At 73.2% G+C, this 55,326-nt stretch carries 52 protein-coding genes and 1 tRNA gene (2 of these 53 running past the window's edge); 19 read left to right on the top strand and 34 right to left on the bottom strand.

What is annotated here, in order from left to right; translation table 11 throughout:
• Positions 1-509, top strand: the 3' end of a protein-coding gene (locus ACIG0D_RS29795) for a PH domain-containing protein (protein ID WP_399807154.1). Its footprint begins 787 nt before the window's first position; only the last 509 of its 1,296 coding nucleotides appear in the window; its start codon lies off the left edge, out of view; its stop codon occupies positions 507-509.
• A gap of 117 nt (positions 510-626) precedes the next feature.
• Here the strand turns inward: ACIG0D_RS29795 and ACIG0D_RS29800 are convergent, their stop codons facing one another.
• Positions 627-2,033, bottom strand: a complete 1,407-nt coding sequence (locus ACIG0D_RS29800; RefSeq protein WP_399806914.1) for a hypothetical protein — start codon at positions 2,031-2,033, stop codon at positions 627-629.
• Positions 2,034-2,216: 183 nt separating this feature from the next.
• On the bottom strand, positions 2,217-3,332 hold the full coding sequence (locus tag ACIG0D_RS29805; RefSeq protein ID WP_399806916.1) for an alpha/beta hydrolase: 1,116 nt from the start codon (positions 3,330-3,332) through the stop codon (positions 2,217-2,219).
• A gap of 379 nt (positions 3,333-3,711) precedes the next feature.
• On the opposite strand from ACIG0D_RS29805, the gene ACIG0D_RS29810 reads away from it, so the two are divergent.
• From ACIG0D_RS29810 to ACIG0D_RS29835, 6 genes are all read left to right on the top strand, one after another.
• On the top strand, positions 3,712-5,505 hold the full coding sequence (locus tag ACIG0D_RS29810; RefSeq protein ID WP_399807157.1) for a phosphatidylglycerol lysyltransferase domain-containing protein: 1,794 nt from the start codon (positions 3,712-3,714) through the stop codon (positions 5,503-5,505).
• A gap of 58 nt (positions 5,506-5,563) precedes the next feature.
• The gene (gene folP, locus ACIG0D_RS29815; RefSeq protein WP_399806919.1) at positions 5,564-6,580 is read left to right on the top strand and encodes a dihydropteroate synthase; all 1,017 of its coding nucleotides are present in this window, start codon (positions 5,564-5,566) and stop codon (positions 6,578-6,580) included.
• Positions 6,577-7,080, top strand: a complete 504-nt coding sequence (locus ACIG0D_RS29820; protein ID WP_399806921.1) for a nuclear transport factor 2 family protein — start codon at positions 6,577-6,579, stop codon at positions 7,078-7,080. The genes folP and ACIG0D_RS29820 overlap by 4 nt, the downstream gene beginning before the upstream one ends.
• Before the next feature lie 280 nt (positions 7,081-7,360).
• On the top strand, positions 7,361-7,720 hold the full coding sequence (gene folB, locus ACIG0D_RS29825; protein ID WP_399806924.1) for a dihydroneopterin aldolase: 360 nt from the start codon (positions 7,361-7,363) through the stop codon (positions 7,718-7,720).
• Positions 7,717-8,328, top strand: a complete 612-nt coding sequence (gene folK / locus ACIG0D_RS29830) for a 2-amino-4-hydroxy-6-hydroxymethyldihydropteridine diphosphokinase (protein WP_399806926.1) — start codon at positions 7,717-7,719, stop codon at positions 8,326-8,328. The genes folB and folK overlap by 4 nt, the downstream gene beginning before the upstream one ends.
• A 70-nt stretch (positions 8,329-8,398) precedes the next feature.
• Positions 8,399-8,887: a DUF3180 domain-containing protein gene (locus ACIG0D_RS29835; protein WP_399806929.1), complete on the top strand. Its 489-nt coding sequence runs from the start codon at positions 8,399-8,401 to the stop codon at positions 8,885-8,887.
• 56 nt (positions 8,888-8,943) lie between these two features.
• Here ACIG0D_RS29835 and folE read toward each other — a convergent pair whose 3' ends face one another.
• From folE to dacB, 6 genes are all read right to left on the bottom strand, one after another.
• A complete protein-coding gene (gene folE, locus ACIG0D_RS29840; RefSeq protein WP_399806931.1) occupies positions 8,944-9,549 on the bottom strand; it encodes a GTP cyclohydrolase I FolE in 606 nt (201 codons plus the stop codon).
• A gap of 140 nt (positions 9,550-9,689) precedes the next feature.
• The gene (gene ftsH / locus ACIG0D_RS29845; protein ID WP_399806934.1) at positions 9,690-11,738 is read right to left on the bottom strand and encodes an ATP-dependent zinc metalloprotease FtsH; all 2,049 of its coding nucleotides are present in this window, start codon (positions 11,736-11,738) and stop codon (positions 9,690-9,692) included.
• Between the two features lie 182 nt (positions 11,739-11,920).
• Positions 11,921-12,481, bottom strand: a complete 561-nt coding sequence (gene hpt, locus ACIG0D_RS29850) for a hypoxanthine phosphoribosyltransferase (RefSeq protein WP_031165039.1) — start codon at positions 12,479-12,481, stop codon at positions 11,921-11,923.
• Positions 12,482-12,530: 49 nt separating this feature from the next.
• On the bottom strand, positions 12,531-13,592 hold the full coding sequence (tilS, locus tag ACIG0D_RS29855) for a tRNA lysidine(34) synthetase TilS (protein ID WP_399806937.1): 1,062 nt from the start codon (positions 13,590-13,592) through the stop codon (positions 12,531-12,533).
• Between the two features lie 192 nt (positions 13,593-13,784).
• A complete protein-coding gene (locus tag ACIG0D_RS29860; RefSeq protein ID WP_399806939.1) occupies positions 13,785-14,915 on the bottom strand; it encodes a zinc-dependent metalloprotease in 1,131 nt (376 codons plus the stop codon).
• Between the two features lie 159 nt (positions 14,916-15,074).
• The gene (gene dacB, locus ACIG0D_RS29865) at positions 15,075-16,691 is read right to left on the bottom strand and encodes a D-alanyl-D-alanine carboxypeptidase/D-alanyl-D-alanine-endopeptidase (protein ID WP_399806942.1); all 1,617 of its coding nucleotides are present in this window, start codon (positions 16,689-16,691) and stop codon (positions 15,075-15,077) included.
• Positions 16,692-16,770: 79 nt separating this feature from the next.
• Between dacB and ACIG0D_RS29870 the strand changes: the two genes are divergently transcribed.
• Positions 16,771-17,262, top strand: a complete 492-nt coding sequence (locus ACIG0D_RS29870; RefSeq protein ID WP_014674108.1) for an inorganic diphosphatase — start codon at positions 16,771-16,773, stop codon at positions 17,260-17,262.
• Between the two features lie 127 nt (positions 17,263-17,389).
• Complete coding sequence (locus tag ACIG0D_RS29875; protein WP_399806945.1) at positions 17,390-19,015, top strand: threonine/serine exporter ThrE family protein; 1,626 nt, start codon at positions 17,390-17,392, stop codon at positions 19,013-19,015.
• 24 nt (positions 19,016-19,039) lie between these two features.
• Here the strand turns inward: ACIG0D_RS29875 and ACIG0D_RS29880 are convergent, their stop codons facing one another.
• On the bottom strand, positions 19,040-20,002 hold the full coding sequence (locus tag ACIG0D_RS29880) for a VTT domain-containing protein (protein WP_399806947.1): 963 nt from the start codon (positions 20,000-20,002) through the stop codon (positions 19,040-19,042).
• Between the two features lie 147 nt (positions 20,003-20,149).
• On the opposite strand from ACIG0D_RS29880, the gene ACIG0D_RS29885 reads away from it, so the two are divergent.
• Positions 20,150-20,515: a YbjQ family protein gene (locus ACIG0D_RS29885; RefSeq protein ID WP_365761323.1), complete on the top strand. Its 366-nt coding sequence runs from the start codon at positions 20,150-20,152 to the stop codon at positions 20,513-20,515.
• Positions 20,516-20,556: 41 nt separating this feature from the next.
• Here the strand turns inward: ACIG0D_RS29885 and ACIG0D_RS29890 are convergent, their stop codons facing one another.
• From ACIG0D_RS29890 to ACIG0D_RS29905, 4 genes are all read right to left on the bottom strand, one after another.
• Positions 20,557-21,318 carry a MerR family transcriptional regulator gene (locus ACIG0D_RS29890; RefSeq protein ID WP_399806949.1) on the bottom strand — a complete coding sequence of 254 codons (762 nt, stop codon included), beginning with the start codon at positions 21,316-21,318 and terminating at the stop codon, positions 20,557-20,559.
• Between the two features lie 85 nt (positions 21,319-21,403).
• Entirely contained in the window at positions 21,404-21,991 is a 588-nt protein-coding gene (locus ACIG0D_RS29895; RefSeq protein ID WP_399806951.1) for a PadR family transcriptional regulator, read from the bottom strand.
• 21 nt (positions 21,992-22,012) lie between these two features.
• Positions 22,013-23,473, bottom strand: a complete 1,461-nt coding sequence (locus ACIG0D_RS29900; RefSeq protein ID WP_399806953.1) for an aldehyde dehydrogenase family protein — start codon at positions 23,471-23,473, stop codon at positions 22,013-22,015.
• A 92-nt stretch (positions 23,474-23,565) separates the two neighbouring features.
• The gene (locus ACIG0D_RS29905) at positions 23,566-24,390 is read right to left on the bottom strand and encodes a helix-turn-helix transcriptional regulator (protein ID WP_365761321.1); all 825 of its coding nucleotides are present in this window, start codon (positions 24,388-24,390) and stop codon (positions 23,566-23,568) included.
• Between the two features lie 365 nt (positions 24,391-24,755).
• Between ACIG0D_RS29905 and ACIG0D_RS29910 the strand changes: the two genes are divergently transcribed.
• Entirely contained in the window at positions 24,756-25,229 is a 474-nt protein-coding gene (locus ACIG0D_RS29910) for an ATP-binding protein (protein WP_399806956.1), read from the top strand.
• A gap of 81 nt (positions 25,230-25,310) precedes the next feature.
• On the opposite strand, the gene ACIG0D_RS29915 is transcribed toward ACIG0D_RS29910, so the two are convergent.
• The 5 genes from ACIG0D_RS29915 to rpmG form a co-directional block, all read right to left on the bottom strand.
• Positions 25,311-25,529, bottom strand: coding sequence for a DUF397 domain-containing protein (locus tag ACIG0D_RS29915; RefSeq protein ID WP_073943372.1), 219 nt, complete (start codon positions 25,527-25,529; stop codon positions 25,311-25,313).
• Positions 25,530-25,840: 311 nt separating this feature from the next.
• Positions 25,841-26,074 carry a 30S ribosomal protein S18 gene (gene rpsR, locus ACIG0D_RS29920; RefSeq protein ID WP_365761307.1) on the bottom strand — a complete coding sequence of 78 codons (234 nt, stop codon included), beginning with the start codon at positions 26,072-26,074 and terminating at the stop codon, positions 25,841-25,843.
• 6 nt (positions 26,075-26,080) lie between these two features.
• Positions 26,081-27,211, bottom strand: a complete 1,131-nt coding sequence (locus ACIG0D_RS29925; RefSeq protein WP_399806959.1) for a CobW family GTP-binding protein — start codon at positions 27,209-27,211, stop codon at positions 26,081-26,083.
• A 5-nt stretch (positions 27,212-27,216) separates the two neighbouring features.
• The gene (locus ACIG0D_RS29930; RefSeq protein ID WP_399806963.1) at positions 27,217-27,465 is read right to left on the bottom strand and encodes a type B 50S ribosomal protein L31; all 249 of its coding nucleotides are present in this window, start codon (positions 27,463-27,465) and stop codon (positions 27,217-27,219) included.
• A gap of 5 nt (positions 27,466-27,470) precedes the next feature.
• On the bottom strand, positions 27,471-27,635 hold the full coding sequence (rpmG, locus tag ACIG0D_RS29935) for a 50S ribosomal protein L33 (RefSeq protein WP_009192555.1): 165 nt from the start codon (positions 27,633-27,635) through the stop codon (positions 27,471-27,473).
• 62 nt (positions 27,636-27,697) lie between these two features.
• On the opposite strand from rpmG, the gene rpmB reads away from it, so the two are divergent.
• The 3 genes from rpmB to ACIG0D_RS29950 all read left to right on the top strand — a co-directional run bounded on the left by rpmB (position 27,698) and on the right by ACIG0D_RS29950 (position 28,900).
• The gene (rpmB, locus tag ACIG0D_RS29940) at positions 27,698-27,934 is read left to right on the top strand and encodes a 50S ribosomal protein L28 (RefSeq protein ID WP_399806965.1); all 237 of its coding nucleotides are present in this window, start codon (positions 27,698-27,700) and stop codon (positions 27,932-27,934) included.
• Positions 27,934-28,239, top strand: coding sequence for a 30S ribosomal protein S14 (gene rpsN / locus ACIG0D_RS29945; protein WP_365919267.1), 306 nt, complete (start codon positions 27,934-27,936; stop codon positions 28,237-28,239). Before rpmB ends, rpsN begins: the two co-directional genes overlap by 1 nt.
• A 100-nt stretch (positions 28,240-28,339) precedes the next feature.
• A complete protein-coding gene (locus ACIG0D_RS29950) occupies positions 28,340-28,900 on the top strand; it encodes a hypothetical protein (protein ID WP_399806969.1) in 561 nt (186 codons plus the stop codon).
• A gap of 42 nt (positions 28,901-28,942) precedes the next feature.
• Here the strand turns inward: ACIG0D_RS29950 and ACIG0D_RS29955 are convergent, their stop codons facing one another.
• A complete protein-coding gene (locus ACIG0D_RS29955; protein ID WP_399806971.1) occupies positions 28,943-29,221 on the bottom strand; it encodes a hypothetical protein in 279 nt (92 codons plus the stop codon).
• 272 nt (positions 29,222-29,493) lie between these two features.
• On the bottom strand, positions 29,494-30,618 hold the full coding sequence (locus ACIG0D_RS29960; RefSeq protein ID WP_399806973.1) for a DUF2786 domain-containing protein: 1,125 nt from the start codon (positions 30,616-30,618) through the stop codon (positions 29,494-29,496).
• Positions 30,619-30,728: 110 nt separating this feature from the next.
• Here ACIG0D_RS29960 and ACIG0D_RS29965 point away from each other — a divergent pair, with 110 nt between their 5' ends.
• From ACIG0D_RS29965 to ACIG0D_RS29975, 3 genes are read left to right on the top strand one after another with little or no spacing between them, the layout of a single operon-like run.
• Entirely contained in the window at positions 30,729-31,358 is a 630-nt protein-coding gene (locus tag ACIG0D_RS29965; RefSeq protein ID WP_399806976.1) for a LysE family translocator, read from the top strand.
• A gap of 31 nt (positions 31,359-31,389) precedes the next feature.
• Positions 31,390-32,142, top strand: a complete 753-nt coding sequence (locus ACIG0D_RS29970; protein ID WP_399806978.1) for a Clp protease N-terminal domain-containing protein — start codon at positions 31,390-31,392, stop codon at positions 32,140-32,142.
• A 40-nt stretch (positions 32,143-32,182) separates the two neighbouring features.
• Positions 32,183-33,871: a bifunctional 3'-5' exonuclease/DNA polymerase gene (locus tag ACIG0D_RS29975; protein WP_399806980.1), complete on the top strand. Its 1,689-nt coding sequence runs from the start codon at positions 32,183-32,185 to the stop codon at positions 33,869-33,871.
• A gap of 21 nt (positions 33,872-33,892) precedes the next feature.
• On the opposite strand, the gene ACIG0D_RS29980 is transcribed toward ACIG0D_RS29975, so the two are convergent.
• Entirely contained in the window at positions 33,893-37,534 is a 3,642-nt protein-coding gene (locus ACIG0D_RS29980; RefSeq protein WP_399806983.1) for a BTAD domain-containing putative transcriptional regulator, read from the bottom strand.
• A gap of 375 nt (positions 37,535-37,909) precedes the next feature.
• Between ACIG0D_RS29980 and ACIG0D_RS29985 the strand changes: the two genes are divergently transcribed.
• Together ACIG0D_RS29985 and ACIG0D_RS29990 are read left to right on the top strand one after the other, a co-directional pair.
• Positions 37,910-38,482, top strand: a complete 573-nt coding sequence (locus ACIG0D_RS29985; RefSeq protein ID WP_399806986.1) for a GNAT family N-acetyltransferase — start codon at positions 37,910-37,912, stop codon at positions 38,480-38,482.
• Between the two features lie 111 nt (positions 38,483-38,593).
• Positions 38,594-39,745, top strand: a complete 1,152-nt coding sequence (locus ACIG0D_RS29990) for a LuxR family transcriptional regulator (RefSeq protein WP_399806989.1) — start codon at positions 38,594-38,596, stop codon at positions 39,743-39,745.
• Here ACIG0D_RS29990 and ACIG0D_RS29995 read toward each other — a convergent pair.
• The 13 genes from ACIG0D_RS29995 to tmk all read right to left on the bottom strand — a co-directional run.
• Positions 39,697-41,070 (bottom strand): MFS transporter, encoded by a 1,374-nt coding sequence (locus ACIG0D_RS29995; RefSeq protein WP_399806991.1) that lies wholly within the window; start codon positions 41,068-41,070, stop codon positions 39,697-39,699. The genes ACIG0D_RS29990 and ACIG0D_RS29995 overlap by 49 nt on opposite strands.
• Positions 41,067-41,945: an isocitrate lyase/phosphoenolpyruvate mutase family protein gene (locus ACIG0D_RS30000; protein ID WP_399806994.1), complete on the bottom strand. Its 879-nt coding sequence runs from the start codon at positions 41,943-41,945 to the stop codon at positions 41,067-41,069. Before ACIG0D_RS30000 ends, ACIG0D_RS29995 begins: the two co-directional genes overlap by 4 nt.
• A 69-nt stretch (positions 41,946-42,014) precedes the next feature.
• Positions 42,015-43,259 carry an ATP-grasp domain-containing protein gene (locus ACIG0D_RS30005; RefSeq protein WP_399806997.1) on the bottom strand — a complete coding sequence of 415 codons (1,245 nt, stop codon included), beginning with the start codon at positions 43,257-43,259 and terminating at the stop codon, positions 42,015-42,017.
• The gene (locus tag ACIG0D_RS30010) at positions 43,256-44,548 is read right to left on the bottom strand and encodes an ATP-grasp domain-containing protein (RefSeq protein ID WP_399807000.1); all 1,293 of its coding nucleotides are present in this window, start codon (positions 44,546-44,548) and stop codon (positions 43,256-43,258) included. Before ACIG0D_RS30010 ends, ACIG0D_RS30005 begins: the two co-directional genes overlap by 4 nt.
• On the bottom strand, positions 44,538-45,734 hold the full coding sequence (locus ACIG0D_RS30015) for an aminotransferase class I/II-fold pyridoxal phosphate-dependent enzyme (RefSeq protein WP_365761271.1): 1,197 nt from the start codon (positions 45,732-45,734) through the stop codon (positions 44,538-44,540). The genes ACIG0D_RS30010 and ACIG0D_RS30015 overlap by 11 nt, the downstream gene beginning before the upstream one ends.
• A 262-nt stretch (positions 45,735-45,996) precedes the next feature.
• Positions 45,997-46,719: a sulfite exporter TauE/SafE family protein gene (locus ACIG0D_RS30020; protein WP_365761269.1), complete on the bottom strand. Its 723-nt coding sequence runs from the start codon at positions 46,717-46,719 to the stop codon at positions 45,997-45,999.
• A complete protein-coding gene (locus ACIG0D_RS30025) occupies positions 46,716-47,495 on the bottom strand; it encodes a fumarylacetoacetate hydrolase family protein (RefSeq protein ID WP_399807003.1) in 780 nt (259 codons plus the stop codon). The genes ACIG0D_RS30020 and ACIG0D_RS30025 overlap by 4 nt, the downstream gene beginning before the upstream one ends.
• 3 nt (positions 47,496-47,498) lie before the next feature.
• A complete protein-coding gene (locus tag ACIG0D_RS30030) occupies positions 47,499-50,510 on the bottom strand; it encodes an FAD-binding and (Fe-S)-binding domain-containing protein (protein ID WP_399807007.1) in 3,012 nt (1,003 codons plus the stop codon).
• Entirely contained in the window at positions 50,500-51,186 is a 687-nt protein-coding gene (locus ACIG0D_RS30035; protein WP_399807009.1) for a 2OG-Fe dioxygenase family protein, read from the bottom strand. Before ACIG0D_RS30035 ends, ACIG0D_RS30030 begins: the two co-directional genes overlap by 11 nt.
• Before the next feature lie 581 nt (positions 51,187-51,767).
• A tRNA-Thr gene (locus ACIG0D_RS30040) sits at positions 51,768-51,841 on the bottom strand.
• Positions 51,842-51,948: 107 nt separating this feature from the next.
• Positions 51,949-53,550 carry an alpha/beta hydrolase gene (locus ACIG0D_RS30045; protein ID WP_399807012.1) on the bottom strand — a complete coding sequence of 534 codons (1,602 nt, stop codon included), beginning with the start codon at positions 53,548-53,550 and terminating at the stop codon, positions 51,949-51,951.
• A 263-nt stretch (positions 53,551-53,813) separates the two neighbouring features.
• Positions 53,814-55,019 carry a DNA polymerase III subunit delta' gene (locus tag ACIG0D_RS30050; protein WP_399807015.1) on the bottom strand — a complete coding sequence of 402 codons (1,206 nt, stop codon included), beginning with the start codon at positions 55,017-55,019 and terminating at the stop codon, positions 53,814-53,816.
• Between the two features lie 178 nt (positions 55,020-55,197).
• Positions 55,198-55,326: the 3' end of a dTMP kinase gene (gene tmk / locus ACIG0D_RS30055; protein WP_399807018.1), read on the bottom strand. 3,210 nt of this gene lie beyond the right edge of the window; only the last 129 of its 3,339 coding nucleotides appear in the window; its start codon lies off the right edge, out of view; it ends in the stop codon at positions 55,198-55,200.

The following is a 55,326-nucleotide window of genomic DNA, read 5'->3' on the forward strand; positions in this document are numbered from 1 at the left end:
TACGGATCGTGGAGCCGCTGCTGTGGCGCAGGCGCGGCTGGGTGCGGGTGGAACTGGACGTGGCCGGGTCGTCCAACTCCGTGCTGCTGCCGGTCGCCCCGCGCGAGGTCGCCGAGTCCGTCATCGGCCGCGTGCTGCCCGGGGTGACCGTGCCCGCGGGTCCGGAGCTGTCCCGGCCACCGCGCCGTGCGGGCCGGTGCGTACCGCTGTGGTGGCGGGGCTACGGCTTCACCGCCACCGACGCCGTCTTCGCCGCCCGGCACGGCCTGCTGCGCCGCAGCCTCGCCCTGGTCCCCCACGCCAAGGTCCAGAGCGTCCGGCTCACCCAGGGCCCCTGGAAACGCCGCTGCGGCCTCGCCGACGTCCACGTCGACACGGGCGCTGACAAGACCGTCACAGCCCGCCTGAGGCCCGCCCGGGAGGCCGCCTCCCTCCTCCGGACCCAGGCGGAACGCTCCCGCACGAGCCGGAGGGACGCCCGGCCGGACCGGTGGATGGCGCGGGGCTGAGCGGCGTCGGCCGGGGAGCCACGCGGCGCTCGGCCCCTGAACAGAACACCGCGCGGCCGGACCCGTGGTCGGTCCAACAGCCGCGCGGTGGTGGATCAGGAGGGGCCCCGGTGGGGGTCAGGAAGCCGCGGTGCGCAGCCCCTGTACGTCGATGCGTTCGGTCTCGTCGTGGGCCGTGAGGTCGATGACCTGGCCGGCCGCCTGCTCCGCGGCGGCCGGGGTCGCGGGCCGGAAGCCGCCCTCGGTCTCGGCCTTGTGCAGATCCAGCGCCTCCTGGCCGACGACATCGGCGAGGTCCTCGTTCTGCACCGCCTCCAGCGCGGCGGCGTTGCCCTTCGACTTCGTACCGAAGAAGTCGAATCCGCCCTCGGTGGCGGGGCGCCGCGCGGGGGTGGGCGGTACGACGGCCACCGCGGTCGGCACGGTGAAGTGTCCCGCGGGCTGCTGCGGGGCGGGCTGTCCGTCCGGAGAGGCGGCGGCCGAGTGCTCCTGCCCGGCGACCGCCTCGGGCTTCCCCTGCGCCTCGTCCTCCCGCGCGGCCTCCGCGTCGGCGGCTGCGCGCCCGGCACCGGCGCGCTCGGCACCAGCAGGCTCGGCACCAGCAGGCTCGGCACTGGACCCCTCTGCGCCGGCCCGCTCGGCACCGGACCGCTCGGCACCGGACCGCTCGGCACCGCCCTTGGCGGCCTGCCGCGGCACCGACGCCGTACCGGACGGGGCGGACTTCGCGTCGGCCCGGACGGAGTCCCCGGGCTCGCCGTCGGTCTCGGAAGTCCCGCCGGACTCCGCGCGCGCCGCGGGCACCGCACCGGCCCCGGCGGCAGCCGGGGCCACCTCCGGCGCACCCGCGCCGGACGCGTCCGAGCCACCGTCAGGCGCCGAAGCCTTCGTCTTCGTGTCCGCGTCGAGCCGGGCCAGTGCCGCCCCGGCACGCTGGAACAGCCGGGCGCCCTCCGGGGAGGAGAGCGCGGGCAGACCCGGCTTCTCCTCGGCGGCGGACTCGGCCTCGTCCCGCACCGGCCGGCTCTGCTCCGGCTCCGCCGCCGCCGGCAGCGCACGCGCGGGTGTGGCGGCCTCCAGCTCCAGCAGGCGGCGCCCCTCCAGCGCGCTCGCGCGTTCCGTCTCGGCGGTGGCGTAGCGGCGCAGCAGGGCCGCGTGTTCGTTGCGCAGCCCCGCCAGTTCGGCGCGCTTGGCGCGCAACCGCTGCTCCAGCTTCTGGCGCAGCTCACGGGATTCGTCGAGGTCGGCCTCCAGTTCGGCGACCCGCTCCTCGAAGCGCCACTCGTCGCTCGCCCGCGCGCGCGTGAGGTCGGCGACGCGCTTGCCCGCCTGGGTGTCCCAGCGCCGCATGACGACCGCGCCGACCACCGCCGTCACCGCGGCGGCGGCTGCCAGCCCGCGCAGCACCATCGGTTCCTCGAACACCCAGGGGCCGAGGGCGCAGACGAGGGAGACGCCTGCGATCGCCGACGGCGGAAGCAGCCTGTGCAGGGGAGGGGAATGGCGGTGACGTCCACGTGGCATGGCCAGAAACTTACCGCGCGTAGGGGAATCGTGGTGCCCCCGGGCCGTAAAAAGAAAGCCACCGTGAAGGGTTCACGCCGTATCGGGAACGGATAGCGGAAGGAAAGACTCCGTCACCGAATTCCCCGCACCGCCGGAACCCGGCCGGAAGGCCGTCCGGCCCCCGCCCAAAGCAAGATCATTTCAGGCTTCGGCCAGCCGTCCGCTCATCCACTCCAGCGCCGCCGGGATCTCCCGCCGCCAGGTGTTGAAGTTGTGCCCGCCGCTTTCCAGGATGATCGACGAGATCCGCGTGGGGGGCGCCGCTTTCACCCGCTCGATGAACTTCAGGGTGTCCTTGTAGTTCGACTCCCCGGACTTGCTGCTGGTGACCAGCAACGAGGTGTCCGGCGCGGGCAGATGCTCCAGGCACCACCACAGGTCCGCGCGGTTCCGCACCGCCTCGTCCCCCTGGTAGAGATCGCCCGTGGTGGCGTCGACCGGCGCCTTGTAGTACGCGGACAGGCCTACGCCCGCCCCGAACACCCTGGGGTGGTGCATCGCGAGTTTCAGCGCGCAGTAACCGCCCGTCGAGTCCCCGACGACACCCCAGCGGCCGGGTTTCGCGTCCACCCGGTAGTGGGCCGCGACCACCTCCGGCAGGTCCTTCGCGAAGAACGACTCCGCCTGCGGGCCGCCGGGAACGTCCACGCACTCGGTGTCCCGCGGTGGCGCCACGGTCGGCCGGAGCATCACCAGGATCATCGGCTCCATCCGCCCCGCCGCGGCCAGTTCCCGTGCGGTACGCGGGAAATGGAGCTTGTCCACCAGCGCCTTGGCCGTGCCCGGATAACCGGTGAGGACGACGGCCGCGGGGAAGTCGCGTTCGCGATGGCGCGGCTGGAAGTACTCCGGCGGCAGATACACGTACGCGTGCGTCGCGATATCGGTCGTACGCCCCACGACGGCCACCTTCTGCACCCGGCCGCCGCTCTCCGGCCGAACCCCGGGCGCCCCGGCCACCCGCGCGCTCTCCAGCACCTCCAGGCCGCCGCCCGCCGCGTGGTCGACGACCACCCCGAGGTCGTCCTCCCGCCCGAACAGGTCGGCCCAGCTGGCGTAGAACCCGAACGCCTGGTTGGCGGCGAGCCCCACCGACGCGAACAGCGCCACCTGGGTGGCCAGCAGCAGCCCGATCCGTCCGGCGACCGCCCGCAGGCCGCGCCGGGCCAGCCGCGGCCACAGCCACACCGTCGCCGCGAACAGCGCGACGGCCGAGCCGACCGCCACCGCGAGCACCACGTCGCTCGTGAGTCCCATGGGGTGTTACCCGTCCCCGTCCCCCAGGGGTGTCCCCTGGTGCTTTCCCTGTCTTTCCCCGGCCTTTGACCCCGCTTGGGAGAGGGGAGTGAACCTCCCTCCCCGACTCGCCGTCCTAGAGGGCGCAATGTCGCCGGATGCCCGATCGGCACCGGATTCAAGCTCTCTCGCTGAACCACGGGATGCGATGTCTGTCAGGGAAGATGGGGAAGTGTCGGGCGGGGTTCCGGTCCAGGTCCTGGGCCGGCAGCCGGACAACGCCACGGACCGGCCGCACGGGTCGAACGGGCCGCACGGGTCGATCGGGCCGCACCGGCAGGACCGGACGAACCGACAGGACCAGCAGGCCCGGACGACCCGGCCGGGCCGCGCCCGCCGGCTGCCGCGCGGCCCGCGGCCGGAGGCCGTACCCGTCCTCGTCGCCAGGGCCTGCGCCCTCGTCGGCCTCCTGGACATCGCCGCGGGCGTGTTCCCGCGCTTCCGCCACAGCAGGATGCACGCCCTCGCCGAGGTGCTGCCCGGCGCGCTGGGCCCGTTCGCGGCGGCGCTCTCGCTCAGCGCCGGCGTGCTGTTGCTGCTGCTCGCGCACGGTCTGAAGCGCCGTAAGCGCCGCGCCTGGCGGGCCGCCGTAGCCCTGCTGCCGGCCGGCGCGGTCGCCCAGTTCACCTACCGGCACTCCCTGCTGGGCGTGGTGATCTCGGTCGTCCTGCTCGCCGTGCTGCTGCGCCACCGCGACCAGTTCGCCGCCCTGCCCGACCCGCGCTCGAGGTGGCGCGCCCTGGCCAACTTCGTCCTCATGGGCGCCGGTTCGCTCGCCCTCGGGCTGGTCGTCGTCAGCGCCCACCCCGGTCGCATGGTCGGCGACCCGAGCCTGGCGGACCGTATCAGCCACGTCCTGTACGGCCTGTTCGGCTTCGAGGGGCCCGTCGACTACCGCGGCAACACCTCATGGACGGTGGCCTTCTCCCTCGGCGCCCTGGGCCTGCTCACCGCCGTCACCACGATCTACCTCGCCCTGCGCCCCGAACACCCCGCCGCGCGGCTGACCGAGGAGGACGAGGCGCGGCTGCGGGCCCTGCTGGCCAAGCACGGCGGGCGCGACTCCCTCGGCCACTTCGCGCTGCGCCGCGACAAGGCCGTGGTCTTCTCCCCCAGCGGCAAGGCGGCGGTCACCTACCGCGTGGTGTCCGGCGTGATGCTGGCCAGCGGCGACCCGATCGGCGACGTCGAGGCCTGGCCCGGCGCCATCGAGCGCTTCATGGACGAGGCCCGGGCCCACTCCTGGACCCCCGCCGTGATGGGCTGCTCCGAGACCGGCGGCGAGGTGTGGACCCGTGAGACCGGCCTGGACGCCCTCGAACTGGGTGACGAGGCGGTGGTGGACGTCGCGGATTTCTCCCTCGCCGGCCGCGCGATGCGCAACGTGCGGCAGATGGTCAAGCGCATCGAGCGCGCCGGTTACGAGACCCGGGTACGACGCGTGCGTGACCTCGGCGAGGCCGAGCTGGAACGGGTCCGCCGGGCCGCCGAGGACTGGCGCGGCACCGACACCGAGCGCGGCTTCTCCATGGCGCTGGGCCGCATCGGCGACCCGGCCGACGGCGACTGTCTGATAGCCACCGCCCACAAGTCGGAAGCCGAGCCGGGGCCGTACGGCGACCTGAAGGCGATCCTGCACTTCGTGCCCTGGGGCCGCGACGGCGTCTCCCTGGACCTGATGCGCCGTGACCGCTCCGCCGACCCCGGCATGAACGAACTGCTGATCGTGGCCGCGCTCCAGGCCGCGCCGAGACTCGGCATCGCGCGCGTGTCGCTCAACTTCGCCATGTTCCGCTCCGCCCTCGCGCGCGGCGAGAAGATCGGCGCCGGGCCGGTGCTGCGCGCCTGGCGCGGGCTGCTGGTGTTCCTCTCCCGCTGGTTCCAGATCGAGTCGCTGTACAAGTTCAACGCCAAGTTCCAGCCGCGCTGGGAGCCGCGGTTCGTGGTCTACCGAGCCTCCGCCGACCTGCCCCGGATCGGCTTCGCGGCGATGCAGGCGGAGGGCTTCCTGGACCCGGGCGGGCTGCTGCCCCGCCCGCTGCGCCGCCGCCGGCCCGCGCCCCGTCCGTGCGCCCACGCCGTACGGGACCACGAGGCCCACGCGCTGCCGGACCGGGAGGTCCGCGCGGCCTGACGCCCGGGCCGGACGGCGTCTGGAGAGCCGGGAGTCCCCGGGGGCCTACGCTGAACGTATGAGCAACCAGAGCGGACGCGGACACATCGCGGGCCTTCCGGAATGGGACCGCTGCGCGGTCATGGGTGTCGTGAACGTGACGCCCGATTCCTTCTCCGACGGCGGCCGCTGGTTCGACACGACCGCCGCGGTCAAGCACGGCCTGGAGATGGTCGACCAGGGCGCCGACCTCGTCGACGTCGGCGGCGAGTCCACCCGCCCCGGCGCCACCCGCGTGGACGAGGCCGAGGAGCTGCGGCGTGTCATCCCCGTCGTCCGCGGGCTCGCCTCCGAGGGCGTCGTCGTCTCCGTCGACACGATGCGCGCCTCCGTGGCCGAACAGGCCCTCGCGGCCGGCGCCGCCCTCGTCAACGACGTCAGCGGCGGCCTCGCCGACCCGGCGATGATCCCGGTCGTGGCGGACGCCGGCGCCCCCTTCGTCGTCATGCACTGGCGCGGCTTCCTGGAGGGCGGCAACGTCCGGGGCGTCTACGACGACGTCGTCACCGAGGTCGTCGACGAGCTGCACGCGCGCGTGGAGGCCGTCCTGGCGGGCGGCATCGCCCCCGACCGGATCGTCGTCGACCCCGGCCTCGGCTTCTCCAAGGACGCCGAGCACGACCTGGCCCTGCTCGCGCACCTCGACCGGCTCCGCGCCCTCGGCCACCCGCTGCTCGTCGCGGCCTCCCGCAAGCGGTTCCTCGGCCGCGTGCTCGCCGGACCGGAGGGCGCCCCGCCGCCCGCGCGGGAGCGCGACGCGGCGACGGCCGCCGTCTCGGCGCTCGCCGCACACGCCGGCGCGTGGGCGGTGCGCGTGCACGAGGTACGCGCGACGGCGGACGCCGTACGGGTCGCGCGCGCCGTGGAAGGGGCGCGTACGGTGTCCGGCGCGCCCGGCGCGGACCGCGCACACCAGACGCTCGGCACCCCGCACACCCCCGGCGCATGCGCCCCCGACGCCCGCCCCGTCGACACCACCGGACCCACCGGACCCACCGGAACCGCCGGCGCCCCCACCTCTGAAGGAGCCCGGTGAGCGCCCCCCACACCGACGTCGAGCAGGTCGAGCTGGCCAACACCGCCTTCTACGAAGCCCTGGAGCGCGGCGACTTCGAGACAGTCTCCCGGCTCTGGCTCACCCCGTCCGACCTGGGCGTCGACGAGACGTACCACGACCCGGCGGACACCGGCGTGATCTCCTGCGTGCACCCCGGCTGGCCCGTGCTGACCGGCCGCGGCGAGGTGCTGCGCTCGTACGCGCTGATCATGGCCAACACCGATTACATCCAGTTCTTCCTCACCGACGTGCATGTCTCCGTCACCGGCGACACCGCCCTGGTGACCTGCACCGAGAACATCCTCAGCGGCGGCCCCGCCCCCGCCGAGGGCGGCGAGCTGGGCCCGCTCGTGGGCCAGCTCGTGGTCGCCACCAACGTGTTCCGGCGCACACCCGACGGCTGGAAGCTCTGGTCGCACCACGCTTCACCCGTACTGACCGAAACCGACGAGGACGAGGGCGACGACACCCCCGCCTGAGTGGGTAGGCGATCTCCTGAAGGCCCGCAACGACACGAAGAGGGCCCGAAGGGACCAAGGAGTGGTTGGAATCACGGACCTCCGGGTAGGGGCGGCTACCGGCCCGTGAGCCACCGGGTTCCCCAGGGGAAACACCCGGTGAACCCTCCGGCCGCCGGCCCGGACCCACGCCCCCGTGGCCCGGCTCTGTCAGTGCCCGCAGGTAGATTCGTCCGAGGCCGGTGTGCCGTCCGCACGCGGCACGGGCCGGTCGCAACCGACGATTGCAGGAGTGATTCGCGTGGATCGTGTCGCGCTGCGCGGCCTGAAGGCCCGCGGGCACCACGGAGTGTTCCCCAAGGAGCGCGAGGAGGGCCAGACCTTCATCGTGGACCTCGTCCTGGGCCTGGACACCCGCCCGGCCGCCGCCGACGACGACCTGTCGAAGACCGTGCACTACGGCATCGTGGCGGAGGAGGTCGTGGCCGTCGTCGAGGGTGAGCCGGTGAACCTCATCGAGACCCTTGCCGAGCGCATCGCCCAGGCGTGTCTGAAGCACGAGGGGGTCCAGGAGGTCGAGGTCCGCGTCCACAAACCGGACGCGCCGATCACGGTCCCCTTCGACGACGTGACCGTCACCATCACCCGGAGCCGAGTATGACCGCATCCTTCACGCAGGGTCCCACCGACCCGACCGTACAGCCGGTGCCCGCCTCCGTCGTCGAGAAGGTCGACGCCGCCGACACCACCCTGCACAACCCGCAGCGCGCCGTGCTCTCCCTCGGCTCCAACCTCGGCAACCGCCTGGAGACCCTCCAGGGCGCCATCGACGCCCTGGAGGACACCCCGGGCGTGCGGATCAAGGCGGTCTCGCCGGTGTACGAGACGGAGCCGTGGGGCGTCGAGCCCGGCAGCCAGCCGTCGTACTTCAACGCGGTCGTCGTGCTGAAGACGACCCTGCCGCCGTCCTCCCTGCTGGAGCGGGCGCACGCGATCGAGGAGGCCTTCCACCGGGTCCGCGACGAGCGCTGGGGCGCGCGCACCCTGGACGTGGACATCGTCTCGTACGACGGTGTCGTCTCCGACGATCCTCACCTCACCCTCCCCCACCCGCGCGCCCACGAACGCGCCTTCGTCCTCGCCCCCTGGCACGACGTGGACCCCGACGCCCAGCTGCCCGGCCGCGGCTCCGTCGCCGATCTGCTCGGCGCCGTCACCCGGGAAGGGGTCGCGCCCCGCGCCGACCTGGAACTCCGGCTGCCCGAGTAGTCGTTAAGGTCAAGACGACCACCGTCGGGGAGATCCCCCGGCCGAAGACCGGGGAAGCCGAAGGGACACCGTGAGAGAGCTGCGCATCAGGGTGCTGGCCGGCGTGTTCGTCGTCGCCGGAGTGCTGTCCTGGGCGGGCGCCCGCCTGTGGACCTCGCTGGGCACCCTGCCGAGCGTCCCGCTGGCCGCCCCCATCGTCCTGGCACTGATCGCCGTGGTGCTGCTGGCCACGGCGCTCTCCCTGCGCTCCCGGCTCAAGGCCCAGCGCGAGCGCCGCCCCGAAGCCAAGGGCGTCGACCCGCTGATGGCGGCCCGCGCGGTGGTCTTCGGCCAGGCCAGCGCCCTGGTCGCCGCCCTGGTCTCCGGGATGTACGGCGGTACGGGCGTCGTCCTCCTGGAGTCCCTGGACATCCCGGCCCGCCGCGACCAGGCCGTCTACGCCGGCTTCTCGGTACTGGCCGGCATCGCCGTCGTAGCGGCGGCGCTGTTCCTGGAGCGCGTCTGCAGGCTCCCGGAGGACGACGAACCGGGCGGCCCGGGCACGGCCCCGGCGGCCTGACCCGGGCCCCCACCGCCCCGGCCCTTCCCCATCCCCCGTCGGGTCCGGTACGGCGCTCAGTGCGCCATGATCAGGCTCATCGCCTCGTTCCGCGTCGCCGCGTCCCGCAGCTGGCCGCGCACGGCCGAGGTGATGGTCTTCGCGCCCGGCTTGCGGATACCGCGCATCGACATGCACATGTGCTCGCACTCGATGACGACGATCACCCCGCGCGGCTCCAGGATCTCCATCAGGGAGTCCGCGATCTGCGTGGTGAGTCGTTCCTGCACCTGCGGGCGGCGGGCGTAGACGTCCACCAGCCGGGCCAGCTTCGACAGCCCGGTGATCTTGCCGCTGGTGGACGGGATGTAGCCGACGTGCGCGACACCCCGGAACGGCACCAGATGGTGCTCACAGGTCGAGTACACCTCGATGTCCTTCACCAGCACCATCTCGTCGTGCCCGAGATCGAAGGTGGTCGTCAGGACGTCCTCGGGCTTCTGCCACAGCCCGGCGAATATCTCCTTGTACGCCCGCGCCACCCGCGTCGGCGTCTCCCTCAGACCCTCGCGGTCCGGGTCCTCGCCGACCGCGATCAGGAGTTCGCGTACGGCGTTCTCGGCGCGCTTCTCGTCGAACTCGCCGATCATGCCCTCGCCGTCCAGCGTCACGGGGTCGGTCATCTGGTGCCTCGTTCCTGTGTGTCGTGCATTCCCGGCGGCCGGGCAGCAACCGGGAAATGGCGAAATGCCGCGCCCCCCAGGCTAGAACCAGGGGGGCGCGGCATCCATTCCGGGCCTGCCGGGGCCGCCGGGGCGGCGGGTCAGCTGTCGGAGCGGTCCTCCTGGACCGGTTCCGCGGCGGGCTCCGCAGTCGTCGGCTTGGCCGTGGTCGACTTCGCCGTGCCGAGCGACGCCGTGGCGCCGTTGGCGCCGTTGGTCAGCGCCAGCTCCTTCGGGGAGAGCACCGGCGGGCGGGTCGACGGCGTACGCCGCGAGGAGCCGGTCCACGCGGGCCGCGGCGGGCGCTTGACGATCGGGGCGAAGATCTCGGCGATCTCCTCCTTGCCCAGGGTCTCCTTCTCCAGGAGCGCCAGGACCAGGTTGTCCAGCACGTCGCGGTTCTCGACCAGGATCTCCCAGGCCTCGTTGTGCGCGGTCTCGATGAGCTTCTTGACCTCTTCGTCGACCAGCGCCGCGACCTCTTCGGAGTAGTCGCGCTGGTGCGCCATCTCACGGCCGAGGAACGGCTCGGTGTTGTCGCCGCCGAACTTGATCGCGCCCAGGCGCTCCGTCATGCCGTACTGCGTGACCATCGCGCGGGCCAGGTTGGTGGCCTTCTCGATGTCGTTGGCGGCACCGGTGGTCGGGTCGTGGAAGACCAGTTCCTCGGCCGCGCGGCCGCCCAGCATGTAGGCCAGCTGGTCCAGCATCTCGTTGCGCGTGGTCGAGTACTTGTCCTCGTCCGGGAGCACCATCGTGTAACCGAGGGCGCGGCCGCGGGACAGGATCGTGATCTTGTGGACCGGGTCGGAGTTCGGCGAGGCCGCCGCGACCAGGGCGTGACCGCCCTCGTGGTACGCGGTGATCTTCTTCTCCTTGTCCGACATGATCCGGGTCCGCTTCTGCGGGCCCGCCACGACGCGGTCGATGGCCTCGTCGAGCATCTTGTTGTCGATCAGCTTCTGGTCGCTGCGGGCCGTCAGCAGGGCGGCCTCGTTCAGCACGTTCGCCAGGTCGGCACCGGTCATGCCGGGCGTGCGCCGGGCGACGGCCGCGAGGTCGACGTCCGGGGCGACCGGCTTGCCCTTCTGGTGGACCTTGAGGATCTCCAGACGGCCCTGCATGTCCGGGCGGTCGACGGCGATCTGCCGGTCGAAGCGGCCGGGGCGCAGAAGCGCCGGGTCGAGGATGTCCGGGCGGTTCGTCGCGGCGATGAGGATCACGCCGCCCTTGACGTCGAAGCCGTCCATCTCGACGAGCAGCTGGTTCAGGGTCTGCTCACGCTCGTCGTGACCGCCGCCGAGGCCGGCGCCGCGGTGGCGGCCGACCGCGTCGATCTCGTCGACGAAGACGATCGCCGGGGCGTTCGCCTTGGCCTGCTCGAACAGGTCACGGACACGGGAGGCACCGACACCGACGAACATCTCGACGAAGTCGGAACCGGAGATCGAGTAGAACGGCACGCCGGCCTCGCCCGCGACGGCGCGCGCGAGCAGGGTCTTGCCGGTGCCGGGCGGGCCGTAGAGCAGGACGCCCTTGGGGATCTTCGCCCCGACGGCCTGGAACTTCGCCGGCTCCTGCAGGAACTCCTTGATCTCGTGCAGTTCCTCGACGGCCTCGTCGGAGCCCGCGACGTCCGCGAAGGTCGTCTTGGGGGTGTCCTTGGTGATGAGCTTGGCCTTCGACTTCCCGAAGTTCATCACCCGGGAGCCGCCGCCCTGCATCTGGTTCATCAGGAACAGGAAGACGACCACGATGAGGACGAAGGGCAGCAGGGAGAGCAGGATCCCGACGATCGGGTTCTGCTTGGACGGCGAGACGGTGTAGCCGTCCGGGATCTGCTTTTCCTGGTACTTGTTCTGCAGCGTGTTGGCGATGTCCACGCCCTGGTCGCCGATGTAGCTCGCCTGGATCTTCGAGCTGTCCTCGACCTCTACGCCGTCCTTGAGCTGGACCTTGATGATCTGCTCGTCACCGGTGGTCAGCTTGGCCGACTCGACCTTGTTCTCATTGATCGCCTGGACGACCTGGCCCGTGTCCACCGTCTTGTAGCCGCCGGACGAGCCGACGACCTGCATCAACACGACCACGGCAAGGACGGCCAGCACGATCCACATGACCGGCCCACGGAAGTATCGCTTCACGTCCATCCATACGGAGCGGTGCCGCCCCGTCCCTCCTGCCATAGTGAGTTTGATAAGACAGTTCTTCTGACGGTACCCCAGCATCGGTGCCCGAAGCCGTACGGGACGGCTGGCAAGCCCGTCTGCATGCTCCAACGCCGTGCGGCCCGCCGGGGTTCCCGATCAGTCCGGAAAGGCGCTCCGGTGGCTCAGCCGCCGTAGACGTGCGGCGCGAGCGTACCGACGAACGGCAGGTTCCGGTACTTCTCGGCGTAGTCCAGGCCGTAGCCGACGACGAACTCGTTGGGGATGTCGAAGCCGACCCACTCCACGTCGATGGCGACCTTGGCGGCGTCCGGCTTGCGCAGCAGCGTGCACACCTTCAGGGAGGCGGGCTCGCGGGAGCCGAGGTTGTTGATCAGCCAGGACAGGGTCAGGCCGGAGTCGATGATGTCCTCGACGATGAGGACGTGCTTGCCCTTGATGTCGGTGTCGAGGTCCTTGAGGATCCGCACCACACCGGAGGACTGGGTGCCCGCGCCGTAGGAGGACACGGCCATCCAGTCCATCGTGACGGGGGTGGACAGCGCCCGCGCGAGGTCGGCCATGACCATCACCGCGCCCTTGAGCACGCCGACGATCAGCAGGTCCTTCCCCGCGTACTCCGCGTCGATCTTCGCTGCCAGCTCGGCCAGCTTGGCGTCGATCTCTTCCTTGGTGATGAGCACCTGCTGGAGGTCGGCACCCATGTCTTTCGCGTCCACCCGCATCACTTTCGGTCGTCCCACCGGCTGCCCGCCCCGTCGAGGGGGCAGGGATTCAGCCTTGCCGAATCACCAGTCTGCCACCCTGCCGCTGGGCGACGACTTTGCCGGGGAGGTTGATGGCCCCCTGACCGCGCCATCCGGTGATCAGCCGGTCGACTTCCTCGATGTGGCGGGCGAACAGCGAGCCGGCCGGGGCGCCGGCCTCGATGGCCGCGCGGCGCAGGATCCGGCGGCGGACGGCGGGCGGCAGGGCGTAGAGCTTGGCGCACTCCAGCAGGCCGGCGGCGTCGCGGACGGTGGCCTCGGCCTGGGTGGCCCAGGCGTCGAGGGCGTCGGCGTCGTCGCGGGAGAGCTGGGCCGTCCGGGCGAGGGCCTCGACGACGCCCTTGCCGAGGGCCTTCTCCAGGGCGGGCAGGCCCTCGTGGCGCAGCCGGGAGCGGGTGTAGGAGGGGTCGGCGTTGTGGGGGTCGTCCCAGACGGGCAGCGACTGGACCATGCAGGCCTTGCGGGCGGTCTGCCGGTCGAGCTCCAGGAAGGGGCGCCGGTAACGGCCGCCGGCCCCCGAGACCGCGGCCATTCCGGACAGCGAGCGGATGCCCGACCCGCGGGCGAGTCCCAGCAGCACGGTCTCGGCCTGGTCGTCGCGGGTGTGGCCGAGCAGGACGGCGGCGGCGCCGTGGCGTTCGGCGGCGCTGTCCAGCGCGGCGTACCGGGCGTCCCGGGCGGCGGCTTCGGGGCCGCCCTCGCGGCCGACGGTGACGGCGGTGGACTCGACCGGGTCGAGGCCGAGTTCGCGCAGGCGCAGGCAGACCTCGGCGGCGCGCAGGTCGGAGCCGGGCTGCAGTCCGTGGTCGACGGTGACGCCGCCCGCGCGGATGCCGAGTTTGGGCGCCTCGAAGGCGAGGGCGGAGGCGAGGGCCATGGAGTCGGCGCCGCCGGAGCAGGCGACGAGGACCAGCGGCGGGGACGGGAGCAGCTCCCCGCGCGCGCGGAGCCGGGAGCCGGGGGGAGGCTCGGATCCGGTCTGCTGGGGGAAGGTGTGCTCGTTCAGGATGTCGTGGAGGACGCGGCGGACCGCCAGGCGTATCGCCGCGACCGCAGGATGGGGACCCATGTCCGGTTCCCTTCATGAAGTTTTCCGGGGGGTGAGCCCGAGTCGGTCACTCAGAGTGTGTAGATGGTGACAGAACCGGGCCGTTCCCCGAGCATTGCACGCCTGTGCACGCCTCACGCTCCCTCGGACGGGTGATTGGAGGGGCGTTCGCCTGCCGTCGGCCGGATTCGTTTCACGACCGTGTCACCGGTGTCACGTTTCACTCCGACGGTGCACCCGTGCGATCCAATCCGCCGGTTTGGCGATCTCCGTCTTGGTGGGGAGGGTGTTCGGGGAGGTCCACACGCGGTTGAAGCCGTCCATGCCGACCTCGTCGACGACGGCCCGCACGAAGCGTTCGCCGTCGCGGTACTGCCGGAGTTTGGCGTCCAGGCCGAGCAGCTTGCGCAGGGCGAGGTCGAGGCGGGAGGCGCCCTGGGCGCGGCGCTGCTGGAACTTCTCGCGGATCTCGCCGACGGCCGGGACGACGGCGGGGCCGACCCCGTCCATCACGAAGTCCGCGTGGCCCTCCAGGAGGGACATCACGGCGGTGAGGCGGCCCAGGATCTCGCGCTGGGCGGGGGTCTGCACCAGCTCGACCAGGGACCGGCCGCCGTCGTCCTCCTCGGCCTCGGGGCGGCCGCCGGCGAGTGTCTGGGCGGCGTCGCGTACGCGCTCGAGGATGGTCATGGCGTCGACGTCGGTCTCCGCCAAGAAAGACTGGATTTCACCCTCCAGGTGGTCCCGCAGCCAGGGCACCGCGGAGAACTGGGTGCGGTGGGTCTCCTCGTGCAGGCACACCCACAGCCGGAAGTCGTGGGGCGGTACGTCGAGTTCGCGCTCGACGTGGACGATGTTCGGCGCGACGAGCAGCAGCCGGCCGCCGCCCTCGCCGCCGGCGGGCAGGTCGCGGACGGCGGGGGCGAAGGTCTCGTACTGGCCGAGGACGCGGGAGGCCAGGAAGGACAGCAGCATGCCCAGCTCGACGCCGGTGACCTTGCCGCCGACCGCGCCGAGCACCGCGCCGCCGGGGCCGGAGCCGCGGCGCTCCTGCATCTTCTCCAGCAGCGGGCGCAGGATCTCGCGGAAGCCGGCGACGTTCGCCCGGATCCAGCCCGGGCGGTCGACGACGAGGACAGGGGTGTCGTGGGTGTCCTCGGTGCCCATACGAGTGAAGCCCCGGACGTGTTCCTCCGAGGCCTTGGCGTGGCGGCGCAGCTCCGCGACGACGGCGCGGGCCTCGTCGCGGGTCACCTCGGGGCCCGGCCGCACGAGCCGGGTCGCGGTCGCCACCGCGAGATTCCAGTCGACCATGCCGGATGCCGTGCCACCGATGCTCGTCATGTGTCAACCGTACGTGAGGCCTCCCCACAGGGGCAGGCCGTGGGAAGCGGGCCCCGCAGAGCGGACGCCCGCGCGGCCCGCGCCCGGCTTGGCCCCGCGCCCCCGCCCGCTCGCCCCGCCCCCGTGCGGGGTCGATCCCGGACGGCCGGGCCTTCCGCCTCAGTCGCAGGCGCAGGCCGCCAGGGCCGTTGCTGTGCGGTCCAGGGCGGACTGGGCTGCGTGGGGGTCGGTGGTGTCCGTGGTGAGGAGGGCGAAGGCGAGGACGCGGCCGGACTTGTCGACGACGGTGCCGGCGAGGGTGTTGACGCCGGTCAGCGTGCCGGTCTTGGCGCGTACGAGGCCGGCCGCGCCGTCGGTGTAGCGGCTGGTCAGGGTGCCGGTGAAGCCGGCCACCGGGAGGCCGGTGAGGGTGGGGCGCAGTTCGAAGTGGGCGGGGTCGGCGGCGGTGGCGAGGAGCGCGGTCAGGAGGGAGGCCGTCAGCCTGTCCTCGCGGTCGAGGCCGCTGCCGTCCTTGATGACGGCGCCCTCCACCGGCAGGCCCAGCTTCTTCAGCCGGGCCTCGATGGCGCGGCCGGCCCCGGCGAAGTCGGCGCGCTCGCCGGTCGCGATCGCGGTGTGCCGGGCGAGGGCCTCGGCGAGGTCGTTGTCGCTGTGGGTGAGCATCTGCTCGACGAGGGCGGACAGCGGCGGTGAGGAGACCGTGGCGAGGGTGTCCGCGCGGCCGGTGGCCTTGGACGGGCCGGGGGCCGTGGTCTTGACGCCCTCGGTCTCCAGGAACTCCGCGAAGGCGCGGGTGGCCTCGGCGGCGGGGTCCGGGTGGCGCGGGGCGGGGCCGCTCGTGGAGTCGTCGGTGCGGGCCTCGTCGGCCATCAGGGCGGTGACCCGGGCCAGGTTGTCGTTGACCCCGATGGGGTGAAGATCGGAGCCGGCGTACAGGGTGGTGTCGTACGACAGGGTCACCGCGCGGACGTCCTTCTTCTCCAGTGCGGCGGCGGTCTGCGCGGCGAGGGTGCGCAGGCTCGCGCGGCCCTCGGCGTCGCGGTCGGCGGTGAGGGTGGGGTCGCCGCCGCCGACCAGGATCAGCTCCTTGGTGTCGGGTTCGAAGACGGCCCGGGTGGTCAGGCGGTGGTCGGCGCCGAGCGCGGACAGCGCGGCGACGGCGGTGGCGATCTTGGTGGTGGAGGCGGGCGTGAGCGGCTCGTCGGCGGCCGTGCCGTAGAGCCGTTCGCCGGTGGCGATGTCGACGACGGCGGCCGAGCGGCGGGCGCCGAGTGCCGGGTCCTCCAGCAGCGGGTCCAGGGTGTCGGCCAGGGCCTGGGCGTCCGGTCCGGGTCGGCCGGCGCCGGTCGCGCCGCCGAGGCCGGTCAGCACGGAGGCGGCGCTGGGGGCCGGGCGGGGTCCTCCGGGCTCGGTGCCGCTCGCCCCGGCCCGGCCGGAGGCGCCGCCGTGAGATGCGCCACCCGGCCGGGCGGCGGCAGCGGCGCGCTCCCGCTCGGCCGTACGCTGACCCGTGGAGTCCCAGGGGCCCGCGGCGGTCGCAAGACCGGCGGCCAGCGCCAGACCGGCGGTGGCGGCACCCGCGGTGTACTGCCAGGTCTTCACCCGCGTGATCCGTGTGACCTGCGGTGACGCGGCCCGCGCCAGCCGCGCGACCCGCGGCCCCGACGCCGCCGCGGCACGGGCGAGACCGGGGCGCACGGCGTCCGCGACCCGCGTCAGACCCCGTCTCAGACGCGGCCCCGCGGCCCGCCAAGGCCTCAGCTCGACCACGACCACCAGCCCCTTTCGCGATCACACACCTGCGTGAGGGACACTTAACCACCAGAACTGTGTGTTGATCATGGAGGAGCCACCGGTGGAGTTCGACGTCACGATCGAGATCCCGAAGGGTTCGCGCAACAAGTACGAGGTGGACCACGAGACCGGTCGGATCCGGCTGGACCGCCGCCTGTTCACGTCGACCGCCTACCCGACGGACTACGGCTTCGTCGAGAACACCCTCGGCGAGGACGGCGACCCGCTGGACGCGCTGGTCATCCTGGACGAGCCGACCTTCCCGGGCTGCCTCATCCGCTGCCGCGCGATCGGCATGTTCCGTATGACCGACGAGGCCGGCGGCGACGACAAGCTGCTGTGCGTGCCGGCGACGGACCCGCGCGTGGAGCACCTGCGCGACATCCACCACGTGTCCGAGTTCGACCGCCTGGAGATCCAGCACTTCTTCGAGGTCTACAAGGACCTGGAGCCCGGCAAGTCCGTCGAGGGCGCCAACTGGGTCGGCCGCAGCGACGCCGAGGCCGAGATCGAGCGGTCCTACAAGCGCTTCAAGGAGCAGGGCGGTCACTGACCTCCTGCTCGCCGGGTCACTGACCCGCTGCTCGCCGGGTAGACGGGCCGTACGCGCGTGCGTGCGGCCCGTCCGTCATGTGCGCGCATACTGAGGTACCGGAGGTGTCGTACAGGGAGCACTGCACGTGACGGACGCGGAGGACCGCAAGCCGCTGTCGGACGAGGCGAGGATGGCGTTCACGCCGCCCGCCGGTGTCGAGGTCGGGGACAGCGAGTCGGAGACCACCTCCGAGTTCGCCCTTCCCGTCGGGCTGGACGTTCCGCAGCCGCCGAGCGCGGAGCCCGAGGGGTCGGCGTTCAGCCTGCCGCGCTCCTACAGCGCCCGGGAGACGCCCGCGTTCACCCCGCCCACCGGGATTCCGGCGGTCAGCCTGACCAAGGACGCGCCGTGGCAGGACCGGATGCGCACGATGCTGCGGATGTCGGTGACCGAGCGGCCCGCGCTGGAGCCGGTGCAGCGGACCGAGGAGGGCGGCCCGGCCGTTCCGCGCGTGCTGGACCTGACCTTGCGTATCGGGGAGCTGCTGCTGGCGGGCGGCGAGGGCGCGGAGGACGTCGAGGCGGCGATGTTCGCGGTGTGCCGGTCCTACGGCCTCGACCGGTGCGAGCCGAACGTCACCTTCACGCTGCTGTCGATCTCCTACCAGCCGTCGCTGGTGGACGATCCGGTGTCGGCGTCGCGGACCGTGCGGCGGCGCGGCACGGACTACACCCGGCTCGCGGCCGTCTTCCAGCTGGTGGACGACCTCAGCGACCCGGAGACGCACATCTCCCTGGAGGAGGCCTACCGGCGCCTCGCGGAGATCCGCCGCAACCGGCACCCGTATCCGACCTGGGTGCTGACCGCGGCGAGCGGGCTGCTCGCGGGGGCCGCGTCGGTGCTGGTCGGCGGCGATGTGATCGTGTTCGTCGCGGCGGCGCTGGGCGCGATGCTCGGGGACCGGCTGGCGTGGCTGTGCGCGGGGCGCGGGCTGCCGGAGTTCTACCAGTTCACGGTCGCCGCGATGCCGCCGGCCGCGATCGGGGTGGCGCTGACGGTCGCGCACGTGGACGTCGCGGCGTCCGCGGTGATCACCGGTGGGCTGTTCGCGCTGCTGCCCGGGCGGGCGCTGGTGGCGGGCGTGCAGGACGGGCTGACCGGGTTCTACATCACCGCGGCGGCCCGGCTGCTGGAGGTCCTGTACTTCTTCGTGGGCATCGTGGTCGGCGTGCTGGTGGTGCTGTACTTCGGCGTCCAGCTCGGGGCGCAGCTGAACCCGGAGGCGGCGCTGGGCAGCAACGAGCAGCCGCTGGTGCAGACCGCCGCGTCGATGCTGCTGTCGCTGACGTTCGCGGTGCTGCTTCAGCAGGAACGGTCCACCGTGCTCGCCGTGACGCTCAACGGCGGCGTGGCGTGGGTGGTGTACGGCGCGATGCACTACGCCGGTGATCTGTCGCCGGTGGCGTCGACGGCGGTGGCGGCGGGGCTGGTGGGTCTGTTCGGCCAGCTGATGTCGCGGTACCGGTACGCGTCCGCGCTGCCGTACACGACCGCGGCGATCGGGCCGCTGCTGCCGGGCTCGGCCACCTACTTCGGGCTGCTGGCGATCGCGCAGAACGACGTCGACGGGGGTCTGGGGTCGCTGACCAAGGCGGCGGCGCTGGCGATGGCGATCGCCATCGGCGTGAACCTGGGGTCGGAGGTGTCCCGCCTGTTCCTGCGGGGGGCGGGCCGGGGCCGCAAGGCGGCCAAGCGGACGCGGGGCTTCTGACCCCGCGTCCCTGCGGGGTGCGGCTCAGTAGCCCTGGTTCTGGTTGTACGGGTACGGCTGCTGCGGGGGGTACTGCTGGTTGCCGTACGGCTGCCCGCCCTCGTAGGGCTGCTGGTGCTCGTACGGCTGCTGCTGGGCGCCGTAGGGCTGCTGGGTGCCGTAGCCGCCCTGGTCGTAGCCGTAGGGCTGCTGGTCCCCGTAGCCGTACTGCTGGGGGTACTGGTCGTTCTGCTGCGGGTACGGCTGCTGGGGCTCGGCCGGGGGGATGCGGCGGAGCTGGGTGGTGGCGTCGTCCATCACCGGGTACGCCGGCTGCTGCGCGGCCTGGTGCTGCTGAGGCTCGGCGGTCTGCCGCGGGCCGGCCTTCTTGTTCTGCGAGCGGGCGCGCCAGAACTCGATGATGATCGGGACGACGGAGATGAAGACGATCAGGATCAGGATCGCTTCGATGTTCTTCTTGACGAAGTCGATGCCGCCCAGCCAGGAGCCGAGCAGGGTGACGCCCGCGCCCCAGAGGATGCCGCCGAGGATGTTGAAGGTCAGGAAGGAGCGGTACCGCATGCCGCTGACGCCGGCGATGATCGGCGTGAACGTGCGGACGATGGGCACGAAGCGGGCCAGGACCAGGGACTTCGGGCCGTACTTCTCGAAGAACTCGTGGGCCTTGGTGACGTTCTCCTGCTTGAAGAAGCGGGAGTCCGGGCGGGTGAACAGCGCGGGGCCGACCTTCTTGCCGAACATGTAGCCCGCCTGGTCGCCGAGGATCGCGGCGACGCAGATCAGCACGATGGCCAGCCACAGGGGGAAGTCCAGCTCCCCCGAGGTGATCAGCAGGCCGGCGGTGAACAGCAGCGAGTCGCCGGGCAGGAAGAAGCCGATGAGCAGGCCCGACTCGGCGAAGACGATGAGGAGCAGACCCCAGATCCCGAAGGTGTCGAGCAGGTAGTTCGGATCCAGCCAGCTGGGTCCGAGAGCAAGCGTCGTCACGGTTCCGGGCTCCTGAGGGGTGAGAGGAAGTACGGCGGCCGGTGCGGCCGGACAAAGCTATCAACGCCTTGTGTCCGCCGCGGGTTCCACCGGCCCCTCCAGGATGCCAGGGTGCGCTGTGCGCCCTCGGGGGCGAAGCTGTGGGGCATGGGCATCGAGGAGTACGGCGGCGGCCAGGGGCCGCGGCCCGACGTACTGGTCGTGACGACGAACGACATCCCGGGACACCGCGTCGAACAGGTGATCGGAGAGGTGTTCGGGCTCACGGTGCGCTCCCGGCACCTGGGCAGCCAGATCGGCGCCGGTCTGAAGTCGCTGGTGGGCGGTGAGCTGAGAGGGCTCACGAAGACCCTCGTGGAGACCCGCAACCAGGCCATGGAGCGGCTGGTGGAGCAGGCCCGCGCGCGGGGCGCCAACGCGGTGCTGGCGTTCCGCTTCGACGTCACGGACGCGGCGGACGTGGGCACCGAGGTGTGCGCCTACGGCACGGCGGTGGTCGTGGCCCGGGAGTAACCCCGGCGGGGCCGGCCCCGCTGGGCTCCCGGGCCACGACCTCAGGCGGAGTGGCGGGCCGCGTTGGCGACGATGGCGTCCCTCAGGTGCTGGGCCATACCGGGGCGCATGGCCTCGTAGAACGCCGTGAAGCGCTCGTCGGAGACGTACATGTCGCCCAGGCACCGGTGCATCTCGTGGCCGCACTCGTAGTACCAGCCGGTGATGTGCAGGCGGTGCTCCTCGGCGAGGTCCATGGCCCGCTCACTCGTGGGCGGCTCGCCGTCGGCCATCAGGGCGCCGTAGCGCTCGGCCCAGTCGGCGGCCTCGGCCTGCATCCGCTGCCAGTCCTCCTTGGTGTAGCTCGCGGCGCGGCGCTGCGACTCGGCCCAGGCCTCGGTGTCGCCCCAGCGTGCCTCCGCCTCCTCGGCGTACTGCTCCGGGTCGTTGTCCCCGAAGACCTCGAACCGCTCCTCGGGCGTGAGGTTGATCCCCATCTTGCGTGCCTCCATGGCGTGCTCCACGGCCGCCGCCATCTTCCGCAGCTTCTCGATCCGGGCGGTCAGCAGCTCGTGCTGCCGGCGCAGGTGGGCCCGCGGGTCCACGTCCGGGTCGTCGAGCAGGGCGGCGACCTCGTCGAGCGGGAAGCCGAGCTCGCGGTAGAACAGGATCTGCTGCAGCCGGTCGAGGTCGGCGTCGCTGTAGCGCCGGTGGCCCGCGCGGCTGCGCTCGCTGGGCACGAGCAGGCCGATGTCGTCGTAGTGGTGCAGGGTGCGCACCGTCACTCCGGCGAAACCGGCGACCTGTCCCACGGAGTAGCTCACTTCCGCTCCCTTCTCGGTACGCCCTCCACGCTGAGGCCTCACGTGGCGTGAGGTGCAAGCCGAATAATCCGGGGCGTGGTCGTCGTCACGTCAGGACGCCGACGAACGGCTCCCCCTCGCCCGCGAAGGTGTAGGCGCCGGCCTCGATCCGTCCGATGAGGCCGAGGGTCCAGGCGGCCTCGGCGTCGGCCGTGTGGAGCCAGAGGTTCATGATCTCGCCGATGTGCCCGAGCTGCTCGGGGCCGTCCTCGGGGACGTAGTGCTCGGTGACGGCGGAGCGCCACTCCTCGATACGGCGGACGCGTTCCTTCAGGAGGGCGACGGCCTCGGCGCGCGGCAGGTCGACCATGAAGCCGATGGCGGCGGACTTCACGTCGGTCTTCTGGTCGTACTCGGTCAGGGCCTCGCGCAGCAGGCGGAAGTACTCCTCGGTGCCGCTCTCGGTGATCTCGTACTCGGTGCGCGGGGGGCCGCCCGCGGTGGACGGGGCGGTCTCGTGGGCGTGCAGCAGGCCTTGCTTGGCCATCTGTTTCAACGCGTGGTAGATCGACCCGGGCTTGGCGTTGGACCACTCGTGCGCGCCCCAGTACTCCAGGTCGCCGCGCACCTGGTAGCCATGGGCCCGCCCGTGCTGGCGGACGGCGCCCAGGACCAGGAGTCGGATCGCTGACATGCGCTCCAGACTAGGCCGCCGTCAGAACGGGAAGCCGCTCCGGCCGTGCTGCACCGAGATCCACTTCAGGGTGGTGAAGGCGTCCAGGGTGGACTCGCCGTTGAGGCGGCCGACGCCGGAGTGCTTCTCGCCGCCGAAGGGGACGAGGGGTTCGTCGTGGACGGTGCCGTCGTTGACGTGGAACATCCCGGTGTCGATGCGCTGGGCGAAGCGGACACCGCGTTCGACGTCACCGGTGTGGACGGCGCCGCTGAGACCGTACGGGGTGTCGTTGACCAGGCGTACGGCCTCCTCCTCGCCGTCGAAGGGGATGAGGAAGGCGACCGGGCCGAAGATCTCCTGGCGCAGCAGCGGGGAGCCGGCGGGGACGTCGGTGAGGACGGACGGCTCGACCAGGTTGTCGCGGACGGTGCCGCGCAGCAGGGCCGTCGCGCCCTCGGCGACCGCCTGGTCCACCGCGCCGGACAGCGCCTCGGCCTGGGAGGCGTTGATGACCGGGCCGATGACGGTCTCCGGGTCGCGCGGGTCGCCGACCTTCAGGGACCGGACCTTGGCGACGAACTTCTCGGTGAACTCGTCGGCGATCGAGCGGTCGACCAGGACGCGGTTGGCGGCCATGCAGACCTGGCCCTGGTGGACGTAGCGGGAGAAGACGGCGGCGTCGACGGCGTAGTCGAGGTCGGCGTCGTCGAGGACCACCAGCGCGCTGTTGCCGCCGAGTTCGAGGATCGACCGCTTGAAGTGGGCGGCGCAGACGGTGGCCACGTGGCGGCCGATCTTGTCGGAGCCGGTGAAGGAGATGACCTTGGGCACCGGGTGCTCGATGAAGGCGTCGCCGATCTCGGCGATGTCGGTGACGACGACGTTGAGCACGCCGGCCGACAGACCCGCGTCCTCGAAGAGCCTGGCGACCAGGGTGCCGCCGACGACCGGGGTGTCCTGGTGCGGCTTGAGAACCACGGCGTTGCCGAGCGCGAGGGCCGGCGCGACGGACTTCAGCGACAGCAGGAAGGGGAAGTTGAAGGGGCTGATGACGCCGACGACACCGACGGGGACGCGGTAGAGGCGGTTCTCCTTGGCGGGGTCGGGCGAGGGCAGCAGCCGGTCCTCGGGGCGGGTCGCCAGGGCGGCGGCCTCGCGCAGGAACTCCTTGGCCAGGTGCAGTTCGAAGGCGGCCTTGACCCGGGTGCCGCCCAGTTCGGCGACGATCGCCTCGGCGATCTCCGTCTCACGCTCCTCGACCAGCCGCAGCGCCTTCTCGAGCACGGCGCGGCGGGCGAAGGCGCCCGCGCGGGCCCACTCCCGCTGGGCGCGCTCGGCGGCCCGGTAGGCCTGATCTATCTCGTCGACGGTGGCTATGGTGATCGAGGCCAGCTTCTCGCCGTCGTAGGGATTGAAGTCGATGATGTCCCAGGAGCCGGTGCCCGGACGCCACTCGCCGTCGATGTACTGCTGAGCCAGGTCGGTGAAGTAGGACGACATGTGATCCCTCAATCCCTGCCGCGGGAGCAGACAGACAGACGCGCCTGATCGATCGTCATCCTACTGGCCGGTTCGCCAACTTGGCCGGTGTCTCAGGAGAGTTGGAGGAGTCCCCTGAGGAGGTCGCGGCTCTCCGCCGGGCCGGGGCTGTCGCGCTGCAGCTCCTTCAGGGCGGTCTCGTACTGGGCGACGTCCTCGGGCTTGTCCAGGTAGAGGGCGCTGGTGAGCTGCTCCAGGTAGACCACGTCCGACAGGTCGGACTCGGGGAAGCTGAGGATGGTGAAGGCGCCGCTCTCGCCGGAGTGCCCGCCGAAGCTGAACGGCATGATCTGGAGCCGTACGTTGGGGCGTTCGGAGATCTCGATGAGGTGCTGGAGCTGGCCGCGCATCACCTCGCGGTCGCCGTAGGGGCGGCGCAGGGCGGCCTCGTCGAGGACGATGTGGAAGTCGGGGGCGTTCTCCGCGACGAGGTGCTTCTGCCGCTCCAGGCGCAGCGCAACCCGGCGTTCGACGTCGGCCTCGCTCGCGTCCTTCATGCCGCGGCGCACCACCGCGCGGGCGTAGTCCTCGGTCTGGAGCAGGCCGTGCACGAACTGCACCTCGTACGCCCGGATCAGGGACGCGGCGCCCTCCAGGCCGACGTAGGTGGGGAACCAGCTCGGCAGGACGTCGGAGTAGCTGTGCCACCAGCCGGCGACGTTGGCCTCGCGGGCGAGCGAGATCAGGGAGCCCCGCTCGTTCTCGTCCGTGATGCCGTACAGCGTCAGCAGGTCCTCGACGTCCCTCGTCTTGAAGCTCACCCGGCCCAGCTCCATCCGGCTGATCTTCGACTCGGAGGCGCGGATGTGGTAACCCGCCGCCTCGCGGGTGATGCCCCGCGCCTCGCGCAGTCGCCTGAGTTGCGAGCCGAGCAGCATCCGCCGCACCACCGATCCGGGCTCTCCCGCGCTCACCTTCGCCAGCCTCCCCAACCGTCTTCAGGGCCCGCAGTCTGCCACTAAAACACTCCGAGCTGTACTCGTCCGATTACACAGACGGAAAGAAGCCAAAGATTGCGAGCAGGAGCGCACAGAGAGATGGCACGCGGACGGCTCGGGAGCGACGCCGAGATGGCGGAAAAAATGGCCAAGAAGTGGTACGGGTGGGACCAATTCGGTCTCGTGCACGTGCATCTGCCCTTGCATCTGCTCTGCGCATCCGAAACCATGGGTGCCGCGCCACCGCTGCATCGCAACGACCGCGAATTCCGGGAGTGCCCCGCATGGCAACGAATGGATCGACCATGCTCGAGCCGTTACGGCAGGGCCTTCCGCCGCTGGACCCCGCGGCCGTGTCCAGCGCCGCCTCCTGTGCCCTGCCCGCCCGTTACGAAGCGGTGGGCGACGCCCGGCGGTTCACCCGCAGAACCCTCGACCAGTGGGACCTGGGCGACCGGTTCGACGACGTCTGTCTGGTCGTCTCGGAACTGGTCACCAACGCCCTGCGGCACGCCGTGCCGAACGCCCCGCGCGTGCCGGACCAGGAGCCGGCGGTACGGCTGCACCTGATGCGCTGGACCGAGCGGCTGGTGTGCGCGGTACGGGACCCCAGCAACGACAGCCCGGTGGCGCGCGCGGCCGACGACTTCTCCGCGGAGTCCGGACGCGGGCTGTTCCTGGTCGACTCCTTCTGCGACGGCTGGGGCTGGCACCCGCTGGCCGGGACGCTCAGCGGCAAGGTCGTCTGGGCGCTGTTCCGGCTGCCGTCCGCCGGCTGAGGAACCGCGGCACGCCTTGGTGCCGCGGTTCTACGCGCGTTACGGCGAGGCGAGGGCCGCTCTCCGGAGCGCTCGCGTCCGTCATCCGGCCACGAGGTGGTCGAACTCGCCGTCCTTCACCCCGAGGAGCATGGCCTCGATCTCCGCTCTCGTGTACACGAGAGCGGGCCCGTCGGGGAAGTTGGAGTTCCGGACGGCCACCCGCCCGCCCGGCAGCCGGGCGAACTCCACGCACGAACCCTGCGAGTTGCTGTGCCGACTCTTCTGCCAGGCCACACCGCGCAGCTCGGTGGCGGCCATGCCGTTGTACACGTCGTGGTCCACAGGTCGCTCCCCGGTGGTGCACTGGCTGTCGTGGCCATAGATGCAGTGGTCAACTGTGCCGGATCATAGCCTTCTTCATGTGCACATGCAGACGCAGATGCACGTGCACGCGGGGTGCTCCTGTGATTACAGCTTTGACCCCCGCTTTACCGAAATGGTTCCTGTACTAGGAACAGACGCATGCGATGCGCTTTGTGTTCCATTGAACTTCCGTATGTGCAGCGGGCGTTGCCGTAAACGCCGACGGGCCCCGCCTCGGCTGAGGCGGGGCCCGTCGTCGCGGGTGATCAGCGGCTCGCGTACGGCAGCAGGGCCATCTCGCGGGCGTTCTTGATCGCTCGGGCGAGCTGCCGCTGCTGCTGGGAGCTGACCCGGGTGACGCGGCGGCTGCGGATCTTGCCGCGGTCGGAGATGAACTTCCGCAGCAGATCGGTGTCCTTGTAGTCGATGTACGTGATGCCGGCCTGGTCCAGCGGGTTCGGCCGGTTCTTGGCGGGCTTGCGGTCGGACTTGCGGGGCATCGGGGTTCAGACCTCCAGGAGGGTGTCGAAGGCGTGTGGCAGCTGCTGCCAGGCGTCGCGCCCGGCGGCGTACTCGGCGTCGGTGAGCAGGCAGGACTCCAGCAGCCGCTGAAGGCCCTCGCGGTCGAGGCCGGGCGAGGTGAAGACCAGGTGCTGGCAGCAGTCCCCGTGCTCGGGGTGCCAGTCCAGGGCGGCGGCGGCGCGGCGCACCGGCGGGACCATCTCCCAGGCCGCGTCGGGCAGCGAGGCGAGCCAGGGGCCCGCGCTCTCCACGCACAGCGCGCCGCCGGCCGCGTCCCAGTGGAACAGCGTGTCCGGCTTGTCGGCGAGCCAGAAGCGGCCCCGGCTGCGGGCGGCGGCGCAGGTCAGGTCCTCCAGCGCCGCGTACAGCCGCTCCGGGTGGAAGGGGCGGCGGCGATGCCAGACGAAGGTGGTCACCCCGTGCGCGTCGGCGTCGGTGGGCAGCAGGGCGCACGCCGGGTGCTGGGCCGCCGCGGCGGCCTCCACGTCGAAGCCGGCGAGCGCGGCGCCCGCCAGGTCACCGTGGCCGATCGGGACCCGGCGGGCCGTCGGATGGAGCTGGGCCAGCAGCTCGCGGTCCTCGTCGTCGGCCTCCTCGGACTCGGCGACGGCGAGGACGGGGGCGTACTCCAGCTGGCGGGCGAAGGTGTCGGCGACGGTGCGCTGGTCGGTGGCGGCCGCGGCGAGCCCGGCCTCGGCGAGGTCGTCGCCGTTGCCGAGGTACGGCAGCAGCAGCGCCGGGTCGACGGCGGTGATCACGCCGGTCACGGTGAGGCCGCCGGCGGTGACGACCTCGGCCATGGCCTTGGGCTCGACCGAGTCCCACAGTTCGACGACCGCGAGCCGGGTGTCGCCGGCGTCGGCGAGCCGCCGCAGCTCGGGCACCAGGTCCTCGCGCAGGGCACAGCACGCGCAGTCGTTGACCAGCGGCGTCTCACCGGTGTCCTGGACGCCGCCGGCGTCGCGGACGGTCCGCACGACGGTGCCGGACGCGGCCGTCGCCAGGTCGTGGTGGAGGACGACGCTGCCGGGGACGTCGGTGAGCAGCCGGTCGACGGCCGCCTTGCGGGCGTCGGAGTGCAGCCCGCCGACGATCACGACGGAGAGGTCGGGCACGGCGCTCAGCTCCGCTTTCCGTACCGGCGCTCGAAGCGCTCGACGCGGCCCGCGGTGTCCAGGACGCGGGCGGTGCCGGTGTAGAAGGGGTGGCTGACGTTCGAGATCTCGACGTCCACGACCGGGTAGGTGTTGCCGTCCTCCCACTCGATCGTCTTGTCGCTGGTCATGGTGGACCGGGTGAGGAAGGCGTAGTTCGCGGCGCGGTCACGGAAGACGACGGGGCCGTAGGCGGGGTGGATGCCCTTGCGCATGGCGGTCAGCGCTCCTCTCGGAAGTCGACGTGGCGGCCGACGACCGGGTCGTACTTGCGCAGGGTCAGCCGGTCCGGGTCGTTGCGGCGGTTCTTGCGGGTCACGTAGGTGTAGCCGGTGCCGGCGGTGGACCGGAGCTTGATGACCGGGCGGAGTTCGTTGCGTGCCATGCTGCTATGTTACTGAAAATGAATTCCATTACGACACCGATCGAGGAGAGGTTCGTCACCCGATGTCCGCCCACTGCATGCTGACCGGCGCCCAGCCCGGTTTCGGCAACACGATCTCCCACTCCCACCGGCGGTCCTCGCGCCGCTTCGACCCGAACATCCAGAGCAAGCGGTACTGGCTGCCGAGCGAGGGCCGGTACGTCCGGCTGAAGCTGAGCACGAAGGGGATCAAGACCGTCGACACGATCGGCATCGAGGCCGCCGTGGCCCGGATCCGCGCCCGGGGGGTGCGGGTCTGATGGCGAAGAAGAGCAAGATCGCGAAGAACGAGAAGCGGCAGGAGATCGTCGCCCGGTACGCCGCACGACGGGCCGAGCTGAAGGAGATCATCCGCCGGCCGTCCTCGACCGACGCCGAGCGGGCCGCCGCGCAGGCGGAACTGCGCCGCCAGCCGCGCGACGCCAGCGCCACGCGCGTACGCAACCGGGACCAGGTGGACGGGCGCCCGCGCGGCTACTTCCGGGCGTTCGGGCTGTCCCGGGTGTCACTGCGGGAGCAGGCGCACGCCGGGTACCTGCCGGGGGTGCGCAAGTCCTCCTGGTAGCGAGGGCCGCCGAAGGCCTCGAGGGAGGTGGCCGGGCGGTTACGGCCTGGTAGCTTGCTGCGGTCGTACCGTCCTACCGGTTCTTCCCTGGGGGCTCGCAGTGACTTCGGCGACGTACGCGCGCGGGGCGCGCAGGCGGATACGGATCGCGGCCGTGGCCGTGGCGGCCGGGCTGAGCGGTGTGCTGCTGAGCGCGTGCGGCGGTGACGGCGGCTCCGAGGAGGAGGCGACGCCGACCGCGCCGGCCTCGTCGTCCCGGTCTCCCTCCCCGTCCCCCTCGGCCTCCGGCTCGGCCGCTCGTGGCGAGCTGGACGGCAGCTGGCTCGCCACCAGCGGCGGGCAGGCCGTGGTGCTCGTGCTCAACGGCGACGAGGCGGGGCTGTTCGCGAGCCGCGGGACCGTGTGCGGCGGTCGGGTCACCGAGGCGGCCGGGAAGCCGGCGATACGGCTGCTCTGCGGCGGTGAGGACGGGAAGAACGGTGACGGCGCTGCCGGAGGTGACGGCGGTCGGGACCGGGAGCGCGGCACCGGGACGGTCGACTCCGTCACGGCGGACTCCCTCAAGGTGACCTGGGAGGGGTCGGTGGGGGTGGAGACGTTCACCAGGGCCGAGGGGGGCACGCTGCCGTCGGGGGTGCCGACGGAGGGGCTGGGGTCGTGAGGCCGCCCCCTGCTGGAGGCGGGGACTCGGGGCGCAGGGCCCTCACCGGCGTTGTGCCGGGGTGCCGTTCAAGGCCTCGGAGAGGGTCGTGAGGGTGGTGAGCAGGAGTCGTGCGGCGGGGCGTACGACGGTGTCGGACGTGCCGGCCCAGGCGGGGTCGGTGAGGGCGGCGCGTACGGCGTCCCACCGGGGGACGCGGTGATCCCGCACCGCCTTCGCGCCCTGGGCGGTGGCCTTGCGGAGGGCGTCCGCGAGGTGGGCGGCCGGGGGCACGGGCGGGGCGGCGCGGTTCGGAAGGTGGGCCTCCGGCAGCATCGCCACCCGGCCCAGCCGGGTCAGCGCGTCCTCCGCGTCGTGCGCCGCGACCCGGGACAGGCCGCGGTGGCGTACGGGTTCGTGCTCCGCGCGGGCGACCGCCGTGTGCCAGGCGGCGCGGGCCGCGCGGGCGGCGAGCAGGGCGTCCCGGATGTCGTCGGCGGAGGCGGACGCGGGGTCCGCGTGGTGGCGCAGTACGGTGCGCCCACAGGCTCACCTCAACCGGATGTAGCGGATCATCTGCGCCATATGGGGCGTATCGAATGCCGCCCCGTCGGTCAGTCGAGGCGCGGGCGGTGGCGCATCTGGGCGCGGTCCGCCGCGCGGGCGCCCTCGTGCCAGCCCGCCGCGTCGTTCACGCCGCGCAGCCGGGTCGTCGTGGTCTCGGGGAACATGCGCTCCGCGCGGTCGGTGACCGCGACCTCGCGGGAGGCGAGGACGGGCAGCAGGTCGTCGGTCACCTGGGTCTCGGCGGCGGCCGCGAGGCGGGTGCCCACGCGGTGGGCGTAGGCGGCGAGGAAGGACTGGCGGAACGTTTTGGTGCGCTTGCGGCCGCCCGCGCGCTGGGCCGCCTCCGCCTTGGCCATGGCGGTGGTGGCCTGCACGAGCAGCGAGGTGTAGAGCAGCTCGACCGCTTCGAGGTCCGCGTCGAAGCCGACGACCGTGGAGAAGCCGAGGGGTTCGTTCCACACCGCGCGGCAGTGGTTGGCGGAGGCCACGGCGTCCAGCAGTACCGCCTTGGCCTGCTCGTACGGCGGCTCGACGCCGATCCGGCAGGCGGTGGGGGTGTCGGCGGCCGGGTCCGGTGAGCGGGCGGCGAGCAGGGCCTCGTCGATGCTGTGCCGGGCCATCAGCTCCTGCGCCTTGGCGCTGAGCGCCTCGGCCTCCTCCGGGTAGCCCGTCGCCTCCGCCTTGGCGAGCAGGGCGCGGATCCGGGCGAGCATCCGGGACTCCGCGGGCGCGTCGCGGCGTACCGGCTCGTGGTCGTCGAGGGGTTCGAGGGTGGGCAGGCGCAGCAGGAGGCGGTACAGCTCCAGGACCGCGGTGGCGTGCGAGAAGCGGTCCGCGCGGGGCGGCGCTTCGGTGGGCAGGTCGTCGAGCTGGGCCCGCCAGCGGCGTCCGCGCGGGCGGTCGTCGGGGGCCTGGGCGCGGATCAGCGCCGCCACCAGGGTCACGTGGACGTCGTCCAGCTCTCGTCGCACGATCCGTACGAGGTCGGCGGGCTGCCAGCCCCGCCGCCAGGCCGTCGCGACGAACTCGCGCCCCCGGCGTTCGCGTTCCGCGTCGGCGGCCGGGTCGGCGGCGAGCAGGGACGCGCCGGTGTCGAGGCCGGTGTCGTCGGCGGAGTAGAGGGCGGCCTCGAAGGCGCGGTCGACGGTGCTGGGCGTACGGGGGGTGCTCACCCGGCGATGGTGCCATGGGCGGTGACGGCGCCCTGGGCGGGTGCGGGGCCGGCCGTCTCACTCCGCGGAATTCGGTCGCCCTGGGGGAGGGCCGTTTCGAGCATGGCCCCATGGTGGACATGCATCTCTACGCGGCGTTCCTGGTCGCCGCCTTCGCGCTCTGTGTCACTCCGGGACCCGACATGATGTTCATCGTGGCCGTGGGAGGGAGGGGTGGTCCCGCGGCGGGGGTGATGGCGGCGTTCGGGGTGGCCTGCGCGATGCTCGTGCACGCGGTGGCCGCGGCGCTGGGGCTGTCGGCGCTGTTCGAGGCGGTGCCGACGCTGTATCACGTGCTGCGGTGGGCGGGGGCGGCGTATCTGCTGTATCTCGCGGTGAAGGCGTTCCGGGACCGGTCCGTGCCCGGGGAGGAGGACTCCGGGAGCGGCGCGGGCCCGGGGCTGCGGCGGGCGTTCTGGCAGGGCGCGATCACCAATCTGCTCAATCCCAAGGTGATTCTGTTCAACGTGGCGTTCCTGCCGCAGTTCGTGGATCCGGAACTGGGTCATGTGCCGGGACAGTTCATGGTGCTCGGCGTGACGATCGTGGTGATGGGGTTCCTGGTGGACGGGGTGATCGGGCTGCTGGCGGGGAAGCTCTCGGCGCTGTTGCGGCGCAGCCGGCGGGTGGCTCGGGGGCTCAATGTCTTCAGCGGGACGGTGTTCGTGGGGCTGGCCCTCAAGGTGTCAACTGACGGTTGACACCCTTGGGGGTGCAACCTACGGTTGACACATGTCGACGAACCCCAACATCACGGCATCCGTACGTCTCGACGACCTCATCGCGGCCATCAAGAAGGTCCACGACCAGCCGCTCGACCAGCTCCAGGACGCGGTGATCGCCGCGGAGCACCTGGGCGACGTGGCGGACCATCTCATCGGCCACTTCGTGGACCAGGCGCGCCGGTCGGGCGCGTCCTGGACGGACATCGGCAAGAGCATGGGCGTCACCCGGCAGGCGGCGCAGAAGCGGTTCGTGCCCAAGGAGTCCGCGGACCTGGACCCTAGCCAGGGCTTCAGCCGCTACACCCCCCGCGCGCGGAACGTCGTCATGGCCGCGCACAACGAGGCCATCGCCGCGCGCAACGCCGAGGGCCGGCCGGAGCACCTGATCCTCGGCCTGCTCGCCGAGCCCGAGGGACTGGCCGCCCACGCGATCACCGCGCAGGGCGTCACCCTGGACGAGGTGCGCCAGGCCGCGACCGCCGCGCTGCCGCCGGCCTCGGAGGAGGTCCCCGAGCTGGTCCCCTACGGCCCCGACGCCAAGAAGGCGCTGGAGCTGACGTTCCGGGAGGCCCTGCGCCTCGGCCACAACTACATCGGCACCGAACACCTGCTGCTCGCCCTGCTGGAGTTCGAGAACGGCCAGGGCGTGCTGTCCGGCCTGGGCATCACCAAGGAGGCGGCGGAGCGGTACGTCACCGAGCTGCTCGCCAAGTTCCTGGACACCGGCAAGAGCGCTGGTGAGGCGGCGTCGGAGGGCTGACGCCGGGCCGTTGTCAGACCCTCCTGCCACACTCGCTTGCATGACCGACCGGTGGGCGCTCGCACCGGCCGAGGGCGGCGGCGTGGAGCTCGCCCCCCTCGGCCCGGACGGGCTGCCCGCCGGTCCGGTGGTGCGGGAGGAGGACCCGGCGTCGGCCGTGCGCGCGCGGCCGGAGGTGACGCGCTGGGTCTGGCGGTCCACGGCGGAGGTGTATCCGCGGCTGCTCGCCACGGGGGTGCGAGTGGAGCGGTGCTACGACATCGAGGCCGCCGAAGCCCTCCTCCTGGGCCACGAGGGGCGGTACGGCGAGCCGCGCTCGGCCGCCGCCGCCCTGGCCCGGCTGCGCGGCGGACCGGTGCCGCCGGATCCGCCGCAGCGGTCGGCCGAACCGGGCGCGCAGTCCCCGCTCTTCGAGCCGGAGGGCAGCCGCCCGCTCCCCCTCGCCGACCTGCTCGCCGTCTACGCCGAGCAGCAGCGGCGGCACGAGCGCGCCGCACGTTCCGACCGGATGCGGCTGCTGACCGCCGCCGAGTCGGCGGGCACGCTGGTGGCCGCCGAGATGAACCACGCGGGACTGCCGTGGAGCGCGGACGTGCACCGCGCGGTCCTGCACGACCTGCTGGGCGAGCGGTACGCGGGCGGCGGCGAGCCCCGGCGGCTGGCCGAGCTGGCCGACGAGGTGTCCGCCGCGTTCGGGCGGCGCGTGCGGCCCGACCTGCCCGCCGACGTGATCAAGGCGTTCGCGCAGGCCGGGATCAAGGTGCGGTCCACCCGGCGGTGGGAGATCGAGTCCGTCGACCACCCGGCCGTGAAACCGCTGATCGAGTACAAGAAGCTGTACCGGATCTGGGTCGCCCACGGCTGGTCCTGGCTCCAGGACTGGGTGCGCGACGGCCGGTTCCGGCCCGGGTTCCAGGCCGGCGGCACGGTCACCGGACGCTGGGTCACCAACGGCGGCGGCGGGCTCCAGATCCCCAAGGTGATCCGGCGCGCCGTGGTCGCCGACCCCGGCTGGCGGCTGGTCGTCGCCGACGCCGACCAGATGGAACCGCGCGTGCTGGCCGCGATCTCCCGCGACCCCGGCCTGATGGAGGTCGCCGGGCGGGAGAGCGACCTGTACCAGTCGGTGTCCGACCGCGCCTTCTCCGGCGACCGCGCCCAGGCCAAACTCGCCGTGCTCGGCGCGATCTACGGCCAGACCTCCGGGGACGGCCTGAAGAACCTCGCCGCGCTGCGCCGCCGCTTCCCCAAGGCGGTCGCCTACGTCGACGACGCCGCCCGCGCCGGCGAGGAGGGGCGGCTGGTGCGCACCTGGCTCGGCCGGACCTGCCCGCCCGCGGCGCAGGCCGGCGAGGACCCGGCGGAGGAGGCCGGTATCCCGGCGGCGGACGAGGACGGCGACGACCGGGCCTGGGTCCCGGGGTACGCCTCGACCAACGCCCGCGCCCGGGGCCGCTTCGCCCGCAACTTCGTGGTCCAGGGCAGCGCCGCCGACTGGGCGCTGCTGCTGCTCGCCGCGCTGCGCCGGGCCTGCGCGGACCTCGCCGCCGAGCTGGTCTTCTTCCAGCACGACGAGGTGATCGTGCACTGCCCCGAGGAGGAGGCGGAGACGGTGGTCGCGGCGATCCGGGAGGCGGCGGCGCTGGCGGGGCGGCTGACGTTCGGGGAGACACCGGTGCGGTTCCCGTTCACGACGGCGGTGGTGGAGTGCTATGCCGACGCCAAGTGAGACACCCCGTCGGACCTGGGGTCAGCAGCGGGCCCCGGCGCCGTCCAGCAGCTCCCGCAGCTGCGCCGTGACCGCGCTCTCGTCCGTGCCGTCCAGCGCGGCGAGAGCGGCGCGCCACTCCTCGTGCGCCCGCTCGTGCAGACCCCGGGCGCACAGCAGCAGCCCGTGCTGGTGGCGGGCGAGTCCGCCGGTGTAGTGGTCGGCGCGGGCGTCCGCGCGGCGCATCAGTTCGGCGCACTCGCCCAGGGCGCGGTCGGTGTGGCCGAGCAGGCGCAGGGCGCGGACCAGGCCGAGGCGGGTCTGGGACTCGCCGTGCCAGTCGCCGTGGCCGCCGAGGATGCGCAGGCTCTCCTCGAAGTGCCGGGCGGCGGACTCCGGTTCGCCGAGGCGGAGATGGGCGTAGCCGATGTTGCAGTGCGCCGAGTGCTGGACGATGACAGCGCCGATCGCGACGCCGATGGCGAGGGAGCGGCGGTGCTGTTCGATGGCGGCGCGCGGATCGGTGTGCTCGTAGAGGTTGCCCAGGTGGCTGTAGGTGACGGCCTCGCCGTGCGGGTCGTTCAGCTGCCGGGAGTAGGTGAGGCTCTGGCGCAGCGCCTCCTCCGACTCGGCGTACCGGCCCAGCCCTTCGAGGAGCAGCCCGCGGTTGTTGAGACAGCGCCGGATCCAGGAGACCACTCCCAGGCGGCGCCAGATCCTCAGGGCCCGGTCGTTGAGGTCGAGGGCGTCGCCCTGGCGGCCGGTCAGGAAGTGCAGTCCGGCCAGGTCGCCGAGGGCGTAGGCCTCGGCCGCGGGGTCGCCGAGGCGGCGGGCGGCGTCGAGGGCGGCGCTGCCCAGGATCTCCATCTCGGCCACACGGCCGCTGCGGTGGACGTACGGGAAGAGGAGGCGGATCAGGGTGGAGAAGTAGGCGGCGGTGCGGTGGTCGTGGGCCGGGTCGCCCGCGTGCCGTTCCACGAGGGTGACGATGTTCGGCAGCTCCGTGTCGCCCCAGGCGAAGGCCTCCTCGGCGGACGCGAAGGGCGCGGTGGCGGCCACGTGCGCGGCGTGCTCGGGGGGCTGGGCGGCGGTGGGGCGGCGGCGGTCGTCCTGGTCGAGGCCGGGTTCGACGATGGCGGTGAGGGCGCGCTCGGCCACCGCCGCGTACCAGTGGAGGGCGGTCTCCACGGCGTCCGTGGGTGGGGTGGGGCTGCCGGGTACGGCGGGGCTCCCGGATACGGCGTGACTCCCGGGCAGGGCGGGGCTCACGGGCACAGCATGACCTCCGGGCGCGGCAGGGCTCCCGGGCACGGCATGACCTCCGGGCACGGCCGGGCCTCCGGATACGGCATGACCTCCGGGCGCGGCCGGGGCCCCGGATACGGCATGACTCCCGGGCACGGCCGGGCCCCCGGATACGGCATGACGCCCGGGCACGGCCGGGCCCCCGGCCCCGGCGGGGCTCCCGGGCGCGGCAGGGTTGCCAGGCGCGGCCGGGCTTTCGTCCGTGCGCGGGTGGGCGGCGGTGCCCTCCGTCCCGGCGTCCGCTTCCGCCAGTTCGCGGGCGAAGTCGCGGACCAGGTCGTGCGGGGCGTAGCGGCCGTACGCCGTCTCCTCCAGGAGGGCCACGTCGACGAGCCGGTCGAGGGCCGCCTCGGCGCGGCGTTCGCCGGTGCCGGTGAGGCGGGCGAGGAGGGGGGCGCCGTAGGCGGGGAGGTCGAGGGCGCCGATGCGGCGCAGGGCGACGGCCGCGTCGCGGTCCGCCTCGCGGTCGGAGGCGGCGAGCGCGTCGTGGGCGACGGCGAGGGAGCGGCGCACGCTGAGGTCGTCGTACTCCAGGTGGTGCAGCCGGCCCTCGGTGGCCGCGAGTTGGTGGGCCAGCACGTCCGGGGTGAGGGCGCTGCGCGCGGCGAGCCGGGCGGCGACGACGCGCAGCGCGAGCGGCAGCCGCCCGGTGAGGTCGACGAGCGGATGGCCCGCGTCGAGCCCGTCCCGGCCGGAGACCGCGCGCAGCAGCGCAGCGCTGTCCTCCCCGGTGAGCGGGGCGAGCGGGAAGCGGCGGGCGCCGTCGAGGGCGGTCAGCGGGGAGCGGCTGGTGACGATGACCGCGCAGCCGGGCCCGGCCGGCAGCAGCGGCCGTACCTGGGCGGCGGTGGCGGCGTCGTCCAGGACCAGCAGCGTGCGGGTGGGCGCCAGCAGAGAGCGCAGCAGCGCGGCGGCGGCGTCCGGGTGGTCGGGGACACGGCGGGGCTCGGTGCCGAGGTCGCGCAGCAGGGCGGCGAGGGCCTGGGCGGAGGTGAGGGGAGTCATGCCCGGGGTGGCGCCGTGCAGGTGGATGTAGAGCTGGCCATCGCTGAAACGTTCCGCCAGACCGTGCGCCACATGCAGCGCGAGCGCGCTCTTGCCCACCCCGGCCATCCCGCTGACCACGGCGACCGCACCGGGTTCCAGCAGGGCCCGGCGCAGCTCACCGCGGACGGTGATACGGCCGGTGAAGTGGGGCGGAGGCGGGGGGAGTTGGGCGGGGCGGGTGGTGAAGGCCGAGGGAGTGCTGGGGACCTCGGATGCGGGGGAGGTCTCGGGGCTTGCGTGGGGCCCGGGAGCCTCGGGTGCGTGGGAGGCCTCGGGTGCTTCGGGCGCATGGCGGGCTGCGGATGCCTGGGGTGCTCCGGTTGCCTGGGATGCTCCGGGTGTTTTCGACGGCGGGTACGGCTGGGACCGGTGGGACTGCTGGGACTGATGGGACTGATGGGACTGCTGTGACTGCTGTGACTGACCGGCCTGGGTGGCCTGCGAGGCGTGGTGGGCCTGGGCCTGGTGGGACGACACGGACGCCGGGTACGTCGACGCGACCGGCGGCTCCTCCCGCACGGCCCCCCGCAGCACCTCCAGATGCGCGTCCCGCACCGCCGTTCCCGGCTCCACGCCCAGCTCGTCCAGCAGGCGGGCGCGCAGGTCGCGGTGGACGGCCAGGGCCTCGGCGCGTCGGCCGGTGCGGTGCAGGGCGAGCATCAGCTGGCGGTGGTACGCCTCGCGGAGCGGGTGTTCGGCGGCCAGTTCGGCGAGTTCCGGCACGAGTTCGCCGAGCCGGGCGCCGCCGAGGGCGAGTTCGGCGTCGTAGCGCCACTCCAGTACCAGCAGCCGGGCCTCCGCCAGGCGCTGGACGAAGGCGTAGCCGCCCAGTTCGGACGGGAGTCCGCTGAGCGGAGTGCCGCGCCACAGCGCCAGCGCGGCCGTGGCCTCGCGCGTCACCGTCACCCAGTCCCGGGCGGTGTGCGCGGCGCGGGCGGCGGTGACCCGGCGTTCGAAGACGTGGACGTCCAGTTCGTCCGGCGCCACCCGCAGCAGGTAGCCGGGCGGGACGGCGCGCAGCCGGTCGGGTTCGTCGAGGAGGCGGCGCAGCCGGGTGACGTGGTTGTGCAGGGAGGCGTGCGCCGAGGCGGGCGGTTCGCCGCCCCACAGCGCGTCCTTGAGGGTGTCGACCGGCACCACCCGGCCGGGCTCCAGCAGCAGGGCGGCGAGCAGGGCCCGCGCCTTGGGGCTGCGGATGGGGCGTACGACGACACCGGCGGTGTCGGCGTCTCCGGCGTCGTCGGCGTAGGCGCCCCGGGAGCCGTACGTCGTGTCCGGCTGGTAGAGCACGGGCGGGCCCAGCAGTCCGAACCGCATTACACCCTGGCGCATTTCCGCCCTCGTCACGGCGGTTTCCCGCCACCTGCTCACTGTCGGCTCCCGGCTGTCACCCGCGGGAGTACCCTGCCGTCGCCTGCCGCTGTCCGGCGGCGCCCGGGTCGCCGGACGGCGGCTTCACGCCAACCGGCAGACGGCGCTCGGGAGAACCGTTGGCCACATGTTAGCGATCCGTTGGTGCCGTCTGATGTGATCACTTCATCGGAGCCGGCCCGACGGTGCGCGCGTAGAACGCGTTACTCGGGGGAGTGTCGCCGCCGCGGCCGGATCCGGGACGCCAGTGGGCCCCGGTCGGCAGAGGTGAACGTCCGGGGCCCGCGGCGCATCCGGTGCCGGGCGCCCCGCGCGCCCCCGTGCCATCGTGGTGCCATGCCCATCGAAGTGCGCCCCGCGACCGTCTTCGAGGACGTTCGCGCGGTGATCGGCCCCAAGTCGCCCACCGCGAACGTCTGCTGGTGTCTGAGCTACCGGATCCCCTCCAAGCTCAACAACGAGCTGCGCGGGCCGGCCCGTGGCGAGTACGTCGCCGAGTTGTGCCGCGCCGAGCTCCCGCCCGGGGTCCTCGCCTACGACGGTGACGAGCCGGTCGGCTGGGCCGCCGTCGCTCCCCGCGCGGAGACCTCCTTCGCCCGCAACCGCAAGATCCCGCACGTCGACGACCTGCCGGTGTGGTCGCTGTGGTGCATCCGCGTCCGCCCCGGCCACCGCAAGCAGGGCATCTCCCACGCGCTCATCGCCGGTGCCGTCGACTTCGCCCGCGCGCACGGTGCCCCGGCCGTCGAGGCGTACCCCCTCGACAACGGCGACGCCCGCGTCGACCTGACCATGGCCTACCCCGGCCTCCGCAGGAACTTCGAACGCGCCGGCTTCACCCACGCCGCCGACACCACCTCGGTCCTGGCCGGGCATCCCCGGGTGCTGATGCGCCTCGATCTCCGCTGAGCCCGGGCGAGACAGTCGTCACAAGCCCGTTCACGTGTGATGGCGCGGTTCGGTGGTTAGGTTTCGAAGATGGTGAGCTGCGAGCGAGGAGCGTCCGGTGGGGGGAGAGTGATGGACGGGACAGAAGCGCACAGCGACCCGGGCGAGGACGAGCCGATACGGCCGGAGGACATCCAGGTGTACGCCTCCCTGCTCCCCCGCCTCCCGGGACCCGCCGACGACGCGCCGCCCGAGACACTGCGGCGGCTGGTGGCGTACGGGCTGCTCTACCGCGACGACGACGGCAGCAGCGACGACGGCAGCAGCAGCAGCAGCAGCGACAACGATGGCAACGGGGACGAGGGCAACGGCGGTGGCAGCCGCCCGAACCGTGTCACCTACCTGCCCGTGAACCCCGGTCTCGTCTGCGGCCGGCGGGCCCGCGCGATCCTCGGCGAGGCGCAGGAGGCGCTCGACCGGCTGGTGCGCACCCAGGAGACGCTGGCCCCGGCGGTGGAGGCGTACCGGCACTACCGGGACCTGGGCGACTACGAGGTCCACTCGGGACTGGCCCGGATCAACGAGGCGATCGAGCTGGCCGCCCGCGAGTGCCACGAGGAGATCCTCACCTCGCAGCCGGGCGGCCCGCGCTCCGCGGAGGTGCTCGCCTCCTCCCTGCCGCCCACCCTCGCGATGCTCGCCCGCGGCGCCCGGATGAAGACGATCTACCAGCACAACGCGCGCACCAGCGCCGCCACCCGGGCCTATGTGCGCACCGTGGAGGAGCACGGGGCCGAAGTGCGCACGCTGGACGAGAACTTCGACCGGCTGATCATCTTCGACCGCAAGGTCGCCTTCATCCCGTCGACGGCCGACCGCACGGTGGCGGTGGAGGTCCGTATCCCGGCGGTGGTCTCCTTCCTCGTGGGCTCCTTCGAGAGGTCCTGGATCCGGGCCGTCCCCTTCACCCCGCCGGGGCGGGACAAGGTCACCGCCCGGATCACCGACGAACTGGAGCTGGCGATCCTGCGGCACGTGGTGGCCGGGGACAAGGACGCGGTGACCGCGCAGCAGCTGGGGATCAGCGTGCGGCGCTGCCAGGAGTACATCGCCCGGCTGTCGGCCCGGTTCGGCAGCCGCAGCCGCGCGCAACTGGGGTATCTGATCGCCAAGTCGGGGGTCCTGGAGGAGGCCGCGCAGAGCGAGGAGGCCAACGGGGCGTTCACGGAGCCGGTTCAGGTCCCGCGGCTGTCCGCGCTGTCCTCCGTCTCGGCGTCCGACTGACCCGGCCCGTCCGACCGTCTCAGTCCCTCCGACCGTCTCAGTCCCTCCGACTGCTCCGGCCCCTCCGACTGCTCCGGCCCCTCCGACCGACCCCGCCCACGGGCGCCGTCCCGAGGCGCGGGGCGGCGCGCCCCGTCCCGCACCGCGTACCCCGCGTACACCGTCACCACCCCGGCCCCCAGCGCCAGGCACCCCGCCCACAGCGTGTCCCCGCCCCACGCCTCGCGCACCGACATGCCCAGCGGGGCGCCCAGCACCAGCCCCAGGTTCCACACGAACTGGTAGGCGCCCTGGTAGGAGCCCGCGCGGCCCTCGGGCGCGTGCCGGACCAGGAACGCGGACGCCTGCGGCACCAGCAGGATCTCGCCGAGGGTCCACACGGTGAGGGCGGTGGCGTACGACCACGCGCTCCCGGCGATCGCGTTGGCGCCGAAGCCGACGGCGACCAGCAGCCCGGCGAACACGAACTGGGTGTCCATGCCCAGCCGTTCGGCCGCCCGGGAGACGAACGGCTGGAGCACGATGATCAGCAGGCCGTTGAGGGAGGCGACCAGGCCGTAGACGTGCGGCGCCAGCCCGTGCGCGGCCATGTCCAGCGGCAGCGTCGACTGCTTCTGGAGGTAGATCAGCGCGAGGCAGAACGACAGGACCAGGAAGCGGGCGACCGGGCCGGAGCGGAACGGCGCGAGCAGCCCGCGTCCCGGGGACCGGGCCTCCTTGCCGCCGTGCCCGTCCGCCCCCGGCAGCCGCAGCGCGACCGCGCCGTAGCAGACGGCCGTGACCATGTTGAGGACGATCAGCCAGACCGGGTCCCACTCCAGCAGCACCCCGGAGACCGCGGGTGACACCGCGGCACCGATGTTCGACGCCCAGTAGAGCAGCCCGAACGCCCGCACATGGGCGGTCTCGGGCAGCTCCCGGGACACCACCACCGCCCCGGCCGGCTTGTGCAGCGTCGACGCGCAGCCGGACAGCAGCACGACCCCGGCCAGCACCCCCGCCCGCTGGGTGCACACCAGACAGACGGACGCGGCCAGGGACACCGCCTGCGAGAACAGCACCGCCGCCCGCGGCCCGACCCGGTCGGCCAGCGCCCCGCCGAGCAGCGCCCCCGCGACCGACCCGGCGCCCCAGAGTCCGACCAGGACGCCGATGGCGCCCGTGGACAGACCGGTCTCGGCGGCCAGGAACAGGGAGAGGAAGGCGGGGACGAGGATGCCCAGCCGGTTGAGCAGGGTGCCGGCGAACAGCAGCCGGAACACCGGTGGCAGTGGCCGCCGTTCGCCGGTCGCCCGCCGCGCGGACGGGCCGCGCGCGGCCGTCATGCCGATTCCAGCTCCTGCCACGCGGCCTGGTCCTGGAGCGCGAAGATGTCCTTCACCGAGGCGATGCGCTCCTCCAGGTCGGTGGTGGCGCCCCGGTCCAGGATCGACGCGTAGGTCTCGCGCAGGGCGCTGATGGTGGCGCGCAGCCCCTGGTTGGCGTAGATCACCGTGGACACCCCGGCCTTGACGACGTCGTCGATGTGCCAGTCCGGGTAGGTCGTCGGGACGACCACCACGGGCGCCCGGTCGCCCCACTCGGCGAGGAACGCCAGCACCTGCTCGTTGGTGGGCTTCTTGGAGTGCACGAGCACGCCGTCGGCGCCCGCGTCGACGTACGCGTGGCAGCGCTCCAGGGCGACGTCGACGCCGAGTCCGTCGATCAGCGCCTCGGTGCGGGCGATGACGAAGAAGTCCCCGGTGCGCTGGGCCTGCTTGGCGACGCGCAGCTTGGCGGCGAACGTCTCGGTGGGCAGCAGGGTGTGGTCGGTGGCGATGAAGCTGTTCATCTTGGGGAACTGCTTGTCCTCCATCGCCACGGCGGTGATGCCCGCCGCCTCGTACTCGTGGACCATGTGGGCCACGTTGAGGTTGTTGCCGTAGCCGGTGTCGACGTCGGCGACGACCGGGATGCCGAGCGACTTCTGGATGTTGGCCGCGGCCTCCAGGTACTCGGTCATGGTCAGCACGCTGGCGTCGGGCAGGCAGCGGGCGGCGGACACCTCCAGGCTGGACGACCAGACGGCGTCGAAGCCGGCGGCCTCGGCGAGCCGGCCGCCGAGCGCGTCGTGCGCGCCGACGACCCGTACCGCGCTCCCGGCGGCACGGCGGGCGGCGAGGACCGACCGGAAGGACGGGTGGGAGAAGGGCTTGAGCATGGCGGTGCTCCTCACGAAACTGGCGAGCCGGCGAGCTGACGAAACTGGCGAATGAACGGTGGGGGTCGGTCAGACGGTTGACGTGGTCACGGTGATGGCGTCCGCCGCGGCCCGGGCCCGCCGCAGCGCCTGCGCGCCGCTCGGGGCGACGGCGACGACGTGCCCGTGGCGGGCGGTGTTGTTGGGCAGCGCGGCGACCCGGGTGCCGGGCTCGACGTACAGGCCGACGTCCACCACCCCGGGCAGCCGGGCCGCCGCGTCGGCGCCGGACACGGCGGTCACCGTGCCCTCAGCCGCCGGCAGGAACGCGATGGCGGCGGCCTGTCGGCTGCCGGGCGCGGGCAGCGGACGCGCGGGGTCCAGGTGGAGGGCGACGAGTTCGGCGGGGATGTCCACACCCGTGCTCAGCGCGACGAGCCGGGTGATGCGGTCGCCCGCCGGACGGCAGTTGATCTCGATCAGCCGGGGGCCGTCGGCGGCCAGCCGCAGCTCGACGTGGGCGGCGCCGAAGTCGAACCCGACGGCGCGCAGCGACCGCACGGCCACGTCGGCGCACCGCTCGTCCAGGCCGGAGCCGAGGGCGGCGGGCACGTGGTGGCCCGTCTCGCAGAAGTACGGCAGCTCCCCCAGCTCCTTGGCGGTGACGGCGAGCACGGACACCTCGTCGCCGCGCACCAGCACCTCGACGCTGACCTCGGGCCCGTCGACGTACTCCTCCACGAGCGCCGCCGGGATCTTGCGCTGGCCGCGCTCGTTGTGGGTGTCCTTCAGCAGCAGCCGTACGTGGTCGGCGGCCTCGTCGGCGTCCCGGCACAGGCGTACGCCGTTGCTGCCGCCGTCGTCGAGGGGCTTGACCACGCACGGCCAGACCAGGGCGAGCCCGTGCACCTCCTCGGGTGTCTCCACGCGGGCGAAGCCCGGCACCGGCACGCCCGCCGCCGCGCACAGCCGCCGGGTGGCGGACTTGTCGCGGGCCGCGCGCACCCCGTCCGGGTCGGGCCCGGGCAGACCGAGGGCGCGGGAGGCGACGGCGCCGCTGATCATGTGCCACTCGCCGACGGCGACGACCGCGTCCGCCGGGACGGCCAGGGCCCGCACGGCGGCGGCGACGGCGTCCGGGTCGTTGGTCTCGCAGGTGACGACCTCGTCGACGAGGGAGAGGTCGAGGCGTTCGTGGCCGGGCGCCAGGTACGTCGGCAGCTCCCGGGTCAGGAAGGTGACCCGGTGGCCGGCCCGGCGGGCGGCGGCGATCGCCTCGTAGCCGCTGCCGGTGAGGTTGCTCTCCAGGAAGACGACATGCCGCGGCCCGCTCATCCCACGGCCTCCGGAGCCCGTACGACGAACAGGTCCTCGCTCAGTTCGCGCAGCCGGTCGAGGTCGGCGAGCAGCCGCTCCGGGGAGTCGGCGCGCAGCTCGATCCGCAGCGGCGATCCGGCACCCTCGTGGCGGGGCTGGACCAGGTCGCCGGGGTGCTTGTAGACGTCGATCTGGGCGGTGGACGGCAGGGCGCGGACGCGGTCGAGACCGGCGTACTCGACGAGCGTCCCGGCGTGCTCCGGGTACGGGGTGACGACCGCGGCGGCGCCGTCGCGCACCGGCTCGACCGAGGGCTCCACACCGCGCAGGACGTCCCGGTACCCGGCGATCAGGTTGATGCCGTAGGCCTCGCGCAGCAGGGGTGCCCGGTTGGCGCCGGGACGGCCGGCCACCTCGATCAGCCGCGGCCCCGTCGGTCCGTGCACGAACTCGACGTGGGCGAGTCCGCGCCGGATGCCGAGGGCGCGGACGGCGTCGGCGGCCAGGGCCCGCATGCGATCGCGTTCGGCGGGGCTGAGCCGGGTGGCGGTGACCCGGGCGAAGTGGTGGAAGTCGGTGCCGCCGAGGTCGGTGCCGGTGACGACGTCGACGACCGGGGTGGTCCACACCCGGTCCTCCAGGACCAGGCACTCCACGGAGTGGTTGGTGCCGGTCAGGAACTCCTCGACCAGGATCTCCGCCGGGGTGTCGGTGATGCGCTGCCCGGCGCTGAACTCGGGGAGCGTGGCGGCCAGCCGGCGGTACGCGGCGATCAGCTCGGCCCGGTCGTCGCAGCGTGAGACGAAGTAACTGCCCCACAGGTTGCCGGGCTTGAGGATCACCGGGTAACCGGTCCCGGCGGCGAAGGCCAGGAGCTGTTCCTCGTCGGTGACGACCGCGGAACGGGCGGAGGCGTGCTCGCCGATGTGCCGGGCGAACCGCCGCCGCATCTCGCTCTTGCTGCGTACGGCCGCCGCGGCCTCGCCGCTCATCGCGGGCAGCCCGAGCCGCGCGCAGACCTCCGCCCACAGCGGCACCAGCGTCTCGTCGACGTTCAGGACCGCCTCGATCCGCCGGCGCCGGCCGATCTCCCGGATGCGCTCGACGACCGCGTCGGCGCCGTCGGCGAACCGCATCCGCTCGATCAGCGTGAACTCCTCCGGCTCCAGCGTGTGGACGCTGTCGGAGTCCCGCAGCACGCCGAGCGCGACGCCGTCGTCGAGCAGCCCGGCGTAGAACTCGGGGCGCTGGACGGCGCCGAAGTACAGCACGAGGGGCGGGAGCGTCCCGAGGGGTTCACTCGACACCGCTCATCACCTCCCGCAGCGACGCCAGCCCTTCGGCGATACGGTCCTCGGCGATCGCGTACGACAGCCGCACGAACCCCTCGGCGCCGAAGGCGGTGCCCGGGGTCACGGCGATCCGGGCCTGCTCCATGAGGACGCCGGTGAGGGTGTCGGTGTCCGGGACGGGCACCCCGCCGATCTTGCGGCCGATCACGTCGCGGACGTCGAGGAAGTAGTAGAAGGCGCCCTCGGGGGTGGCGGCGGGCCGGATGTGGTCGATGTCCGCCAGCGCCTTCGCGACGGAGGCGTGGCGGCGGGCGAGGATCTCGCGGGCCCGCGCGGTGAAGTCGTCGAGTTCGCCGCGGGCGGCGGGCAGCAGGGCGTGCTGGACGACGCTCGTGACGTTCGACGCGGTGTGGCTCTGCAGGTTCTTCAGCACGTCGATCAGCGGGCGGGGGCCGTGCACATGGCCGGCCCGCCAGCCGGTGACGGCGAAGCTCTTGGAGAACGAGCCGATGCCGACGGTGAGTTCCCGCGCCTCCGGTACCAGGGCCGCCGGGTGGGCGTGGGTGACGCCGGGCAGCACCAGTTCGCCGTAGCACTCGTCGAAGACGATCCACACCCGGTGGGCGACCGCCCAGGCCGCGATGCGGGCCAGCCGCTCGGGCGGGCAGACGGCGCCGGTCGGGTTGTTCGGGGTGTTGAGGACGAGCATCCGGGTGCGCGGTGTGCGCAGGGCCTCCAGCCGGTCCACGTCCGGGACGAAGCCGGTGTCCGAGGTCTCCACCGGCACGGGTTCGCCGCCCGCGATCCGGATCTGCGCGGCGAACGTGCCCCACCCCGGGTTCGGCACCAGCGCCTCGTCGCCCGGGTCGAGCAGGGCGAGCGCGGCGAGGTGCAGTCCGTGCTTGGCGCCGGTGGTGACGATCACCTCACCCGCCTCGTACGGCACCCGCGACAGCCGGGAGATCCGCTCCGCGAGTGCCGCGCGCAGGGCGGGCAGTCCGGCGGTGTCGGTGTAGCGGTGGGTGCCGGCGTCGGCGGCGGCGTGCAGGGCTTGGAGCACTTCGGCGGGCGGGGCGAGATCCAGCTCCCCCGCGGCGAAGTTGACGACCTCGATGCCCTGCGCGCGCAGGGCCTCGGCCTTGTTGCGGGTACCGGATGTCTTGGACCCGGAGACGGAGTGAGCGCGTGCGGCGAGGCGCATGCGGGGTCCTTTCTGTGGGGCAGGGGGGTTCGTGGGGGGTGGGGGCTTCATGGGGGGTGGGGGCTTCATGGGGGGTGGGGGTGAGGGCCCGTGAGGGCATGGGGTGCCGTGGCGGGGCCATGGGGGCCATGGGGGCCATGGAGACCATGGGGGTCATGGAGACCATGGGGGTCACTGAGACCATGGGGGTCATGGAGGCCATGGGCCAAGGGACTGCCGGGGCCGTCGGTGCTGGGGGCCGCGGAGGGAACGGCGGCTCGTTCTAGCCCGCGACCACCCCGGCCAGCACCGACACCGAACTGACCACCAGCAGGCCCAGCACCGCCTGGCGGAAGCGCTCCGCGTCGAAGCGGGCGAAGATGCGTTCACCGGCGAAGATGCCGATGAACAGGGCCGGCACCCCGGCCAGCAGCGCCCAGCCGACCTCGGCGGTGAGCTGCCCGCTGATCCCGAAGCCGGCCAGCGACGCCAGGCTCGTGCCGGAGAAGACGACCCCGAGGGTGGCCCGCTGGACCCGCGGCGGCAGTCGCAGGCCCTGCATCGCGGCCACCATGGGCGGGCCGTCGATACCGGTGGAGGCGAAGGAGGCACCGGAGAACGCGCTGATCCAGGCGACCGAGCGCAGCCCGCCGCGCACGGTGACCCGGCGCCACACCATCACCGTGCACAGCAGCACCACGGCGGCGATGACCACCGACAGCGCCCGCGCGGGCAGCGCGTGCAGCAGCCACACCCCGAACGGCACCCCCACCAGCCCCGCGCCGAGCGCGACCGCGGTGATCCGCCGGTCCACGTGCCGCCAGTCCTTGACAGCGATCCACAGACTCAGCGGCGCGGCCATGATCGCGGCGACGACGACCGCGGTCACCGGATCGAGCAGCAGCGTCAGCGGCGGCACCGCGACCAGCGAGAAGCCGAACCCGGCGGTGGTGCGGATGACGGAGGCGAGGGCGAGGACGAGGAAGACCCCGAGCACGACGGTCATATGTCCGCCCGCACCACGACGTTGGTCAGCTCGCCCACGCCCTCGACCGCGACCGTCACCGTGTCGCCGGGGTGCATCCGGGAGACGCCCGCCGGGGTCCCGGTGAGGATCACGTCCCCGGGCAGCAGGGTCATCGCCGCGCTGATGTGGGCGATCAGCTCGTTCACCGGCCGGACCATCTGCGCGGTGGAACCGTCCTGCCGCACGTCGCCGTTGACGGTGGCGGTGACCCGCAGGGCGGCCGGGTCCAGCTCGGTCTCCACCCAGGGGCCGAGCGGGCAGAAGGTGTCCGAGCCCTTGGCCCGCCACCACTGCCCGTCCGGCTTCTGCAGGTCGCGCGCGGTGACGTCGTTGGCGCAGGTGTAGCCGAGGAGCACGCCGGGCACGTCCTCGGGCCGCAGATCGCGGCAGCGGACCCCGATGACGGCCGCCAGCTCCGCCTCGTGGTGCAGCTCGTCGCTGTACCCGGGGAAGACGATCTCCGCGCCGGGCCCGATCACACTGGTGGACGGCTTCAGGAAGATCAGTGGCCGTTCCGGCACCTGGTTGCCCAGTTCGGCGGCGTGCGCGGCGAAGTTGCGGCCGACGGCGACCACCTTGGAGGGCTCGACGGGCGCCAGCAGCCGCACCTCGTCCAGCGGGCGGGCGAACCGGCCGGACGCCGGGCGGCGCTCCCCGTAGGGGTCGCCCTCCAGCGGGACGACCAGCCCGTCGGCGCCGAGGACGCCGTACGAGACCTCCCCGCCGTCCGCCTCCTGGTACCTCACGATGCGCATGCGTTACCCGTTCTCTCGCTCTGCCGGTGTCTCGCGTCCGGTGGTCAGTGCCCGGCGCAGCAGCGTGGCCAGATGCGTGGCCCGCCGCTCGGTTCCCTGGGAGATCTGCGTACGGCAGGAGAAGCCGTCGGCGACGATCGCGGTGCCGGAGTCCGCGGCCCGCACCTTCGGGTACAGCTCGCGCTCCGCCGAGGACTGGGAGACCTCCCAGTGCCCTGGCTCGTAGCCGAAGTTGCCGGCCAGACCGCAGCAGCCCGCGGTGACGACGTCGGTGTCGACGCCGAGCCGCTTCAGCACCTGAAGCTCCGCGCCGTGGCCGGGTCCGGCCTCGGTGTGGCAGTGCGGCTGGAGCACGGCCGGGGAGTCGAGCGTGCCGAAGGGCCACTCGCCCTCGTGGCGGGCGACGAGTTCGGCGAGTGTGGTGGTCTGCCGGGCCAGCCGGCGCGCGGCCGGCGAGTCGGGCAGCAGCTCGACGGACTCCTCGCGCAGCGCCTGTGTGCAGGACGGTTCGACGCCGACGACGGTCCGCCCGGCCGCCAGGTGCGCTTCCAGGGACTTCAGGGAGCGGCCGAGCACGGCCCGGGCGACGCCCAGTTGACCGGTGGAGTACCAGGTCAGGCCGCAGCAGACCGGCCCGTCGGGCAGGACGACGTCGTAGCCGAGGGCTTCCAGCACCTCGACGGTGTCGCGCGCGCCGGACGGGTCGAGGAAGTTGGAGAAGGTGTCCGGCCACAGCACGACGGTCTCGCGCCGCGCGCCGGAAGCCGTCCGCCGCTCGCCGGAAGCCGTCAGCCGTCCGCCTGGAGCCGTACGCCCCTCGCCCAGTGCCGTAAGCCCCTCGCCCGGAGCCGTCCGCAGTACGCCGGGTCCCGTCCCCGGTGCTCCCGCGCGTGCCTTCCTCGCGCGGAACCACTGCCGGAACGTGCGGGGCGCCACGCCCAGCAGGTCCCGCCGGGTCTCCAGACCGGCGAGCCGGGACAGCCGCCGGGCGACACCCGGCCGGGACGCGAGCGCGTTGACCGCGCCCGGGGCCAGTGAGGCGAGCCGGCCGAGCAGCGGCAGCCAGCCGAGGACGTAGTGCGCCCGCGGCCGCAGCCGCCCCTTGTAGTGCCGGTGCAGGAACTCCGCCTTGTACGCGGCCATGTCGACGTTGACCGGGCACTCGCTCTTGCAGGCCTTGCACGACAGGCACAGGTCGAGCGCCTCGCGGACCTCGTCCGAGCGCCAGGCGTCCGGCAGGGTCTCGCCGCGCAGCATCTCGCCCAGCACCCGGGCCCGGCCGCGCGTGGAGTGCACCTCGTCGCCGGTGGCCTGGAAGGACGGGCACATCGCGCCGGTGGCGTTGCGGCAGCTGCCGACGCCGATGCAGCGGCGTACGGCGCCCGCCATGGAGCCCCGGTCGGCGGAGAGGGTGAGCATCGGCAGGGCGTGCCGGTCGTGCCCGGGCCCGGGGCGCACGGCGGCGTCCAGCGGAGCGGGGTCGACCAGGATGCCCGGGTTGAGCAGCCCCTCGGGGTCCCAGATCCGCTTGAACTCGCGGAACGCGCCGAGGAGTTCGGGCGAGTAGGTGCGGGTGAGCAGTTCGGAGCGGGCCCGTCCGTCGCCGTGCTCCCCGGAGGCGCAGCCGCCATGGGAGACGGCGATGTCGGCGGCGGTCTCGATGAAGGCGCGGTAGTCGGCGATGCCGGCGTCGGTGGTGAGGTCCCAGTCGACGCGCAGATGCAGACAGCCCTCGCCGAAGTGCCCGGTGATGGTGCCCTGCCGCCGCCGCTCCGCCATCAGGGCGTGCAGGTCCTTGAGATAGCCGGCGAGGTTCTCGGCGGGCACCGCGGAGTCCTCCCAGCCGGGCCAGGCCTCACGCCCGTCGGCCATGCGGGTGGCGATGCCGGCGCCGTTGCGGCGGATGCTCCACAGGGCGTCGGTGCGGGCGGCGTCGGTGAACACCTCCCAGCGGGCGCCGCTGTCCCGCCCGACGCGGCGGGCGCGGGCCTCGGCGTCGGCCGGGTCGGCGCCCTCGATCTCGCAGTACAGCCAGGCCCCGCCCGGCGGCAGCAGGTCGACGCCCTGGGCGCGGCCGGGCCGCGAGCGCAGCGCGTCGACCAGGGCGGCGTCCATGCCCTCGACGGTCAGCGCGCCCGCCCGGGCCAGTGCCGGGGCGGCGGAGGCGGCGTCGTAGACGTCGGGGAAGCCGAGGACGAGCAGGACCCGGGCGGCGGGCACCGGCACCAGGCCGATGGTGGCGCCGACGACGATGCCGCAGGTGCCCTCGGAGCCGACCAGGGAGCGGGCCGCGTGGAAGCCCCGCTCGGGCAGCAGCCGGTGCAGCCCGTACCCGGAGACCTGACGGCTGAACCGGCCCAGCTCGGTGCGGATCGCGGCGAGGTGGCCGTCCCGCAGCTCCGTCAGCCGGGCGTCCAGCTCCCGGTCGCCCGTCGTGTCGGCGCCGACGTCGAGCAGCCGCCCGTCCGCGCGCAGCACATGGAGGCGTTCGGTGATGTCGGCGGTGGTGCCCCAGGCCACGGAGTGCGGTCCGCAGGCGTGGTTGCCGATCATTCCGCCGATGGTGCAGCGGGAGTACGTCGAGGGGTCCGGGCCGACGGTCAGCCCGTGCTCGGCGGCGCGGGCCCGGACGGCGCCGAGCACCGCGCCGGGCTGCACGGTCGCCGTACGGGCGTCCGGGTCGATCTCCACGATCCGGTTCATGTGCCGGGAGAAGTCCAGCACCAGCCCGGGGCCGATGGCGTTGCCCGCGATGGAGGTGCCGCCGCCGCGCGCGGTGACGCCGACCCCGTGGGCCGCGGCGACCGCGACCGCGGCGGCGGCCTCCTCGGCGTCGCGGGGTTCGACGACGGCGCGCGGCACGACCCGGTAGATGGAGGCGTCCGAGGTGTACGCGGACCTGGTGAGGGCGTCGACACGGGCGCCGGGCAGCCGCTCGGCCAGCTCCCGCAGGAAGCCGTCGGCGGCGCCCGCCCCGGAGCCGGCGCCCGCCCCCACGGCCGCGTCAGCCGTCATTGCGCGGGAAGAAGTCGACGAGCAGCATGTCGCGCACGCCGGTGCGGTGGCCGTCGGCCGGCTCGATGGCGTCGACGCCGTGGAAGACCCGCCGGTCGTCGATGACGATCGTCTCGAACGGCTCGGTGAGGGTGGTGCGCAGCAGCGGCCGGTGCTCCCGGTCGTAGATCTGCGAGGTGCCGCCCTGCACGCCGGTACGGCCCATGAAGACCTGGGCGACGAAGTGGTGGCCGTCCTCGTGGACGCCCTCGGGGGCGGGCAGGCCTTCGGCGTCGCGGGTGGCGGTGATCCGGATCTGGTGGACGCCGACGCCGCCGCTCTCGCGGTCGAACGCGCCGGGCAGCCGGTCGGCGAGGGCGGCGACGAGGGTGCGCAGCACTCCGGACGTGGCGAACTCCTCGGCGAGCGGCGGGAAGTGCCGGTCGATGCCGCCGTGCAGGGCGTTGACCTCGACGGACTGGTGGAAGGCGCCCGGGCCGTCGGGTTCCATGCGGTCCACGCCGCGGAAGGCGCCGTAGCGGCGGCGGCGGTAGTCGGCGCCGTCCTTCAGGTACGCGTCGACGGGCAGGTCCTCCCAGGTCTCCCGGAAGGCCTTCAGTTCCTCCTCGGAGTGGCCTGCCAGTGCCCGGAGCATGTCGGCGGCGGATATGTGCAGGTAGGGCGCGGCGGTGGTCATCGTGTTTCCCCCTCGGTCGGTGGACGCTGCGGCGGACGGTGGACCCTGGTCTGCGGGTCCGGAAAGCGGGAGCGTGGCGTCCGGATCACGCCGCCGACACGGCGGGCCGGGCGCTGTCCCAGCCGATGTCACCGGCGAGCGCGGGCGTGGTGGTGAGGAGGAGGGCCCCGAGGACGGCGGCCGGTATCAGCAGACGGCGAAGCACGGTGGTACTGCCTCTCTGGATGCGGTGCGGGTGAACGGCGCGAAGCCGGGCCACATTCCGTACCTCGCTGTTCACAGCGGGTTCGCGTGGCCTTCGACAGCCTGTCCCAGTCGCCGAGCCCCCCTCAAGATCACCAAGGGAGCCGGAACCCGCACTGCGGGAACATGACGGGGCGCACACCGCGCGCACGGAGGCATTCCCGAGGGCGTACGCCGAGCCGCTTTGACAAGGGAGGGGGAAGGGAGGGGGAAGGGAGGAGAACGGAGGGGAAAGGCGTGGGCAACGGGCTGGGGCCGGGCTCGGGAAGGGCCGGCGCGCCGTCTCCGGGGCATGAGAAAACCCCAGGTCAAGGGGTACATGACCTGGGGTTCTTCAGAGCCGCTTTCGGGATTCGAACCCGAGACCTACGCATTACGAGTGCGTTGCTCTGGCCATCTGAGCTAAAGCGGCGCGTCGCCCGCACTATGGTGCGATCGGCGACGTCGGTAAGTCTACACAGTTTCCGGGAGTGCTTCGTACCAGCCCCTGCGGCGGTGGCCGTGAGGGGCGGCGACCGGTTATGAGCAGCGCTTTCCGTCCTTCGGCGGGGTGCCGCGCAGCAGGTAGGCGTTGATCGCGCGGTCGACGCAGTCGCTGCCGCGGCCGTAGGCGGTGTGGCCGTCGCCGTCGTAGGTGAGGAGGCGGCCGGAGGAGAGCTGGGCGGCGAGGGCCTGGGCCCAGCGGTAGGGAGTGGCGGGGTCGCGGGTGGTGCCGACCACGACGATCGGCTTGGCGCCCTTCGCCTCGATGCGGTGCGGCTCACCGGTGGGCGCGACGGGCCAGTACGCGCAGTTCAGGGCGGCCCAGGCGAGGCCCTCGCCGAAGACGGGGGACGCCTTCTCGAACGCGGGCAGCGCCGCGCGGACGTCGTCGGGGCCGCCGAAGGAGGGCGGCAGGTCGAGGCAGTTCACGGCGGCGTTGGCGAACATGAGGTTGGAGTAGTCGCCGTTCGCCTCCCGCTCGTAGTAGCTGTCGGACAGGGCCAGCAGGCCCGCGCCGTCGTTCTCCTTCATCGCCGCGGTCAGCGCCTCGCGCAGCTGCGGCCACGCCGACTCGTCGTACATCGCGGCGATGACCCCGGTGGTCGCCAGCGACTCGCCGAGCCTGCGGCCGTCCGCGTCCCCGGTGGGGATCGGCCGGGCATCCAGCTTGCCGAAGAACGCCTTGAGGTTGCTGCCGACCCGCTCCGGCGAGGTGCCGGCGCCGCCGAGCGGGCAGTCGGCCCGCCGTACGCAGTCCTCGGCGAACGCCCGGAACGCGGTCTCGAACCCTGCCGTCTGGTCCAGGTTCAGCCGGCGCGCGGGCAGCGACGGGTCCATCGCGCCGTCCAGCACGAGCCGGCCCACCCGCTGCGGGAACAGCCCGGCGTACGTCGCCCCGAGGAAGGTGCCGTACGACGCCCCCACGAACGTCAGCCGCTCGTCGCCCAGCACCTGCCGCGCGATGTCCATGTCCCGCGCCGTCTCGACGGTGGAGACGTGCCGCAGCAGCTGCGGCGCGTCCGCGCCGCACCCCTCGGCGAACTTCTTGTACGCGTCGACCAGCCCGTTCGCCTCCCGCTGGTCGTCGGGGGTGACGTCCGTCTGCGTGTACGTGTCCATCTCCGGGCCGTCCAGGCACTCGACGGGCTCGCTGCGGGCCACCCCGCGCGGGTCGACGGCGACCATGTCGTAGCGCGCGCGGACCTCCGCCGGGTATCCGACGCCCGCGTACGCCTGGAGGTAGCCGATCGCCGAGCCGCCCGGGCCGCCCGGGTTCACCAGCAGCGAGCCCAGGCGCTTGCCCGGGCCGGTGGCCTTCTTGCGGGCGATCGCGAGGCGGACGTCGCCCTCGCCGGGGGCCGCGTAGTCCAGCGGCGCGCGCAGGGTCGCGCACTCGAAGCCGGGGGCGCCGCAGGCACGCCAGCTCAGCTTCTGCTCGTAGTACGGCCGCAGGGCGGCGGGCGTGGCGCGCGGGAGGGCGGTCAGCGCGGCCGTGCCGGCCTGCGCCGCCCGCGCCGCGGGGCTGGCGGAACTCGTGGACTGTCCGGTGCTGCAGGCGGAGACGACCAGCGCGGTGGCGGCGAGGAGGACGGCTCCGGCACGGGACCTGGACCTGCGGAGGGGGCGCCTTGAGTGCATTCAGCGAGCGTAACGCTGCGCGACGGTTCGGGTGCGGTGTGTGCGGGACGCGCCACGGATGGGTGAGGGTTGTCCAACGGATGAGGGACAGCCGGCGGACGAGTGCCGGGTGTGTGCGGTGGGTGCCAGGTGGGTGCGGTGGGTGCCAGGTGGGTGCGGTGGGTGCCAGGTGGGTGCGGTGGGTGCCAGGTGGGTGCGGTGGGTGCCAGGTGGGTGCGGTGGGTGCCGGGGAGGTGCGGTGGGTGCCGGGTGGGTGCGGCCGTTCAGCCCGCTCTCAGTGCCATCGTCATCGCCTCCACCGCGAGCAGCGGGGCGACATTGCGGTCCAGGGCGTCCCGGCAGGCGGCGATCGCCTCCAGGCGGCGCAGGGTCGACTCGGGGGTGCTCTCGCGGGCGATCCGCTCCAGGGCGTCCTCGGCGTCGGTGTTGGCGAGGGCGATGCGCGAGCCGAGCTGGAGGGCGAGGACGTCGCGGTAGAAGGCGGTGAGGTCGGTCAGGGCGAGGTCGAGGCTGTCGCGCTGGGTGCGGGTGCGGCGGCGCTTCTGCTTGTCCTCCAGGTCCTTGATCACACCCGCGGTGCCGCGCGGGAGGCGACCGCCCTGGGCCGCGCCGAGGGCCGCCTTCAGCTCCTCGGTCTCCTTGGTGTCGACCTCCTCGGCGAGCTGCTTGGCGTCCTCCGCGGCGGCGTCCACCAGCTCCTGGGCGGCCTTGAGCGCGCTGCCGACGTCCGCGACGCGCAGCGGCAGCTTCAGCACGGCGGCGCGGCGCTCCCGCGCGGCCGGGTCGGTGGCCAGGCGCCGGGCCCGGTCGACATGCCCCTGGGTGGCCCGCGCCGCCGCGTGGGCGACCTCGGGTTCGATGCCCTCCCGGCGGATCAGCATGTCGGCGACGGCGTCCACGGACGGCGTGCTCAGGTTCAGATGGCGGCAGCGGGAGCGGATCGTCGGCAGCACGTCCTCGATGGACGGCGCGCACAGCAGCCACACCGTGCGCGGGGCGGGCTCTTCCACGGCCTTGAGGACCGCGTTGGCCGACTTCTCGTTCAGCCGCTCGGCGTCCTCGACGAGGATGATCTGCCAGCGGCCGTTCGCCGGCGAGGTGAACGACTTGCGGACGGTGTCCCGCATGTCCTCCGCGAGGATCTGGGTGCCGACGGCGGCCACGGTGGTGACGTCGGCGTGGGTGCCGACCAGGGCCGTGTGGCATCCGTCGCAGAAGCCGCAGCCGGGCGCGCCGCCCAGCGCGCGGTCGGGGCTCACGCACTGGAGCGCCGCCGCGAAGGCCCGCGCCGCCTGGGTGCGGCCCGCGCCCGGCGGGCCGGTGAACAGCCACGCGTGCGTCATCTTCGACGACTCCGGCAGCGGCTCGTCGGCCGCCGCGGCGGTGACCAGCGCGTCGGCGTCCCGGGCGGCGTCCGCCAACTGCGCGCTCACCCGCTCCTGCCCGACGAGGTCATCCCACACCGTCATGGGCCACCGTGCCCTTCCGTCCCACTGCCCGTACGCCTTCCATTGTGGGGGCGGCCACTGACAACGCCGACGAGCGCGACATCGCCCGCCGTCCTGGGGGAAGGCCGGGCCGAGCTGCCCCAGGAGGTTTCAGTGGCCCGGGGCCTCCGTGGCCCGGGGGCCTCCGTGGCCCGGCGGCTCAGCGCCCCCGGCCCCGGCCGCCCCTGCCGCCCCGGCCCCCCTCGTCGCCGTACTCGTCCTCCCGCGGCCCCAGCAGCTCGTCCGCCAGCGTCGGCAGATCGTCCAGCGGGGTCTCCTCGGCCCAGTC

The sequence above is a fragment of the Streptomyces sp. NPDC052773 genome (genome assembly GCF_044547145.1).
GTDB lineage: Bacteria > Actinomycetota > Actinomycetes > Streptomycetales > Streptomycetaceae > Streptomyces.

Excerpts from the sequence above, each read along its gene's own strand:
- hpt (WP_031165039.1), bottom strand. The coding sequence starts at position 12,481 with ATGCGGGTGGACGCGAAAGACATGGGTGCCGACCTCCAGCAGGTGCTC.
- rpmG (WP_009192555.1), bottom strand. The coding sequence starts at position 27,635 with ATGGCACGCAACGAACTCCGCCCGGTCATCAAGCTCCGGTCCACCGCC.
- ACIG0D_RS29970 (WP_399806978.1), top strand. The coding sequence starts at position 31,390 with ATGTCGACGAACCCCAACATCACGGCATCCGTACGTCTCGACGACCTC.
- ACIG0D_RS29805 (WP_399806916.1), bottom strand. The coding sequence starts at position 3,332 with ATGGGACTCACGAGCGACGTGGTGCTCGCGGTGGCGGTCGGCTCGGCC.
- ACIG0D_RS29860 (WP_399806939.1), bottom strand. The coding sequence starts at position 14,915 with ATGACGAGCATCGGTGGCACGGCATCCGGCATGGTCGACTGGAATCTC.
- ftsH (WP_399806934.1), bottom strand. The coding sequence starts at position 11,738 with ATGGACGTGAAGCGATACTTCCGTGGGCCGGTCATGTGGATCGTGCTG.
- ACIG0D_RS30020 (WP_365761269.1), bottom strand. The coding sequence starts at position 46,719 with ATGACCGTCGTGCTCGGGGTCTTCCTCGTCCTCGCCCTCGCCTCCGTC.
- folK (WP_399806926.1), top strand. The coding sequence starts at position 7,717 with ATGACCGCATCCTTCACGCAGGGTCCCACCGACCCGACCGTACAGCCG.
- folP (WP_399806919.1), top strand. The coding sequence starts at position 5,564 with ATGAGCAACCAGAGCGGACGCGGACACATCGCGGGCCTTCCGGAATGG.
- ACIG0D_RS30050 (WP_399807015.1), bottom strand. The coding sequence starts at position 55,019 with ATGACGGTGTGGGATGACCTCGTCGGGCAGGAGCGGGTGAGCGCGCAG.
- folE (WP_399806931.1), bottom strand. The coding sequence starts at position 9,549 with ATGACCGACCCCGTGACGCTGGACGGCGAGGGCATGATCGGCGAGTTC.
- ACIG0D_RS30005 (WP_399806997.1), bottom strand. The coding sequence starts at position 43,259 with ATGAGCGGGCCGCGGCATGTCGTCTTCCTGGAGAGCAACCTCACCGGC.
- ACIG0D_RS29990 (WP_399806989.1), top strand. The coding sequence starts at position 38,594 with ATGGACGGGACAGAAGCGCACAGCGACCCGGGCGAGGACGAGCCGATA.
- ACIG0D_RS30035 (WP_399807009.1), bottom strand. The coding sequence starts at position 51,186 with ATGACCACCGCCGCGCCCTACCTGCACATATCCGCCGCCGACATGCTC.
- ACIG0D_RS29910 (WP_399806956.1), top strand. The coding sequence starts at position 24,756 with ATGCTCGAGCCGTTACGGCAGGGCCTTCCGCCGCTGGACCCCGCGGCC.
- ACIG0D_RS29800 (WP_399806914.1), bottom strand. The coding sequence starts at position 2,033 with ATGCCACGTGGACGTCACCGCCATTCCCCTCCCCTGCACAGGCTGCTT.
- ACIG0D_RS29995 (WP_399806991.1), bottom strand. The coding sequence starts at position 41,070 with ATGACGGCCGCGCGCGGCCCGTCCGCGCGGCGGGCGACCGGCGAACGG.
- ACIG0D_RS29980 (WP_399806983.1), bottom strand. The coding sequence starts at position 37,534 with ATGCGCCAGGGTGTAATGCGGTTCGGACTGCTGGGCCCGCCCGTGCTC.
- ACIG0D_RS29900 (WP_399806953.1), bottom strand. The coding sequence starts at position 23,473 with ATGTCGTCCTACTTCACCGACCTGGCTCAGCAGTACATCGACGGCGAG.
- ACIG0D_RS29915 (WP_073943372.1), bottom strand. The coding sequence starts at position 25,529 with ATGGCCGCCACCGAGCTGCGCGGTGTGGCCTGGCAGAAGAGTCGGCAC.
- ACIG0D_RS29885 (WP_365761323.1), top strand. The coding sequence starts at position 20,150 with ATGGGCATCGAGGAGTACGGCGGCGGCCAGGGGCCGCGGCCCGACGTA.
- ACIG0D_RS30025 (WP_399807003.1), bottom strand. The coding sequence starts at position 47,495 with ATGCGCATCGTGAGGTACCAGGAGGCGGACGGCGGGGAGGTCTCGTAC.
- ACIG0D_RS30000 (WP_399806994.1), bottom strand. The coding sequence starts at position 41,945 with ATGCTCAAGCCCTTCTCCCACCCGTCCTTCCGGTCGGTCCTCGCCGCC.
- ACIG0D_RS30030 (WP_399807007.1), bottom strand. The coding sequence starts at position 50,510 with ATGACGGCTGACGCGGCCGTGGGGGCGGGCGCCGGCTCCGGGGCGGGC.
- tilS (WP_399806937.1), bottom strand. The coding sequence starts at position 13,592 with ATGGGTCCCCATCCTGCGGTCGCGGCGATACGCCTGGCGGTCCGCCGC.
- ACIG0D_RS29895 (WP_399806951.1), bottom strand. The coding sequence starts at position 21,991 with ATGTCAGCGATCCGACTCCTGGTCCTGGGCGCCGTCCGCCAGCACGGG.
- ACIG0D_RS29965 (WP_399806976.1), top strand. The coding sequence starts at position 30,729 with ATGGTGGACATGCATCTCTACGCGGCGTTCCTGGTCGCCGCCTTCGCG.
- rpmB (WP_399806965.1), top strand. The coding sequence starts at position 27,698 with ATGTCCGCCCACTGCATGCTGACCGGCGCCCAGCCCGGTTTCGGCAAC.
- rpsR (WP_365761307.1), bottom strand. The coding sequence starts at position 26,074 with ATGCCCCGCAAGTCCGACCGCAAGCCCGCCAAGAACCGGCCGAACCCG.
- rpsN (WP_365919267.1), top strand. The coding sequence starts at position 27,934 with ATGGCGAAGAAGAGCAAGATCGCGAAGAACGAGAAGCGGCAGGAGATC.
- ACIG0D_RS29985 (WP_399806986.1), top strand. The coding sequence starts at position 37,910 with ATGCCCATCGAAGTGCGCCCCGCGACCGTCTTCGAGGACGTTCGCGCG.
- ACIG0D_RS29905 (WP_365761321.1), bottom strand. The coding sequence starts at position 24,390 with ATGCTGCTCGGCTCGCAACTCAGGCGACTGCGCGAGGCGCGGGGCATC.
- ACIG0D_RS30045 (WP_399807012.1), bottom strand. The coding sequence starts at position 53,550 with ATGCACTCAAGGCGCCCCCTCCGCAGGTCCAGGTCCCGTGCCGGAGCC.
- ACIG0D_RS30015 (WP_365761271.1), bottom strand. The coding sequence starts at position 45,734 with ATGCGCCTCGCCGCACGCGCTCACTCCGTCTCCGGGTCCAAGACATCC.
- ACIG0D_RS29975 (WP_399806980.1), top strand. The coding sequence starts at position 32,183 with ATGACCGACCGGTGGGCGCTCGCACCGGCCGAGGGCGGCGGCGTGGAG.
- ACIG0D_RS29930 (WP_399806963.1), bottom strand. The coding sequence starts at position 27,465 with ATGCGCAAGGGCATCCACCCCGCCTACGGCCCCGTCGTCTTCCGTGAC.